Origin of the sequence: Cupriavidus sp. KK10 (assembly GCF_018223725.1) — a bacterium.
In the GTDB taxonomy this organism is placed as follows: Bacteria; Pseudomonadota; Gammaproteobacteria; order Burkholderiales; family Burkholderiaceae; genus Cupriavidus; species Cupriavidus necator.
The window spans coordinates 1,092,639-1,147,798 of record NZ_CP073678.1; the positions used below are offsets into that span (position 1 = coordinate 1,092,639).

The window sequence follows — 55,160 nt, forward strand, 5'->3', positions numbered from 1 at the left end:
GGAGAGGCCAGCGGACTTCAAGCGCAGTTACATCGCCCGTGAGGACCGGTCATGGGAAGGCAATGGCGTAGATGCGCTGGCGAAGATCGCGGAGATTGCGGGTACCGACCAACATGTGGCGCTGCAACTCAGGCTGGAGGCGGCGTTTGGACTGCGGGCAAAGGAAAGCTGGCGCCTGCGGCCTCTTCAGGACGTGCTGCCGTCCGGCCATCTGCATGCGGTCGATGGGACCAAAGGCGGGCGGCCGCGTAAGGTGCCGATCGAGTTCACCTGGCAATACGATCTGCTAATGGAGGTCGCCAATCTGGCGGGCGTGGCGAACCCCGAGCGCGGCACGCTGATTCCACGGTCGTATACACAGGCCAGGTGGCGGCGGCATTTCTACGCGGTGCTGGAAAAGCACGGAATCACGAAAAATGGGTGTGGCGTGACGGCCCACGGCTTACGGCACCAGTATTTCCATCAAATGTACGAGCGCAATGCCGGCCAGGCGGCGGCAATCAAGGGGGGCGGAAAGGTGATCGATCGCCAACGGCATGAAGAGGCGATGCGCAAGATCGTGGAGGCTGCGGGCCACAGCCGGCAGACGAAGGCCAATGCGTATCTGTCGACCTACTCGGTGCAGGCTGCAGCGTCGCGCCCGGTTGTCACCCCGGAGATGGCCGCTCAGGCCGTGAAGGATGCCGGCGGTGTGAAAGCCAAGGCTGCGCAGGCGCTGGGTATTACACGGCAGGCGCTTTACCGGCTGCTTGCACGGCTGCCGGACACGAAATGACGCCAGCGCCAGGAGCGCAAGTGGAGCGAGTCGAGGCAGCTGCTGTTACCAGTGAATGGCGAGCCCGCGCCGCCGGGAATTCCTACAAGTGGTAGGCCCCGCTTACGCGCGTACCTGCGACAGGCGTGGCGGTCGGCATCAATCGGAATACATCAGGAGCATTTCATATGAAGGAAATCCAACAGCACGCAGATCGCGTGTACACGATGAAGGAAATTCAGGACATCCCTCAGGCACGGGATTGACCCGAAGGCCTTTGGGGGCTGGCCGTTGGTGTCGTTGCCAGAGAACGTCATCACGGTGGCACGTATGAAGGAGTCGGAGGGAGATCCGTGTTATGTCGGGGCGGTAGAGGCGGCACAGTGGCCGCGGCGAGGACTGCGTACCGAGTGGGGGATCTTTGTGGTCGATCGCCACGAGATGGACCGTGGAAGTTCAGGAGATTGGGTGCTGAGGGTGGAGCCCTACCTGACCGACGACCCTCACCTCGAGCTCCCGCACCTGCGTAACGAGCCCGGTGAGACAGTGGGGATCTATCTGAGTGATCTGGCGAACGGTGCTATCGAGGACGGACCGGCCGCAAAGGCGCTGGAAAGTCTGGATATGATGGGTCTGGGCCCGACTGACAACGACGTTACCGGTCAGCTCTTTGCGCTGTTTGGTTTGGATCGACCAGATGAGCAGCTGGACTATGCGGCCCTGGGCAGGTTGCTAGCGGATTGGCTGCGCAGGGCAGAGGTGGATACTGTGTTGCACGCGTCGCGTCAGCCGGCTGCCTTGCGTTTTGTAGACGGAGCCTGTCAGATTTCTTGTGTGTTGAGGTCATGAGACGATATCGAAAGAAACGCCCTTATGACCGAAACAACAAGCATGACCAAGAAGAGCAAGAAATCGAGCGCGCCGAAGCTGTTTCCGGATGAGTTGATCGATCAACTACTGGCTCAGGTACAGAACAAGGACGCCGAGTCGATTCTCGGTGAATCAGGCTTGGCCGGCCTGCTCAAGAAGCAGTTGGCCGAGCGTATGCTTGCCGCCGAACTGACGCACCATCTGGCCAGCGAGGCCAAGCAAGGCAAGAGCGGCAATCACCGCAACGGCAGCAGTGCAAAGACCGTCATCACGCCCAACGGCGAGCTGGAACTGGACATTCCGCGCGACCGGCAAGCCACCTTCGAGCCGCAACTGGTCGCCAAGTACCAACGCCGGCTGTCCGGCTTCGACGACCACGTAATCAGCATGTATGCGCGCGGGATGAGCGTGCGTGAGATTCAGGGCCATTTGCAGGAACTGTATGGGCTGCAGGTCTCGCCTGACCTGATTTCCACCATCACCGACGAAGTGCTGGCCGAGGTCGAACAATGGCAGCAGCGTCCGCTGGAGGCGATGTATCCCATCGTCTACTTCGACGCGCTGCGCCTGAAGATCCGCGACGAAGGCACCGTCAGGAACAAGGCCGTCTACCTGGCCTTGGGTATCCGCGCCGACGGGCGCAAGGAGGTGCTCGGCCTGTGGATCGAGCAAACCGAGGGCGCCAAGTTCTGGCTCAAGGTCTTCAACGAGTTGAAGAACCGCGGCCTGGACGACATCCTGGTCGCCGTCGTCGACGGCCTGCGTGGCTTCCCCGAAGCGATCGAGGCCGTCTACCCCGGCGCGCAAATCCAGACCTGTATCGTCCACCTGATCCGCAACTCGCTGAACCTGGCGAGCTGGAAGGACCGCAAGGGCCTGGCGGCCGCGCTCAAGCCGATTTACCAGGCTGCCACGGCCGACGCCGCCGCCGGCGCGCTGCAGGCGTTCGCCGCCAGCGATTGGGGCCGCAAATTCCCCACGGTGACCGACATGTGGCGCCGCCAATGGGAGCAGGTCATCCCGTTCTTCGTCTACCCGCCCGAAGTGCGCAGGATCATCTACACGACCAACGCCATCGAAAGCATGCACATGCAGTTGCGCAAGATCGTCAAGAACCGAGGTCACTTCCCCAGCGACGAGGCGGCCAGCAAGCTGCTTTACCTGGCCTTGCGCAACATCGAGAAAGACTGGAAGATGCCGCCCATCACCTGGAAACAAGCGGCCAACCAGTTCGCCATTCTCTTCGGTGACCGCTTCACCAACGCCCTACGCTGAGATTTATTTAACCGACCTCAGCACACAGAATTCCTGACACCTCCTGTAGACGAGGAGAGCGGGCTCCACATCTCGCGAGCGAAGCTGCACTAGCGTAGGAACTGGGGCAGGAACGGGTCGTTGTCCCAGTGGCCCGTTGCGCCCCACCAGCAGAAGAACAGGACCAAGGCGATGACGCCCAGGATGTAGAAGCGCGCTTCCCTGCCGGTGCGGAAGGTGTGGATGATCTGCTTGAGGCGTTTCATCAGTTTGCGCGAGAAACCTCGGCCTTCAGGCCGGGGAGGGACAGCGCGCGACGCGAAGCGTCACCCCTGTTCTCGCTCTCCTTTGCTGTTTGCGCTACGAGTTGGTATCCGTATCCGTCGCCGCGCTGGATCAGTTTGCAGTGCTTGTGAGAAATGCCCTGCACAGCGCCAGCAGCAGTTTGGATGTTGAAGAAGCCAGTCACCCTGATGGCGACCCGGCCAACATACGTGCCGGCCTTCTTGCCAGTAGGAACGATTGCCTTGACCATGTCGCCGGTCTGAAACCCAAATACGCGCTTGCTTCGCATGAGATAGCCGCGCGGGAAGCCGTGGGCGCTCAGCCGGGTCCTCTGATAGCTCCCGCGGCCAGTGCATTTGATACGCAGCGCGGGTCGTTGCCAGTCCAGGACGGCATGCACTTGCCCAACGCAGGCTGCATCGAGCGCATGCGACTTGGGGATTTCGAGGCGCCGACGGTTGTACTTGGTCTGGCCGCCGGATCCTGTTTCGACCGGCAGGCCGAAGGCTTTGAGGGCGTCCAGGAGGGCCAGGCGGGTGGTGTTCACCGCGGCGGCATCCCCCAATGGTGCTTTCGCGCGCGCCAGGATTCGCTTGGCGCGCGCTGGATCCTTGCGCAGAAATACCTCCAGCGGCAACTTTCCCTTCTTCTCATTGCAGGGCCGGCAAGCGAGCGTGAGATTGGAAACGCGATTCGAACCGCCGTTAGCCTTGGCAACAATGTGTTCAGTTTCCAAGGGGCGATCGGCCGCGTCGCAGTAGGAGCAGGTTCGCCCGAACTTCGCCAGGAGGTACTCCTTGAGCTCGTACCCAAGGAGTGTCCCTTGCTGGTATTCGACCCCGGAGATCTCTGGATTTTCCATCGCCTGCGTGTCAAAGCGGACCAGCTCCACGCCGATAGCCTGAAGGGGGGCGACTTTGCTGAAGCGGCGCACCCACGCTTCGGTGGTGACGACGCGGTGGAGAAGGCTAGGCGCAAGCCAGCCTTTAGGCTTGCGTCGATTGTCGAATCGGGCCGCGCGGTATCGAGTCTTGCGCCCACGGCGGGCACGCCGCATCGAACGGCGGGCAGTCAACGCCTCGCTGATCTGCCGGCCACGGTGGATGATCTCGGCTAGCGAAAGAACGTAAGCCCCGCGGGCTCCGTCTGCGCCAAAGGTCGTCTCGCGGACGATAGCGACACCAGTCTCTTTGCTGCCCGGATCCAGCTTAAGGCGCAGGGGCTGGAGTTCACTGTCGTCCAGGCACCGGTCAGTCAGCCGGATCGTGAACGGCATCAGCCGATGCACGCGAGCGCGCCCACGCTCGAGCAGCAACCGCGCTCGCTTCTCACTACACGGCATCAACGCCTTACTGTGCTTGTCCAACACAAAGACTGCCATGGCAATCTCTCCAATATGGTTGCCCTTACGGGCCTGGTTACGCGCCCCTTGCGGGGCGTCTCCCTTCGGCAATGTTGCGAACCGGCGCTCTGCCCCGATCCGTTTCGTGCTTACCCTGTCGCTTGTCTGCAACCGGGGCTTCGAGAGGTTGGGACTAAGGAAGCATCCCAACGTCGGTCTTTCACCTATTCGCAACGTAGCGGGTTGGTTACCGCTTTGCCTGGTCAACCCGAGCTTGTCAGTTGCCTTTCAAGCTCCGGCCTTTATGCCGGGGTAGTTGACGCTTTTCTCCGATTCAGCAGCGGGCGAGGACGGCACGAACGAACGGCAGGACGCCAGATTGATAGAGCGCATTCCGAGGTTTCTTGGTATCCACCACGGCGGCGCCATCGGAAAAGCACAGCAGCGGGATGCGACTGGCCTCGTCGGCGGTGGCGACGAGAGGCCGGCTGTTGGACCCGAAGATGTGCGGACAGTCCGTCGCTGGGCCTCTAGTGTAGACGGCGGTGCTGATGGCGGAGCAGACGACGGCGGCGGCAATGGTTGCGGCAAGGATCAGAGGCTTGTACATGGTTCCTGTTCTGAATTGATGTACCCCTATCTTGCCAAGCCAGGCGCGAAGTCAAGGGCTGGGCGGCTTCCCAAGAGTGGCCGAGATGGGAGTCCCGTTTACATCAGTGCAGTCAAGCACGCGCGCGAGGAACTCCTCCAGGATGACTGTGCCGCCGAACAGCTCCTCGTGGACCGACCCCGGTAGGGCATCGATTGGCTCGATATGCACCCAGGGGCGGCCATCAATCTGGATCAGCTTGGCGCGGCGCATGAGTTTGCGGTAGCGACTGGCATCCCTCAGCAAGGCCTCAGCCGGCATCAGTTCCTGCAGGAAGGGCTCGGGTTGCAACAGCTTTCCGGCCATGGCGGCGAAGAGCGGGCCGCGCGTGTCCCAATCGTCTTCGTTGCGGGCAATGAGCGCGAGCACCGTGCCGAGGTCGGAACTGGTGAGTTCCTTGCTTACGATGACGGCGAGCTCATGCTGCTCCGTTGGGCGGGGACGGACTCGGGTGTTCCAGATGCCGCTGAGGATGGCAAAGGCCGGATCGCGGCCAGTGTCAAGGGATTGGGGCGGGGTGGATATGCCGCAGCCGGTGCAGACAATGAGCCTCGAAGCGGTTAGCAATGAATCGAGGCTGGCTGTCGCAATGCGCGCAGGAGAGAAGGCCGTCTGACATGGTTGGGGCGGGTTCGCGGGCGTGTGGCGCGCATTATGCCAAGATCTGCGACCCGCCCGGCCGCCGATGCGCCATTGTGACTGCGAATTGGAGTGCATCGTCCGACGAAAGGCGTATGATTTCGCACGTCTTTCGCCGGACGATCGGCAATTTCGCACCAATACCCCCATGAAGGAACTGAACCTCGGTACCCGGCCGCGCGACGAGCAGACCTTCGCCGCCCCGGGCGAGCCGCTGTACCGCGAGCTGGCCACGATCGATGCACTCACCTTCCGGCGCATGCTGGATCGCGTCTTCTGGCATCCGCCCGCAGATGCGCTGCGCTTTGAGGTGCGCGCCATTCCGTCTGAGCTGGGCAGTGAGTACACGGTCACGGCGATCATGGACGGCGTGGGGGAAATCTGGTTCGATGCCGATACCATTCCCGCTCGTTGGGATGCCATTGCCTCGTTCGAGTTGTCGTGGTCGCTGTCGCAGTTGCAAGCCGCGCAGCACAGCTTGGACCCCGTGGGCGTCGAGAAGCCAGGGGGCAAGCCGGGCATCGAGCGCATGCCGGACTATTCGTCCGTCCAGGACCCGGCAGAGGCGGCGCGCTACCGCTGGCACGTCGTTAACCGGCTACGTAAGGCTGGGCTAGACCTGCTATAGCGTCGGGGGCTTTATCTTTATCGGTGGCACGCTTTGCGGTATCCTGCACGCTACTTCCGCGTCTCTGACGCATCGACTCCGCTGATTCGTCGGCACGCTGCTTTTCTCACCCACTGGGGCCTTGTCCTCATGGGCATGGCTCCGTCTCTCATTGGAGCCATCATGTTCATTCACTATCGCGGCACCCCCATGGCTGTTCTGGCCATGATCTTCAACCTATTCGCCGCACTGGGTTTCACGGTCACCACCGTCGACTCAGGTCTGTTGTACGTGCAAGTGGCCAGCTGCGTCATGATCGGTAGTCTGATCGTCGTGGCCTGGTTGGTTGCCTATTCCTCGCATATGCGTCACGTCCCAGCTTTGGGCTGACGCCTCGGGCCGCCTTTGCGGTCCCTCCTTCTCGACCTTCGCGCTTGCGTTGCCGGTCGATACTCTCTCCCATCGGGGCCTTGTCCCTGATGGGCGGGCTCCATGCCTATCCAATGGAGTCTGCTTCATGTCCACAATCGATCGCCTTTCCACGCTCGCCTTGTCCGGCGTGGGTGTCATCTTTGCACTGGCCTTTGCGTTTTCGATGAATACCGAGGACGCATGGCAGCTGAGCTTCCAGCTCAGCATCTGCGTGCTGCTCACTGCGCTGCTCTTCGTTGGATGGCTGCGAGCAACCCGCCACGCGATCCAGCGCGAAGGCAGCGTGCTGCAGCCAATGCGGCAAGCCGATTCATCTATCTCCCGCTGATCGTCGCACGACGGGCATCTACCCACAGGGAAACGCGCTCCCTGTGGAGCGTTTCCCGTCAAATCCCAAGGAAACGTCATGTTCCAGAGATTCCTCGAAATCGAAGTCGGTCCCGCACCGTACGACGAAGCCTGCGCCCGCGTCGGCGCGGATGACTACGCTGAACGCTCTCGCCTTGAGTGCGCGGTATATATCCGCCAACTTGGCCGGATCTTCGGCGTCCATGCGGCCGACGTGCTCACATTCGTGCGCCGTGGCTTCGCTCACGACTTCGGTTGCTACCACGAAGTGGTGGCCCGCATGAACACGGCAGGCGCAGCGCTATTTGACGAGTCCCGCCTGCCGGCCCAGTGGGATCACATCGCCCGCGCCGAACTCGCCTGGCTGTCGCTGAGCTACCGCTACCTGCGTCAGCTGCAGGACGGCGAGCGCGAGCCGCAGGACGTGCCCATGCTGTACCGCCTCCGTTCGATCCCAGATTTTCCGGATCATCCGGTCGCGCACTGGCTGGCGCTCGGCGTTGTGCCGATGCCCACCGGCCCGGCCCTCGCCCTGCGCTGATCGGGAGAGGCCATGACAACGCTATCTCTTTCCGCCGTCACGCGGGCGATGATCGACGCGGCCGCCCTGGTGGATGACATCAACGAGGCGCCGTGTCCCTTGCAGCGTGCAGCCGGCATCGACGCCGGCGACGGACGTGGCGCTGATTACTCGGAGCCGTTCAATGAGGAGGCGCGACGTATGGTTGGCGTGTTCGACCTGCCGTCCAGTGCCTTCCGCGAGGAGAGCGCCGAAGTGCGCACCTCGATCGCGGTGTTCGCGCGGTTCCGGGCGTAGTGGAGCGACTATGTGCGCCAATCCGTCACGGATCTGACGCCGTTGCCCACGTTGGCATTGCAGACGGATGAGCGCTACTTTGGTGAAGCACGCCTCGGCCACCAGTTGCTGGACGACGAGGGGGCTGGCCATCAGGCGGCCAGTGACCTCGCAGAAACGGGTACGCATCTCACATGACGGTCGCCGCATCGTGATCGGGTTCGACTGCGGGTTCGTCGAGGCGATGGTGATCAACCGTGTGCTGGAGCGCCGAATCGCGTCGCTGGAAGGCCAGCGACTGCCGCGTGGCTTTCGCTACGCAGGCACGGGCCGGCTGGATCTGGAGGCATTTCTTGTGCAGCCAGATCCAATCGGGGCGATGGGCGAGCTCGTCAGCATGGTGAAAGCCGCCGGCGGTGAGCCGGAGTTTGCGCGAGGCTTCCTCGAGCATTTCCGACAGCGTCTGCGTCGCAGCCTGCGGCAGGCATTGCCGCTGCGCCACGCGGTCTGGACGACCGGCTTAGGGGCCGCCGATACCATCATAGGGACGGCGAAGAAAACGCATGTCGTGGATTCGACGGTGTGGGGCGGCCCGGTCGTCAAGGCCTGCCAGGCGGTGCGCTTCGCCCGGCAGGCCGATGGCCACTACCAGTATCAGGTACGCGACGAGGCCTACGTCGTCTCGTTGGACGAAATCACCACCCGCTATAGCGTCGAGATGCGCGCTGAACTGGAGCAAGTCATGCCAGCATCGGACGTGCACGTGATCCAGTCGCCGGAGGATTTGGTGCGGCTTGGCCGCGTTAACCTGATCGCTTACGAGCGCTTGCGCCTGCCCGTCGACCGGCAGGCGTCGCGCCGCGTCACCTACGCGCATCGGTTGCGGCGTCGCATTGGCCTGCTGGTCGCCGATGAGGGCGAGCGCCTGTCCAACCCGTCCAGCGATCAGAGCCGCGCGCTCTGGCAGCTATCAGCCAAGCGACGCTACATCCCGACCGGCAGCCCGATTGCCAACTACCCGCGCGATATCTTCGGACTGATCGCGTTCACGGGCGGTGACGGCACGGCGGCCCAGCCGTACGGCTACCGGCGTGGCTACCTGGAAGCGAACTGGCTCGCCTCGGTGCAGCATGCCGAGCGCGGAATCGACCGCTTCCGCAGCGACTTTGTGGTGCTGGAGTGGGTCAGCTGGGAATTCGCTGAAAGCCTGCAGGATGGGGCCAAGCGCGAAGTGCCCAAGATCGGCAACCTGCCTCGGTACCGGCAGATGCTGGCCCCTCACGTGAAGCGTCGATTGGTGTGCGAGCCCAATGTGGCCCGCTATATCCGCATAGAGCCGCCCGCAGTCGAAAACGTCGAGACCACATGGGACCCAGCGCATCTGTCGCTGTACTTGCGCACCGCCGACGAGTTTGCCCAGTGGTACCGGGAGATCCGTAGGGATGGCAGGCCGAACAACTGGATCGCCATTCTCGCCCGCATCCGTGCCGTGCACTTCGCCGCCAACTACCCGCAGCACGGGGTGGAGGGTGTCGGAACGCTGGCGCAGCTGACGAGCAAGCAGCGGGCAGTGGTCGAACGGCTGGAAGCCATCGCGGGGGAGGGCAAGCAGGTCATCCTGTTTGCCGAGAATCCGGGCGTCATCAACCTCATCGCCAGCAAGTTGAAGGCGAAGGGCGTCGAGACGGTGGCGTTTCACGGCGGGATTCCGATTGCGAAGCGCGTGGCCGACAAGGACAAGCGTTTCGTCGGCATAGCGATAGCGGGGCCAGCCCGTTCGTCGCGGGTGCCGGGGCCGTGTGCCGGCGGCGCTGTCGTTGTGATGGTCGGCGTAAGCCAACGAAGTCACTGATGTTCGCCCTCCGGTTTTGCTTGGAGGGCGATCTCTTTTTTCCTCTTTGCCGATTCGCGGGGTGCGAGGGCCAATGCAGCCCGGGTGAAGGCGGGCAGGGTAAGGGTATATCCGACGGCTCAGTTCGGCCATGAAGGGACACTTGTCCGATGCGTCATCGAGACAGTCACGTGGCAGCTCTACTCAGCAAGCGGTCGTTCGATCGCCGAGAGACGGCGTCGCGTCTGACAGGGTCATACTTTGTTCGCGGCGATCAACCGGGCGCGCGAAGAGATCCTAATTGCAAGATCAAGCGACCCAAGGCCCCCGCCGCGCGAACGCGGAGATACGGGCAGGCGTGTCGCTGGCGCCACTCGCGATGCTCGACCGAATTGAGCTTCTGTAACAGCACTTTGTTGTGGCCCAAGGCCATTGTCCAACTGTTGGACATTGCAGCATACGCCACGCATCGGCGAAGGCGCGCATTGCCATCAGATTGGAGCGCGCCCGGCTGGCAATAGCTGGCCTAATACCGCCATCATCCGGGATGATTAAAGGACCATTTGTTTCAGTTTTGGAACGCCCCGATGGCTAAAATTGGGGCGGCTGATCCCATCATCTAGCCGCCTTAGGCGCGCCTGAACAGAGAGCCTATTCGCACACGGTCAGAGTCGCAGAAAGCGACGAAGGCGTAGTGGACTGGACGACGTTGTTGGTCTGATCCGCGATCTTGATATCGCTATAGGTGACATCCGTAACTGCAACGTGCTGGCCACCAGGGCAGGTTAAATCGCCCGGCTGCGCTGGTGGCGGCGAGAGCGTGAGGCACGCCCTGATGGATCCATTCTTACCGGAACTGATCGTTGCGGGGGTTGACACCAGGCCACTTGTGGCGGTCTTGTTTGCGGCATTCGGGCATTTTCCTCCGTTATTCACGCAATGATACGTGGCAGAGGCAGTCGCACTGGCTAGGTAGCTAATGTTCTGATTGTCTCCAAGACCAGTCTCCCTAAAACACACATTTGCATCGCCATCGGCTTGCAGCGACGCCGTGGCCGAAAGGAAATGGGGATTAGCTGCCCACGCGACTAGCGCAAGCGCCGCCAGCATCGCAGCTACCGCGAGCTTTCTGTGAGTCGTGAATTCTTGTTTCATGTTGGCCTCCTGAACCGCAGGCGAAGATGGTGAATCGTCATCACCTAGCCTCCAACGCCGACCGAGCCATATGTGGCACGAAGGCAGTGGTGAATACCGGCCGCGCTAGCGGCAATTGAAGTTGGCTGATTTGCTGTGGATGATCGAAGGCCTCGTATGTCGCTCTAGCTCAGGAGAGGTTTCCTGTCATGCGGCTCCTTGCCCAGCTTCGCGATCCGCGCTCACTGTCCCAGGAGATCATCTGGCACGGTTTGCAAGGCGAAGGCGGCGCCAGCCGTAGCAAAGTTAGGTCCACGCGAAAACCGTGCCAATCGTGGTAACCGCTTGATTTCATGGAAAGAAGTCCCCCCTACCAAACGGATAACCCGAGCCGCAATTGGTGGTGGTTTCATCTGTGAAATAACACGCAATTCGCCGGCTTTGCGGGCAGGACCGCAACACACGATTCGAGGAGTTCACAATAACCACTCCCATAGCCGTCAGCTTTGCACCCCTTGGATCCGCGAAAAAACAGCCAGATATCGAATGTCATTCCGAGCGCTGAGGCCTCGAGGTCCTGGGGTCTCCGCGAGGAAGAGGCGGCGCCAGATGCGCCGCGCGCGCAGAGCTCGTGCCAACGATGGGCGCTGTCCAACGGACTAAGCCCAGTCGCAGACCGGACGCTTTGGAAACCCGACTGGAAAAAATGCCTCCGGGTCCGGGGGCTTCCCGGAGGCCGAACGCGGGAGGCGCTACACATCCCCGCGAAGAAGGTCCTCCTGGTCCTGGGGGTGTCCGGAGGGCCAACGCGAGGAGACACAACACATCCCCACCAACCAATGCTGGACGATGGTCATCAAAGTTGGCACCAACCATAATGTCTACAGCGTAGAAATATAAGTATGTTTCAACGCTGTAGCTGGCAACATCACCTCGGGTGAATCGCCGGTGCGGTACCCTCCATCGGTCGCTCGCGGCGACCTTACCCCCGGGCTGCCCTCGCAGTTCCTTTCCATTTCCGACAAACAGGTCAAATAAGCACCGTGGGCCGCTTCCGCGGCACCAGCCCTTCCGCTAGGGTAGGCATGCAGACACTCAAGGGCTGGATATCAACCTAAGACGCCCAGTGCAACGACCGCAGTCCTACCGGCAACGGTCATTCGAGCTTGTCGTCGAAAATGGCTGAGATGGGTCGATTAGCGCCATCTGACCTTGATCGCGACCAAGCGCAGCAGAGAGAACTCTTCTATGCGCATGGTGCGGCATACCTCAAGAGAGATAGCAAAATCGTGAGCTTTCGCCGGATGGATTGCGTCGGCTTGGCGATAAGATGATTTCCCGCAGCCCCCGCTACGGACCCAAGACCTCGCAGCACTCGCCCTCCCTGGAGGGTTCTTTTTTGTCCGGCGCCGTGGAGCTGGGTCGCTGCCATCTGGCGCGCCCGTGTCGATTGGATTATCCTTACGGCTACTTCCGCGTCCCTGACGCATCGACCCCGCACCACCCGGTGCACAGTTTTTTGCAGTAAGTTGGCCTCCCGCTTCGCCGGGCTGCCATTTTCTCTTTTCTTATCCCATCGGGAACCTGTTCCCGGTGCGGCAACGGGTTCCCATTCCCCATCCGGAGAACCCCATCATGCTGAATCCCACCATCGTCGTTGGCAAGATCCATCCTCGCCGCAACCCGCGCAAGTATTTCGATCCTGCCGAAATGGCAGAACTCACCGATTCCGTTCGCGAGAACGGTGTCATTCAGCCAATCCTTATTCGTCCGTTGGGCGATGACGCCTACGAGCTGGTGGCCGGTGAACGCCGCTTGCGTGCCGCGAAGGCGGCGCACGGCGACGACTATCTCATCCCTGTCACCATCCGCGAGATGTCCAAAGAGGAAGCCGACCGGCTCGCCCTCATCGAGAACGTCCAGCGTGCCGACATGGCTCCCTCGGAGGAAGCCGTGGCTGCCGCCCGGATCGTTGGCCAACTCAAGGGCGACCGAGAGGAGGCCGCCAAGATCCTGGGCTGGTCTCGCTCCACGCTGGACAAGCGCCTGGCGCTGATGAACTGCAGCGCGCCCGTTCTGGACGCGCTCAACACCCGCACCATCCAGCTCGGCCACGCCGAACTGCTGGCGACGCTCGCGAAGGACAAGCAGGACAAGCTTCTGCCCGTCATCGTGTGCGAGAAGAAGTCGGTGTCCGAACTGAAGAAAACCATCGAGGCCGCCGCGTGCAGCCTCGCCTCGGCGATCTTCGACAAGGCTGACTGCGCCGCCTGCCCGCACAACTCATCGTTGCAGACGGAAATGTTCGGCGAGGCCATTGCTACCGGCAATTGCACCAACCGCGCCTGCTACACCCAAAAGACCGACAAGCAATTGGATACGGTTGCCTACGGTCTAAAGGATGAGTTCCCGGTGATCCGGATTGTTCGTGCGGGGGACAACCATACGCGCGTGCAACTGGTGGTGGACGGTCCGACCGGCGTTGGCGAAGAGCAGGCGAAGGCTTGCCACGCCTGCGAGCACTATGGCGCGGCCATCAGCGCGCTGCCGGACAGCGTCGGCAAGGTCTTCCGCGGCCAATGCTTCGATACGGCTTGCAACAGCAAGAAGATCGCAGCACGTCTCAAGGCCGACCGCGACGCCAAGGCGACCGCACAGAAGCCGGCCATCGCGGCGGCGGATGTATCCACGACTGCCAAAGGCTCGACCAAGGTTCCGGCCGAGGAAAAGGCTGTCACGCACATCAGCGAGACCGAGAAGGTGAAAACCTACCGTGTGGCGCTGTGGCGCAAGGCGTTGCGCCGCGAGGCTGCAGGCATTCCTGAGACCGCCAACATCTACCTGCTGGCGGTGGCGCTGTCCGGGCTTTCGCGCAACATCGGCGGCGACACCATGGGCAAGATCTTCGAGAAGTTGACGGACGAGAAGGCTTCGTCCACCGACCTCAAGAAGAACCTGGCCACCGTGCAGGAATTGGATGCGGCGAAGCGTGCAACGCTGACCACCGCGATGACCGTCGCGGCCATCGAGGGGATCGAAGTCCATCACCTCGTGGCGATGTGCCAGTACCACAAGCTGGACCTGCGCCAGCACTGGAATCTGCAGAAGTCCAAGGACTTCCTGGAGTTGCTGACCAAGTCGGAGATGAAGGTGCTGGCCGACGAGCTGGGCCTGCGTGCCGCGTTCGGTGACAGCTTCGCCAAAATCTTCAACAAGTCCAAGCCGGATTTGATCGAAGCGCTGCTCAACGTCGACGGCTTCGATTACGCGGGCAAGCTGCCCAAGGTTCTGCGCTTCTGATCGCACCGACCGCCCACTCGGCGGTCGGCTTCCCCCCATTTACTAATCTTTCAAGGATCCCCATGTTTCAGGAACTCGTTCCGCTCGTCGCCGCGTGCGACAAAGTTGTGCTGACGCTCACGATGAAAGGTGACGCGATGGCTGTCGTTGTTGCCCCCGTGGTTTCCAAAGCCGCTGACGCCGCACTGGCCACGCCTCTCGCCCTGACCGCCTCGCCGGTGGAGCTGGATGAAGGTTTCGCCCAGGCGATCGCCTTGGTGTCGGTCTCGCATCGCTCGTTGGCCGACCAGGTCGAAGCGACCGCTTCGATCCTGAACGCCGCGACCAGCGCGCAGTCCACCAAGGCGCAGAAGGCACTCTCCAAGGCCAACAGCCAGCCGGTCGCATCGTCTTCGGATGATGAGGGCAGGGCTGACGGCATGGACGACAACGACGAAGGCGAGGGCAAGGCTGCGGGCCCCGTGCCCCAGGCGCCGTCGCCCGAGCTGAGCGGTACCAACCTCGCTGACCTGCTGTAACGGACAAGGAGCACACCATGAGCCTGACCGTCCAGCAACTGACCCGTGAATTCACCTACAACGGCATGACCCTGATGGATCCTGGCCCGGCGTTCTCGCCCGACCAGGTGCGCGACATGTACACCGCCCAGTACCCCGAGCTGACCACCGCCACGGTGGACGGCCCGGTGCACAACGGCACTGTCATGCGCTACACGTTCGTGCGCGCCGCCGGCGCCAAGGGCTGCCATGCGTAAGCGTGACTTGATGCAGGCATTGTCCAGTCCGGATTTTTGCCTGCCATTCAACCAGAAACCGTCCGAAAGGGCGGTTTTTTTACATTCTGAGGAGATGGAATCATGCTGTTCGATCCTCGCCCCATTGATGAGAGCTTCATTGCATCAGGATCCGGCTGGACGCCATCGCGACAGCCTCCCGCTGCCCGACGTCGTCCTGCCCATGGTTTTCTGACGCTGCCCACGCTGCCCGCCGAGGTTCCCGCCAACGGGAAGCTGCAGTATGGCGACAGCGCGGACACGCTCAAGCTGATCCGCAAGCAGTTTGAGACCGGCGTGTTGGCGGCCCGGGACGTGCAGGGAGCGACCAGTGCCGGCGATGCGTTCGCGCAGGCCATGTTCACCTGGCTACGCCGGCGCATGCCAAAGTGCAAGAGGCTGAATTTCTCGTTCGCCCTGCTCGACCAGGCTGCCGCAAGGGAGCAGGTCGACCAGTTCGGCCACGACGACGACCTCCATGCGCCGTTGTATCTGGCGATCGAGCTGGAACAGGAGAACGTGTTCGAGATCGGCGAGCGTGCCGATGTGATGCGCCGCGCCGATCCGGCCTTGCTGTACACGGCCATTCATCTTGTCAACCAGGCGGCGGGCCGCTCGCTCTACGTGCGCACGCCGGACGATTTGGCGGACATGTTCGCCCGTTGGTGGTGGGAGTGCGATCCGACCATGAGCGACGAGGAAGCGCGTGAGTTTCTCTCCGAGCGGTTCGGCGGCGAGGATCCCGACATCGAGCGCTACCTGCCGTCCAAGGTGCTGCCGGTGTTGGCCCCCGACGACGCGGTGCCGGCCTTTGCGCGCCGCGACAAGACGGTGCGAATCCAATGCCTGCAACCCGCGCAACTGAAGGTGCTGCTGATACGCCAGCGAGGTATGCCGCGCCGCATCTGCCGGGCGCTGCTGAATCTGCAGGCGGTACTTTCCCGCACCACGCGCAGCCGTGCACTCAAAGACTCGCAATGGGCGGAACCGGCCTACTCGGCGACGACGCTCTGCATGTGGAGGGAGCACTGGGTTGGCGAGATCCTCGATGACCATTTCGAGTGCCTCAACAACGCGGGCGATGCCACGATGTATCAGTCGCTGATCCCGCTGCAAAGCACCCCACGCGCCATCCGACGCCAGTTCAAGCAACTGGCCGACATGATGGACGTCATTGCGGCACTCGACCGCGTTCTCACCATAATTTCTGAATAGGAGGGCCACATGGCCAAGATTCATAGTGCTTCCCGCGACCATGATGTGGCCCTGCAAGGGGCCATCCTGCTATATGGGACTGGCCTCAGTGCATTTTGCTATGCCACCGCGCATCGTATCGAGACCGACGCTCAGACGGGGCGACCCGTCATCGGGGCCGGCACGCCACTGGACCGGCGTGCGCTGATTCACGCCTTGCGTCAGGTCGCCGAGGCATCCCTGCCCAAGGGCGAGTTCCTCATGCCCAACGTGCTGTCGATCAGCCCGGAGGCCATCACCTGGTGGAGTCCGCCCGGCAAGCGCCGCGTGTTCTTCGACTGTGAGGAGCTGGGCCAGCGCAGCGCCGTGGTGCCCCATCCCGGTCTGGTCTTTCATGCGGCGCCTGCTGGCTTTCGTGTGTTCGCCCTGAACCAGGACGAGCGCCCGACGCCGAACTCGATGCTGTACGAGCCGCCTTACTTCAACACCTGGGACCACGGGAAGATCTGCATCGGTACGGCCCACGTGCCCAAGCAGATCGACGCGGCGTCCATAGCCGGATGGGAAGAGGCGTTCTTCGCCTCGGCCTTCACCCATCCCAATCACGGCGGCAAGCGTGTCGACTATGCCGACGGCTTCTACGCCTTCTGGCGCGACATGCTGGATGGGAAGTTCCCAACCTTTCCGCAAGTCGCCCTCATCCCCATGAACCAATCCCTCGGCAAGCTGATCGTCGGGCATTTCTGAGACTGAACATGCATCCGATGGACATAACCCTGCAGCAATCCTTTCCGACCGTGATGGTGCCGCGCTTCGGCGACCTGGCACCGCTGGAAACGACGGGCGAGCGCCTGCTCATCGCCGCCAACGGCGTGTTCCTGGAAGTGTCGCGGCCGTGGCTGCGGCTCGTGCGCCGCGTGGCCCAGTTCGACGTAAAGACCGCCGTGCCATATGGCGTTGCAGCCGAGACGACGGACCTGCGCTGCGGCAAGCTGCCCGCCCAATTGATCGGGCAGTTTGCCGAGATGGCGCGTGCGGCCATGCCCAACGAGACCGGCGGCTGGATCGTCTGGAATCTGCCTACCGGCGCATTCCGGCTGGCGCCGGTCACGATCCTGTCGCACGGGCGCGGCCATTTGCAGTACGAGCGGCCGGCGCTGGTCGACGGCGAGGTGGTGGTGGTGGATTGCCATTCGCACGGCAACTTTCCAGCGTACTTCTCATCGACCGACAACGAGGACGACCAACATGACGTGAAGTTCGCGTTCGTGATGGGCAACTGCCTCGCTGCAACACCGTCGCTGTGCCTGCGGCTCTGCGCCAAGGGCATTTTCGAGCCAGTCGATCGAGTACCGGGCGACTGGTACATGGCGGCGCGGGCCCAGGAGGTGGTGTGATGACGTTCGAACACCATATTCCCGAAACGATGCGCATCAATGCGTGGAAAGTCGTGGTGGTGGGCGCTGGCGGTACCGGCAGCGCCTTGTTGCCTGCGCTGGCGCGTCTGCACCATGCCATGCTCGAACTCGGCCACCCCGGCGGTATCGAGTGCACGGTCTACGATGACGACACGGTGAGCGAGACCAATGTCGGCCGGCAGGGCTTCTACCCGAACGACGTCGGCCAGCACAAGGCGACCTTGCTGGTAAATAGGTTGAACCTGCTGATGGGCACCCGCTGGGCAGCCAGCCCGCGACGGATCGGCAGCCAGGATCGCTTTGTCTGCGACATGGCGATCGGTTGCGTGGACTCTCGGGCCGCGCGCAAGGCCATTCTTGGCTCGCTCGAGCGTGGCCCCGGCGGCTACTACCTGGATTGCGGCAACGAGACTGACCGTGGGCAGGTCATTCTTGGCCAGGTGCGCGGCAAGCGGGAAGGCCGCTTGCCCCACGTTGGCGACCTATTCCCGGAACTGGTCGATCCCAAGGGCGACAAGGAGGACACTGGACCATCCTGCTCGATGGCCGACGCGTTGCGCAAGCAGTCGCTAGTCATCAATCAGGCGATCGCAGTGCAGGCCTTCAACCTGCTGTGGACGCTCTTCCGAACCGGCACGCTGAAGTACACGGGCGTGTTCGTCAATCTGGAAGCCGGGCGTACCAATCCGTTGCCGATCGATCCCGTCGCATGGGCCCGATTCGGCTACAAGGTGGCCTCCAAGCCGACGCGCAAGCGTGCCAAGGCGGCATGACGAAGCGCCGCGATTCCATGCACTCACCCCCGGACTGATGTTCGGGGTTTTTTTTCATCTGCGCAATTGCAAGGCGCGTGTCCAGGCTGATACCATCACGGCACTTCTCGCGTCTCCGACGCATCGATTTTTTCAATCCTGACCGCCGTCAGGCCTTCATTACCCGCAGGGGCATTGTCCCTTGCGGCTGTGCTCCTGTTTTTTTGGGAGCGCACACGTGATTCAGACTATCCGGATTGACCCGAGCCAGCTCAAGGCCATCGCCTTGCTTGCGCCCAAGCAGGACCAGCGGTACTGGCTCAACGGCGTCTTCGTCGAGGCTATGCCACGGGAGACACGACTCGTTGCCATGGACGGCCAACGCATGGGCGTGTTCCGCGCAGAGAAGGCCAACCAGCTTGGCGAAGACAACTGCGTGGGCTGCATCCTTCCCCACAACGTCATCGAATGTGTGAAGCCGGTGCGCGGCAAGTTCGGCTGGTTGGAACTGCACCTCGATACAGAGCGGCTCGGCTGGGCCGAACTGACGCACGGCGGCACGCCATTCGAGTTTGTGCGGCCCGATGCGGGCTATCCCATCTACCGCCGTGCCATCGGTCCTCATCGGGGTAGCGGGGAACCGGGGCAGTGCGACCCGCGCCACCTCTACGACTTCCACCGCGTCTTCCAGGCGCTGGAGGGCAGGTTCGCCACTGACCGCAGCGGCGTTTATCTCCATCACAACGGTACCGACCATACACGCGTCAGCCTCTATGGGCGCGAGGACTTTGTCGGCACTGTGCGACCACGCAAGGCTGACGGCCCGGCTCTGCTCTTCTGGGTGGATTCGCCGGCCCCGTCGCCCGCGTGAACCCTGCGGACGTTCCGACACCAGACAGCCACCGGGCTGCAGCGTGACGGCTCGCCCGCTCACAACCCCTTGTCTCTTCGGAAAATCCTCAAGAACAACAGAGGAAGGACCTCCGAAGCACTCTCGCGCATTTTTGCCAACCTGCTGCTGTGGACGGCGTTCGCTGGCGTCGTTGAGCTTGCGCCAGTTTTCACGTACGCAGCCACATCGGTGCTACCTGCCCAAGCGATCCTCAAGTACGTCGACGCGCCGTTCTTTTGGTATCAGGTTGCGGCGGCCGTCATTGTGCTTGGCATGTTCGTCCTGCTCAAGTTTCTGAGCAACGACCACCCTGGGGCGAGTCGGTGTGGTGCTACGCCCTACGTGGAGTTGAAGAGTGGGGCGGCATGCTGATTAACTTCGGCTCGTTGTCCTCATCGCCGATGCTTCGTAGCGCAACAGTTCTCGCTCAGGCCTGGCGCACTCGCAGCCTACGCGGTCGGATTCGTCCTCGTTTTCAGGCGCTGAGGGACGCGGCTACGGTCGCGTTCCCATCCTGCCGATGGGCGGCAGGGCCGCTGCCCGCCTAATCCGCTCTTCCCTCGTGGGGCATGTCCCCATTAGGGCGTGCTCCTTCAATCCTTTCAGGAGCAATTCATGCCGCAGATCACGCTTTCTCGCGCCCAGATCCAGTCCCTCGTGTCGTTTTGCGAGGCGGCGAAGTCGGAGAAGTTCTTCATTGCCAAGGATCACGGCGCGTATGTGGGCTACAGCACCGGCCCCACCCCGGCCCAGCAGTGCCTGTTCTACTTCAAGGGCTGCGATCCAGACAAGGATGCCGAGTTCCACGACAATGCCCGCCGTGCCTTTGGTGGCGACGACTTCGGCGAGCATTATCCGCTGACTCACTTCCGCCAGGCGCTGGCCACGCCGGTAATCACGAAAGTGACGATCGTCGTCACGCGCCGATCGGTCCGGTTCCAAGCCTACGCGTGAGGCCTCTCCCCAAACGGGGGCGGGCCTGCTAGGATTGCAGCACTTTCCGCGCCTCAGACGCATCGACCTCGCCGGCATTTCTGCTGGCATAGCTTTTCTCTCCCACCACGGGCCTTCCTGCCCGTGGGCATGTTGGCCCATCTTTTTTTTGTGAGGCCATCATGTTCAAGTGTTTCTTCCTGTTCGTTGCCATTGTCAGCCTGTTCACCGGTTGCGCTGCACAGTCGTCGCCTAATGTCTATCGCGGCTCCGACGCCATGCGCGCCGGATCTGCGGAGCAGGTGACGGTCGTGCACGTGCGCAATGTCACCATCTCCGGCGACAGCATGCTGTCGGCCAGTTCCGGCGTACCGGCCATCCTCAGCACGCTGGTTGGCGCGGTCCTTGGTGCACGTGTCATCGGCAACGGCGACGGTCGTTACATCGCTGGCGCGATCTCGGGCACGGCAGCGGGTGTCATCGGCCAGGTTACGGCGACGCACCTGTCGCAGCGCGACGGTGTGGAGGTCATTGTCCGCACGGACAGCGGTCGCCAGATCGTCGTGGCGCAGGGCTCGGAACAGCAGTTCGTCACTGGCGAGCGGCTGTTCCTGCTGTCGTCGGGCAGCGGCTATCGACTGACGCGTTGATCGAGAGGGCCGAGTTGCTGGCCCTCCCTTTTCCTGCAAGCCCCGAGAGGGCTTGCCCCAAGCGTTCTCGCTTGGGGCTTGCGTTTTTGATAGCGTCCCTGACGCATCGAAATCCGCCCGGCACCGCAAGGAATCATCTCTTTCACCCACGGGGCACCGCCTCCGTGAGCGGCGTCCCATTTCTGGAGCCGCTTATGCAACCTGTAACCCCGATTTCAACCGAAGGTAAGACCGTCGACCAGGTCACCAACCTGCTGGCGCGCACGCTGCGCGCGATCGAACTCGAGCCCGAGTGGATCGTCCCGGCGAACTACCTTGCCGATGCCAACGAGGCGCGATATGGCCTGTTGCCCGGTGCGCACTGGCCAGCCGAGCATGCCCGCCACCGCTTTGCCGTCTCGGTGGAGCGCGGCATATCGGAAGGCTGGCGCGTGCATGTCGATCACATCGCCACCACCGTGGAAGGGCCTACCGGCAGCGCAGTTCTGCGCAAGCTGGTCACGGCCAAGATGTTCAACCGCGATCAGGCATGGCAGACGGCGCGCGTCATCAACCGCGCCCTCAACCTCGACTGATCCGTCTGCGCTGAAATGCGTGGCGCCATTGGGCGCTGCGCATGCCGAGCAAGACCGTGCTTGCTCAATCGAAAGGCGATTCGGCAAACACTCTTTGATCGCGTCCTCGACGCATCGAACCCTCGTCTGGTTCGCCCAGACTTTCACCCATCGCGGGACATCGTCCCGCTGGGGATGGCTGTCCCGTGCTTTTCTGATACTGTCCATGAAAATCCCCAAATCCTTTATCCAACCGCATCAGCCCGGCAATGCCGCAGCCTGTGCAACCCTCAAACGCGATGCTTCCCGCGTCATTCGCCGCCTGACGAGCGATATCGGCCTGCGCCAGCGTGATTTCACCGTCCGCGAACGCCGGCACCGCCGCCAGATGGATCTGTACGCCCTGCATGCCGACGCGCTGTACGTGCAGATTGCCCACGCCCCGCAGCAGAAGGCGGTCAGCCTGAGCTTTCGCACGTGCCGCGGGCGCGATGACCACACCGGTGGGCGCGACAATGCGGTCTGCCTGCAGTCGATCGCCTCGCCCGAAGGCTATGCCTCGCTCGTTGCCACCCTGCGCGTGGTGGCCGGCCGGCGCAGTTGAGGGGGGGCCATGACGACCCTCATCAAAGTTACCTTCACGTCCACCTCGGGCGAGGAGACCACTGGCAAGGCCCAGTACGATCATGCCAGTGGCCTCGTGACCTTGCCTGGTAGCTTCCAGGCTCTCGTCGAGCAGGCCCGGGCAGCCGGCATCGGTTGCGCGTTGGTGGCACATGAGAACGGATACGAGCTGCCGCTCGTTCATCAAGCGGGTGCGGCCTATCGCATGGATCGCAGCCGGCGTGCGGGCCGCAGCCTGCCGCTTCAGGCCTGGAAGGCCGTTGCGGAACCGACCAAGGAGCAGCGACAGCAGTCTGGGCGCTTCGCCCATACCCTGTCTGCCGCTGCGGTCATTGGTGCCGCCGGCTATCTCAGTACCAACCACACCTGGGCGGTCCGCGCCGTAACCGACGTGATTGGCCTAGTCGGAATCGGTGTTGTACTATTCTTCGCAGGCGCAATCCTTTCCAAGGGAGAATGAGAATGACCCTCGGCATGTTCGTCGTGATTCTTGGCGGTGCCATTGCTGGCCTGCTCCTGTGGGCGGGCCAAAACGGGAAGCGCGTTCACAAGGATTAAGTGATGTGCGGTCCTCACGAGGGCTAGCCCCCATTGATCCTCTCAGGTGTCCGGCTTCCTAGGACGCCTGCTCTAATGCACCCCCTTGCGGGTGCGTTTTCTTTTCTACCCACGCGGGGCTTGTCCCGGTGGGGCGGCTCCGCACTCAGGAGTCTCCCCGTGGAAGACCTCATCATCGGTGCTGGCATGGCCCGCCGGCGTGCACCTGCGCGTCCATGTCTACCAAAGCAACCTTCGCCCGGCGCTGTCGCAGATCTGCGCGGACGATTCCGTGCCCTATGCCGATCTTACGGTTAATGTTCCGCAGGAGCATCTGGCGGACGACGAGGTTTTCGTGGGGTCCTGGAACGTTGCAGAAGACGTGCTTGAGGCGCTGCTGGTGACGGACTGGTTCGTGCCGGTGCGCACCATCGCCGCAGGTCACACGCGCGGCCCGGTCTGGAAGATCCAGTCCGTCGAACTGCTTGCGTGGATTGCCGACGCCCGCGCCGAAGACGCCGCGGATGCGCAGGCAACGGCCTGACTGTCAACGCGAGCTGAGCCTCGCACCGCCATTTCCTTTCCACCCAGACGGGGCAATGCCCCGATGGGTGTGCTCCGTTTGTTCCCGGAGCATTCCATGTACGTTATTACCACTGGCCCGGAACGGGTCGAAACCCGCACGACGCTTGCCGGCGTGCTGGCTTTCCTGAACCTCGAACCCGGCCCGAAGCGGGGCCTGCGTGCCGAAGGCATTGGCGTGCGCCATGTCGAGCGCGGCGCAATTCCCGTTGTGCGACTGCCGTCGGGACAGTTTGCGGTGCGGCCAGCGGGCGACACCAAGGCGGTCCTCACGTCGATCCTGGATGAGGTGGAGCGCTTCGTCGCCCGTCCAGGCGGCAAGGTGCTGCATCCGCATGAGATGAGCCGCACGTCGTGGCAAGCAGTCGCTGCCGCTGGCCGACTGGCCGTCTTCACCAACGAGGCGGTCGACCCCGACCAGGTTGCGAACCCCGGATCTGAAAACCTCGATCTGTTCGCCGTGGCCGAGCCCTTCGACGCCTACACCTTCGTGTGTGCCGAATTCGATCGGCGCTTCGGCTATGGGACCAACGGTCCGGAATACTCGCGGGGTGCCGGCATCAACTGCCGCCACGAGGTTCACGCCGCCTACGCCTTGCAGCGCGGCGAACCCGTGCGCGACTGCATCCTGAACGCCTATCGCAGCGGAGGCGACGCCTCTGACGCGGGCCGCCATGACCTGCATTGGCTGCCAACGTTGATTGCGGTGCCCGCGCTGCGTGGTGCCCTGCCGGCAAACAAGCTGCTGGCGCTGTGCTCGGTGATGCGTCACGACAAGCTGGCGATCACGGCGCGCAATGTCGCCCGCCTCATCGCACTGGTGAAGCCGTTGCCAGACGACTGACCCATGTCGACGTCGATGATGCACTGTTTGCCGCCCAGGTAATTCCACCGCTGTCCGCGCCGTTGGGGAAGGCGCCGACCGGGGATGACGCCAATCCGGTGTCGCCGCTGTCCGCTCGCCTGCACGCCCTGATTAGTGCAAAGCGCTATGCGGAACGCACGGAGCGGGCACACGGAGGCGCAGGCGCTGGCGGCGCGATCGGAACGCCTGCAGGCAGCAGATGCAGAGGGGGCGTGCAGGCGTGCCGAAGCGTCGAGCTGGAAGTTCGATGGCCAGTTCATGAATGGTCGCGAGTACGTCGATCTGTGCATCCGTGAGGGCTTCAGCCAGATCCGTCATTTCCCACGTGGCAGCGCGCGGACCTACTACATCGAGCAGCCCGCCACGCGCACCATCCGGCGCTTGCAGGCCAACGATGGCACGCTGGCTTATGCACGGTCGCGCCTGGCCACGACGCTGCCGGCGCTGGCCACGGCTGCCTGACCCATCCATGCATTCCCTCCGGCCTTGTGGCCGGGGGGCTTCTTCTCCCCCGAAAGAGACACCGAATTCGTCGCGTTTTGGCGTGCTGTAGGCACGTCATTGCCTGTAGGCTCTTCAGTAGAGCGTTGTTCGCACTGGTCAGGATCAGTCCAAACAGCGTTTTACCCGCGTCCTTGGACGCATCGACCTCTGCCAGCACCGCTGGCGCATTCATGAACTTCCCACAGGGACACCTTCCCTGTGGGGCCGGTGGCTTTGTGGGACTCCCATTCAGGAAATCCCATGAAAGTGAATCCGTTCCAACTGCAATCCCTGCTCGCGGCCTTCATCCCCGCATGCCTGCCAGTCCTCATCACCGGGGCCCCTGGCATCGGCAAGAGCGATATCGTAGCCGAAGCCGCCCAGGATGCCGGCTACGACTTGCTGATCTCGCACCCCGTGGTGGAGGATCCGACCGATTCCAAGGGTCTGCCATTCCCGGCGGCTGATGGAGCCGGTGCCCGCTTCCTGCCGTTTGGGGATCTGGCCACGGCGCTCAACAGCAAGCGCCCGCTGGTCTGGTTCATCGACGACCTCGGGCAGGCCTCGCCGGCCGTCCAGGCCGCCAAGATGCAATTGCTGCTCGCACGCCGCATCGGTGAGCATGTCCTGCCGGACCACGTCACCTTCGTCGCCGCGACCAACCGCCGTATCGACAACGCAGCGGTGTCCAATATCCTCGACCCATTGAAATCCCGCTTCAGCACTATCGTGGAGCTGGAGACGAGCATCGAGCATTGGACGCGCTGGGCGGTTGCGAAGAGCGTGCCGCCCGAACTGATCGCCTTTCTGCGCTTTCGCCCTGACTTGCTGATTTCGTCGGAGCGCAGCAAGGAGACAGAAAACCTGCCCTCGCCGCGCGGCTGGGGGCACGTGGCGCGGCAGATGCCGGTGGTGCCCAAAGGCATGGAGATCATTGCTTCCGCCGGCGCGGTAGGCGAAGGCGCAGCGCTCGAGTTCCAGTCGTTCCGCGAGATCTACCGTGAGCTACCCAGCGTGGACTCAGTGCTGGCTGCACCGGAATCCGCCAGGATCCCGGACAACGTGGCCTCGCAGTACGCAATCAGCTCGGCGCTGGCGGCGGTCTCCAACGAGAACAACTTCGATCGGGTGATGGTGTATGCCAATCGCCTGTTCGATGCCCATCTCGGTGAGTTCGCTGTGATGCTCGCCACCGATGCGGCGCGCCGTGACGCGCGCATCTGCTCGACCCCTGCCTGGATCAACGCGCAGGGCGGCAAGCTCGGTGAGCTGCTGCTCGGCAACTGAGCCGATACCTTTTCTCTTCATCCCGTGACGGCGAGCCATCTGGCTCGCCGTTTCATTTCTTGCCGTATCCATCCTTTTTTCAGGACTCATCATGAACATCCAAAACCTTACCAAGCGCGTAATGCTCGCCACCTTCAACACTTCGGTGTGGCGGGCACGCAAATTCGACACCCGGGCCACCGAGGAAGTCGAAGCCAACCATGACACGAAGGACATCGGCCGTTTCAACAAGAAGCTGCTGACCGAAGGGGCCACGTCCTACAAGGAGGTGTGTGCGATCGCCAACCGTGCTCGCGCCTACTTCGATGCCCACAGCCTGGATTACGATCAACTGGGCGTGCGCCTGCTGCCGACCGACATTTACATGGAGGTCGCGGACCGTCAGCGGCAGTTCCAGGACGAGTTCACCGCGGCGACGGCCGTGTTTATTGCCGACTACCCGCGCCTGAAGGAGGAGGCACGGGAAGCGCTGAATGGTCTCTTCGACGACGCGGACTATCCGACGCAGGCGGAGCTCGCCAAGAAATTCGGCATGCGTCTCGCTGTGCTGCCATTTCCTGACGCGAGCCAGTTTAATATTGCGCTGCCGGCCAACCTACTGGACGGGCTCAAGGCCGATATCGACTCGCGCGTCCTCGGTGCGGTCAAGACTGCCAATGACGACCTGATCGGCCGGCTCTTCGAGGCTGTGCAGCACTTCGCAAACCGCCTGTACGGAGCGACGAACGTGCGACTGGACGTGGCCGACAAGGTGCGCGAGTTGAGCGCGCTGCTCCCCAAGCTGAACTTCTCCGGGGATCCGGCGCTCACGCGCATCCTGGACGAGACGCGACAACATCTGGCCGCCTACAGTGGGCTGGACCTGCGCAATTCGAACGACTTGCGCAAGCAGGTGGCCGAAAAGGCGATGGAGATCGAGGCACAGATGGCCGCCTTCATGGGTGGGTCGCCTCCTTCGCCAGTGGCGGCAGTGCCGGTCTCGCCGATGTTCGACCTGCTCACCGCGTGAGGGCGTCATGCGCGATCGAATCTCAAAGCAGCGTTCCCAGCTCGTCCTGTCGCAGCCGTTCTTCGGGGCGTTGCTGATGCGGTTGCAGCTGGTCGAGGATCCGTCGTGCAAGACGTTTTGGGTGGATGGCGTATCGCTGGGGTACAACCCGGCGTTCGCCGCCAACCTGAGCGATCTTGAACTGCGCGGCTGTCTGGCCCATGAAGTCCTGCATCCGGCCAACGGTCATTGCTGGCGCCGAGGCGTCCGTGATCCGGACCGCTGGAACAGGGCGTGTGACTATGCGATCAATCCGTTGGTGCTCAGTGCCGGTTTGCAGCTGCCGGCCGGCGCGCTGATTGATGGTCGCTTCCTCGGCAAGTCCGCCGAGGAGATCTATGCCATGTTGCGCCAGGAGGCGGCGGACAAGCCGAAGCAGGAGCCCCAAGCTCAGTCGCAGCAGTCGCCACAGCAACAGGCGAGCGACGGCCAGGCCAGCGGGAAGGATCCGTCTGCCAACGCTGATGACAAGGGGGGACAGCGCAACCACGCCGGCAACGGCGCGCTGCAGGCCTCCCCGGACTTCACGCCAGGCGAGGTGCGCCAGCAGCCGCAGGATCAGCAACAGACGCTGGCAAACGAGTGGAAGGTGGCCACCATGCAGGCAGCGAAGGCGGCTGCCATGCGCGGGAAGCTTCCGGGCGACCTGAGCGCGATGGTGGATTCCGCCACGCGGCCGTCCGTGGACTGGCGGTCCGTGCTGCACCGCTTCGCATCCGAGCAGACCCGGAATGACTACAGCTGGTCCTTGCCCAACCGGCGGTACACCCACATGGGGCTGTACCTGCCGGCGCTGCATGACCAGTCCGTGCGCGATGCGGTGTTTGTGCGCGACTCCAGCGGATCGGTGTTCGACACGACGCAGCGGCAGTTCGGAGCCGAGATCGAAGCGGTCTTCACCACGCTGCAGCCGCGGCGCCTCTTCGTGCTCGACTGCGACACACGCGTGGCGCAGGTGCAGTGCTTCGAGCGCGGTCAGGCCATTGAGCTAGGCCCGGTGCAGGGCGGCGGGGGCACGAGCTTCGTGGCGCCGTTTGCCTGGCTGGAGGAGCAGGGGGTCCACCCCGCCTTCCTTGTCTACCTGACCGATATGGACGGGAAATTCCCGGCTGTACCGCCGGCGTATCCCACGCTGTGGGCCTCAACAACGCCCCTCCATCGGATTGCCCCGCCGCCGTTTGGCGAGGTGGTGGAGGTCATCGTTTGATTGAACCAACCCCGGGCGACAAGCCTGGGGTTATTCTTTTCTCCGGACGCTGCTCATAAGCAATCAAGACGCGTATTGCCGTGCAATTAATCAAATCCCATGGCGTGCCCAGAAATCCGTGGGCGTCACAATGGGATAGCGATCCGCCAGCGCCAACAGGTCCTTGTCGCCCGTGATCAGGTATTGGGCCTTTGCCGCCAGCAGCGTCAACAATATAGGCTGATCGGCAGGGTCGCGCAGCGCCTCGTCTGGCGCGCCGCTCGGCTCGACTATCTCAGCCAGGAACATGAGGCTGTCGGCCAGGTCGCGTATTTCCGTCGCGGTCATCTGGACTCTGGGCAAGCGTGGTAGCACCCGGATCATCTCATCCAGGATGTAACGTGATAGCACCACGTCCAGACCGCCTTGCCGCCAAGCGGCGACGATGCGTCCCGGCACACTGCCCCGATAGGCCAGACCGGATACGAGGACATTGGTATCGAGCACGACGCGCAATCCAGGCATCAGCGCTGTTTCCGCACCGCCGTCACCGCGGCATCGATCTCCGCTAGGCCTTCCTCGGCCGGCACGCCGGCATAGGCTTCGCTGATGCGATTGTTCAGGGCGTCGAAACGCTCCTGCATACGCCGGATGCGGGCGAACAGTTCAGCATCGACTAGGGCTGCGACTGGCTTTCCATCCTTGTTGATGACGATGCTGTCGTGGCGATACTGCACCTGGTTGAGCATTTCGCCTAGGTTTTGCCGAAAGTTCACGGCACTGACTTCCGTAATCATCATGCCCCCACGATCATATCGATTGATATGGTCATTATAATGGAGTCTAAGCATGGCGTCCACTGACAACGATCTTCCGCTGGCAGCGAACGTCGGTCTCGCGTGCGCAACTCGCCACGCTGTACGAGGCCGCGGTCCCTGATCAGGGCTGTCTTTGCGAGCGCGGGAGGGACAGGCAGCCAGCAGTCCCTGGGCTGGTCTCGCGAATCATCTAATCACTCCAGCTTAGAGCGAGATAGTCGCCCAGGCCGCCGAAGATGCCGGTCGTGAGCGCTCATCTCGCATCCCCACCGACTCGAAAGGATGCCTTTCGAGTCGACGGAAGGTGCGTACGCCCGCGTACTGCCCTTCGGCGATCTGGAGCGCCCTTAACGCTCGTCGGCCGATGGTCTGGTTTATCGACGACATGGATCAGGTCGAGGCTGCGCAGGCCATCCGCCCGATGCAGCTGCTGCTGGCGCGCCGGATCGCCGAGCATGCATTGCCGCCGCATGTCACCTTGGTTGCAGCGACCAACCGACGTGTCGACAACTCCGGCGTCTTCAATATCCTCGACCCGCTCGTAGGGCTGCGAGGACCGGACGCGCTGGGCGGTAGCTATGAACCAACCGCTGGCGCTGATTGCATTCATGCGCTTTAAGCCCGATTTGCTGCTGTCCGAAAGCAGGACCCGCGAAATCGAGAGTCAATGGGCATCAACCATGTTGAAAATCCGCCGAATGCCGGCGTCCGAGGAGCTGATTTGTTCGCGCGTGGTTCTCATCAGGCAATCGAGGAACCCGAGCACCGCGCCCGGCATCGGTTCGAAGCGTCGCGTCACCAGGCAGGTAGCGCTATCGCCCAAATGTTCATCCAGATGGAGAGCGGTGAAGCGGTCTCGCATGTCGGGTGTCTCAATGAGTGGCCATGGCACGATTGTCAACATGTCGGTGGCCCGCACGATGGCCAGGGCGGCCTGTAAGGAACGTGCTACGTGAAAGCGCTCAACCTTGCCACGCCGGGTCGAGCTGATGAAATCGCGCAAAACCGGCGAAAACTGCTCCACCGATCGACTCACCACCCAGTCGTACGCTTTCAGTTCCGCAAGGCGACGCGTGTTGGCCGCCGGATGCCCGAAACGCGCCACCACGGCGTATTCATAGCTAAACATTTTCCGCGTATCGAGCGCACCTTGCTGTGACTTGTCTGGCGGCGGGCCCAGCGCGAGGTGCAGGTCTCCGCTATGGATATCGGCATACTCGTCGCCAAGGTGCTCACTAATGAATAGCTTGACGTCGGGCCGCAGCACCCGATATTCGCGAATCGCTGCGGGCATTACGCTCTGAAGCAACCAGGGGGTGACAGCCATGTGCACCGTGCCGCCGGTGTTGCGGCCCAGATGCATCATTTCTTCTCCGGCGCAGTGCAATTGCCCCAGCACCAGCCTCGCGTGCACCAGTAGTTTCGCTCCGGCCTCTGTCGGCACGATGCCTCGCGCATGACGCTCGGTCAGCGTCACGCCTACCTGCAGTTCCAGTTCACGCAAGGACTTGCTGACCGCAGTTGCGGAGCGCTCCAGCGCAATGGCCGCCTTGCGCACGCCGCCATGGTCCACGACGGCAATGAGGCATTCCAGATGATGCAATTTCAATTCGACAGTCATGCGTCTTTCGCGCGGCGCCCAACGCGCCGTGCTTTGTGACAATGCGAGGGGCGGAATCATGTCGGTGCCCTCCGGAGCTGTCAACCATAGGTTCACACCATCTACCGGCCCAACCTAGCTGCGGGCTCCGTGCTTGGCTACCATTCGCCGCGCTTTGTCACAGGCGGATCGCCGATCCTTGCGATCTGCGACATGCGCTTCCATACGTACCGCCCCCTCGATGCACCGCAGTCCCGCTCGTCTATGAATTCAGGAAATCAGGAGTTAGTAGTTAGCAATGAGATACAGAAGTGGGGGGCAATATCGCGTTATCGCGCGGCGGCGCTATACGAGCAGTGGTGTCAGGCCTTCAAGGCTCGTCAGACCGCGCTTTCGTATGACGCGTGGTTGGAGCAGCTGTCCGGTTGGGGCGTACCTAACCCGATGCCGCGCTCCCTGGTGTTCGAGAGCGAAGACCTTCGCTTTACGCTGACACATAGTTGGCGTTACGAAATCAGCCATCGGCCTCGCGGAGCCCGCGCATTTGAGTGTCTGATCCATGAACGCCAGTTGTTCATAGCCATGGCTTCGCGAAAAAGGAAACGTGGGCCCTGGATCTGCCCGATTGGACTACTCAGCCAGGCAGACTTGCGGAGGATCGTCCCGATAGGCCTGTCAGAGGAGGGAGTGCGACAGATCTGGGCTCCGGAAGACTCGCATGAGCGTCGGTCCGGTTGGTAAATCATCGGAGCCAAGGGATCCGATCAGGATACAAGGCGGTCCCCGGCAATGGGACTTGCCGGGAAAAGCCAACACTTTTCTGCCGTGTTTCCCGGAATGGCCGTCCAACCGGTTGGACTGACACGCAGCCGGCGAGGTCCCGTCAGGCAGTCTCCAGTCTGTCTTCAGGCTGGGCGGGCGAGGTGGGGACACTCGGCTCGGACGACAGTGCTGCTGGCTCCGGCAGAGCGGCACGGGTGACCTTACCCTCCAGCACCGCGTTCAGGCCCAGGCGGATCGACCCCGCGTAGACAATGTCGCCCTTCACCCGCCCATTGATCACGAGCGATTCACGGGCGGCGACTCCGCCCTCCACGGTGCCTTCGACGAGCACATGCTCGCCTTCAGCCCGTCCGCGCACGACGGCGCCGGCGGCCACATGTAGGAGCCCGCGGGTCACGGTCATATTTCCTTCGATTAATCCGCCGCAGGAAATGCCGTGGTCCGCGACGACGTCCCCATGGATGCAGATGCCATAGTTGAGCACGCTGATTGAGATCGGCTGGTCCATGTAACTCCTTTCAGAAAAGCTTGATGTCGCCAGCGTGCAGGGCGGCTGGCTTCTGCGCGGGGCTTCGGTCCGGCGCGCTGGGTGTCGTCTTGACACTGACTGGTGGCGTCGTCACGGCCGCCGGGCGGCGAGCGGGCGGTTGCGCTGTGCCCGACGACGCGGAGGCCGGTTGCGGCTGAACCGAGCGTGGCTCATCCGGCCGCTCGGCAAACCGTGGAGTGGCCAGAGCCAGGGAATCCGCAGTCAGGTTGGCAGTCGGTGCACTGGATGGGGCCGGTGACTGCGTGATTGGGATGGCCGCTTCCGGCGTCGCGGCCGATGCCGGCGTGGCCGCAGCCATCTGACCGGCGGTGGCCACCGAGGCGTCCTGTTGTTGACTTCCTCTCCGGGCTAAACCCCGGAGATTCCTCCAGCGAGCGCCTGAAGTCCCAGGCGGGCAATGTTCCGGGCCGCGTTCGTGTCGCGGTCGTGCCGACCCGCACGAACAGCACGTCCACTGCCTTATTCCAAGGCCGGCCCTACCTTTCGGACTGCTCGCGGATATGACTCCGCAGCACGAGCACGTTTGGGTTGAAAACGCTTCGTTGACCTCTGCGAACACCACACATTGCCTGATGGCCTTGTACTTGAGTTGTGTCCGGAACGTGGTCCATGCGGCGTCGTGTACGGACTTCGCCATACTCGTTTTTGCCAGCACTTTCGCGTTCACGTTGCCTACGAAGATTCCTGCATGTCTTTTGACCAGCGCCGATGTTTCCTTATGGATGGCGTCCTTGCGCTGGTTTGCGATCTTGGCGTGGATTGCCTTCACGCGGCGCTTCTTGTTCGCTCGTTGAGCGATGCCGAGCGCTTGCTCAGACTCGCGATAGAAGCGCTTAGGCTCGAATTTCTCACCGTCGCTGTACGTCGCCAAGGTCTTCAGACCAAGATCGATGCCGATCACGTCCGAGCCATCCGGCACGCGTTTTTCTTCGACCTCCACCTTGACAGCGATGTTGACGTACCAACGCCCGCGCGAGTCCTCGTTGAAGCTGCCCGCGCCAAGCTCATACTTCGACAGGCCATACGAGTCCCACAGGCCGATCTGAAGACCATTGAAATGCAGTTGCCCGTTCTTGTACTTGATGCCTTCGCCCTTGAACGGAACCCATCCGAGCGAATACTTCGGCGACTTGCGGTTGCTCACGCGCCAATTGAGTTTTTGGCGCTTGAACTGTTTAAGCCGCGTCGCGAATTCCTTGCACGTCTCTTGAACCGTTCGGGAATCGACGCGCACGCCTTCGCATTTGCTGAAGCCCGCTGTGAGTTTCTGAAGGTCGAACCCTGACAGCCAGACCTTCGGGCGATTGCAGTAACGCTTCAGGCTGCGATACTGGGTTTCATTGCAGAAATTCCAAACCGTGTTCACGTCGCGCGCCATCGCAAGCATCGCCTTCGCGTGCTTGTCCTTGATGCGCAGCTTCAGTGTCTTTACGGTTTCCATTCCCGTATCGTACGCTTGGTCTTCCAAATTCGGCAAGAGAAGAAGATGGCGCGTCCACGCAAGACTGATACGGATTTACGGCACGGACGGCACTGCGTCTTTGCCCTGCAAGTACACTTGGTCTTCGTGACCAAATATCGGCGCAACGTGTTCAAGAAGGAGCACCTTGACGCAATGCAGGCCATCCTGGCCAGGGTATGCAAGGACTTCGAGGCCAAGTTGGTAGAGTTCAACGGCGAGCACGACCACGTCCATCTGCTGGTGAACTACCCGCCGAAGGTCGCCCTATCAGCGCTCGTCGCATCGCTCAAGGGCGTGTCGAGCAGACTGCTGCGGCAGCAGTTCGGGGACTTCCATCCGTGGCTCAAGCGGCGGGGCGTGCTTTGGTCCCCGTCCTACTTCGCGGCGTCGTGCGGCGGGGCTCCACTGGATATCCTGCGCCAGTACATTGAGCAGCTGCAGACCCCTCACTAACCCCCAAATTCCCGGCTTACCCCGGACTGAACTCCGGGGCTTGCACCGGTGCCTTGGTCATTCGCCGTCGCGCCGCGGTGCGTCCTGGATGCGACGGACATGCCGATGGCCGCCGCCACACCAAGTCCCCCAAACACCAGCAGAAGGTTGCGGCCTCTGCCTGCGAGCGCGTTCCATTGCGTGCGCGCAGCCGTGGCCGCCTCGCTTGGCGATGATAGAGATAGCGGAACGCCAATGCCCGCGCTGGCGGGCATATCAATGGTCAGGGGCTGGCGGATGTACTGCGCGTGCAGCTGCTGGATCTCTAGCAAATCCATAGTTGTCGTCCTTCAGAGCGTTATGGAATGCGGCCTATCGGCCGGGTGCGTTCAGTCGGGAGCCGTCTTCAGCGAACTGGTCGTCGTCCGGCATGCAGATCGCGTGGATCAGCGATAGGCGGCGCGAAGCATGCTCGATCGCGTTGCTTCGATCGGTTGACGAGATCGAGCCCGCCGCCATGGCGAACAGCGAAGACGTGAATATCCGGTCGTGCTGGTTCAGCAGTCGCACCAGTCGACCTGCGAGGGGGTGTTTGATCTCAATGTCTTGTCGGTCGGTTACCAGCGGGAGATCCAGGCTGGGCCGGTGTTCCAGCCAACCCAGGGCCTTGGCAAAGCCATTTTCCGCTTCGCGAAACACGGAATCCAGCGCGCGGAGCTTGCCGCCTCGCGCGACGGTGAACTTGGCCGCGCAGAAATTAAAGTCCCGCGCGACGAAGTCCCGGACGAAGGTGGAACAGTAGATGACGACGGCGCGGGAGTCCGTCTCAGGCACGATCTTCGCGAGGCGGCCATCGCTGCCAAGGCGCAGAATAGGGCGCAAGCCGGCGGCTTTGCGGCGCGCTGCGTCGTCGTTGTCGTTGCTGTTGTTGTAGCTGTTCTCGTCCGGACCCGGGACGTTTTCATCATTGTCGGGCGTGGCCATATCCATTTCGGCGTTTACTCTCTCGCCGCAAATTGTCAGCCAGGACCGCCCGGGTGCTGACCGCAAAAGCTATACGAAATTCGCAAGCTTTCCGGGGTATACGGATTGCGGCGTCGATGCATAATCCAATCACACCTCGCGTCTCCGACGCATCGATTCGACTCCACCGCGAGTCCACTGCATTTCTCAAGTCGTGCCCTGGTGCATGCGCCGACCGGTTGGCTACCGGTGTGGACATTCCATTGTGATGAGCAACTTCGCCGTTTGCTCCCCATCCATCATCCGTAATACGCGTCCTGCATCAGTGCTGCTTCGGCATGCGCTGTGGACACCGTTCGAGCTCGGGACCATGTGGCGTCTCTCTCTCTCTCTTGGCCCCTCCTGGGCAGAACGGCCGTCGTCGGCTGATCCGTGATCCTGCGGTGAACCTCGAGTTCTAAATGGGTTGAAGTGCAGCGTGACCCTGCTGCACGAGGACGACTTTACGTCCTCATAGAGCATGCGCATTGGCGCACAGCTCCCTGTTTGCCACGCCCCCGGAAGGGGCGTGGCAACGGGTTTTCCTGCAAACAAGCTCGCTTCCGCATTGCCGGAGCGGGCTTTTTTGTTTGTAGGAACCCACGACACAGGAGCCGAGCATGCTGTCTGCCATCGACCAGAATTCCGAGATTCGTGCCGCGATTGCGGCCATGCTCGCCCGCCGGCGGTCCGACTATGTCGGCCAGCCCAGTGCTGAGTTTGGGTGAAGCCGCTCATGTGGCCTGTCTAGCGGAGCGCGCCCAAGCGGCGTTCCTTTCCCAAGTAACGACCCGGCGCGGGGCCGACACAGCCCTGCGTCTTCGGGAGCATGCTGCGTCCATCCGCGTCGCCGTCGTTCAAGTCCTTGAACGCAGGAGAAGTGCACTATGCAACGAGCCATTGGCTACACCGACTTCGGGCATCCCCGCAGCCTCATAGAAGAACGGCCCGCGCGGCCGCCCGTCATTGGCAAGATCCGCCCGGGTATCAAGGTCCTCACCAAGGCCGCCAAGGCCAACCCGGAGGCGGTCAAGATCCACGATGCCATGCTCGCCCTCGGCGAGTCTTTCGAGGCGATCGGCAACGAGATCGAGCGCAAGACCAAGCTGCGCAACGCGCTGGTGCCCAAGAACACCGGCTGGTTCACTTGCCGTGGTTCGGACTTCACCAACCCGGCCACCGTCGACGATATCCTTCAGAAGTACGGCGAGGATCGCGGCGATGGCCTGAAGCTGTGGCGCTTCCCGGTTGTCTTCGCCTTCGACGACTGGATGGCGAACCTGCCCAACCAGTTGAAGGCGTGGAACGCACGGGGCCTGCAGTACTTCTCGGAGTACGCCGCCGACGGCAAGCGGTACTGCAAGATGTACGCGGCGCCGGAAGTCGATCAGCGCGCCCAGCGCGCCAAACGCCTGTTTGGCGGCCGCACCATCATCCTGCGCCAAGACGACGCCATTCCCGATGGCGTCTGCGATCCGCATCACTGCCCGCAGTATCAGGAGCGCAAGTGCAATCTGAGCGCGAATTTCGTCTTCGCGATTCCGGAGATCAAGGGCCTCGGCCTGATCGAGCTGCCGACCAACTCCATCTACGTGTTGCAGAAGGCCTATGCCGCGATGCAGACGGTGGCGTTGGCGCGCGGTGGTCGCCTGGCGGGCCTGCATTTCTGGATATCCAAGAAGGCGGTCGAGATCACGCGCATCGGAGAGGACGGCCTGCCCATGCGGCAGGAACAGATGCTCACGATGCTGGATGCCGAGATCGATCTGGGCGCGCTGCTGGATGGCGCCGACCAGATGGCCCCGGCACTGGAAGCCGCTGGCCAGGCGGTCTCGCTGCTGGAAGGGGCCTCGTCCGATGCTGGCGCGACAATGTCGATGCCGGTGATTGACGAGCCCGACGCGACGCCAATTCCTATGCCAACGGCGCACTCTGAGGATCCGGAGGACCGCGAAAGCAAACTCGCCGACCTTGCCGCTCGCTTGGGCATGTCGAACGGGCAGGAGCGGGTGGATTTGCTGACCTTCGCCCGCCTCTCATACGGCCCGGGCTGGACCAAGCGGCCCAATGATGTTGACAGCATGATCAGCGAGATGCAAACCGCGCTGGCCAACCCGTTGGCCTTCCGTGAGCAGGTTCGCGCCCAAGTGCGCGAAGCAACCCTGCCGGTCTGACGGCGCTGCAAGGTGAATGGCACACCGCGTGCCGTTCACCTCGTCGCTCCTCTTCTGCCTCATAACCATTTCACCTGTGGCCCACGCGAGGCCACTCTTTCCCTTGCGCGCCGTTCCGGCGCATTTCCCTTCTTTTGGAGAATCACATCATGCTCAATCCCAGTGCGAGCCTGCCGTTGGCTCACTTTTCTGACCTGCATTACTCGACCGGGAATCTGGCCGAGGCGGACCGCTGCTTCGGCTTTGCCGTCGAACATGCGGTCGCCGCGGGCAGCCGGGTTGGGGTCGTCTCCGGCGACTCGACTGACCATCGACTGGAAGCCCACACGCCGGCGCTGCGCGTGCTGGCCGAGCGTATCCGTGAGCTCTCCGATCACATGCCGGTGGTGATGCTGCAGGGCACGTTCTCGCACGAGCCGGCCGGCACGCTGGATCTGTTTCGCCTCGTAGGCAACCGGTATCCGGTCTATATCGCCGACCGCATCCACCAGGTCGCGCTGCACGAAGGCGGTTTCACCCCGTCGGTAGGTGCGCTCTTCACGCCGATGGAGATCGAGGCGCTGCTGGCCGATGGCATGCCGGACGTGGTCTTCACCTGCGTGCCGACGGTGAACAAGGCGATGCTCGCCGTCGCCGTCGGGACATCCGATGCGGCGACTGCGGTAGGGGACCATCTGGCCGCCTATCTGCACGCCGCGGGGACCGTGAACCGCTCGCTGCGCGCGCGTGGCATCCGCACGATGGGTATCTCACACGGTACTGTCAACGGTTGCCAGACGGAGCACGGCGTGCCGATGGCCGGATTCGATCATGAATTCACCATTGGAGCGCTGTTCGACGCCGAATGCGACGGCTTCATGCTCGGCCATATCCACCGCGCCCAGCAATGGGATCGCGAGGGGCGGCTGGTCGCCTATCCGGGCTCGATCGGGCGCTTCCACTACGGCGAAATCGGTGACAAGACCTATCTGCAATGGCGCGTCGCGCCAGGGCAGGCAGAGACAACACCGGTGGTGACGCCGGCACGCGAGACGCTGTGCATCGACTTCGACGGGCCGCCCGACATGGCGCAGCTCGCTCGCGTCGCAGCTGAAGCGGCCGACAAGTTCGTGCGTATCCGCTGGGTCGTGGACGAGGAGCACCGCCAGATAGTCGATCGCGACGCCATAGCCGCCCTGTTTGCCGGTGCGGCCGAGGTCAAGCTCGAGGGGAGGTTGTTGCCAGCCGTGCGCAGCCGCGCCGAGGGCATCAGCCGTGCCGCCAGCCTGTCGGAGAAGATCACGCGCTGGGGCGAGTTGACGCAAGTTCACACCAATCCATTGCTCGATCGTCTGTCGATGCTCGAGCACGCGGAGCCGCAGGCCATCGCGGACCTGGTGCTGCAGGAGCTGGAAAGGTTGGGCGAGCTCCCACCGGTTGAGATAGCAGCCGGGCCTCAGAAGCACGTGGAACCGGTTGTGGCGGTCATGCTGGCACCAACGCCACCCGTTATGCTGAAACCCGGTGCAGCGCCCACGGCGATGGACTGGCTCCCCGAAGACTTGTTGCGGAAGTTGCCGCCTAACCTTTGAACCTGGCCGAAAGCCATGTTCCGAGAGCCCTCTGGGGCTGTCGAAAGATCGTTTTACCCCGCGTCCCCAGGACGCATCGACGGTTGTTTCATCCCTTTGACCCCTGACGGGTGCTTCCCGTCCGGGAATGCACTCCGTCTTCCCTGGAGTGCGCCACGATGATGCTTTACCCTGCTGGTCCGGATTGGGCCCATACCTTTGAAACCACCATCCCCGCGTCCGAGCTGGCTGCCCGCCTGACGGATGCGCACGGCTTTACCCGCAGCACCTTGTTCCAGCCGTTCGGGGCGGGGCGCGGCGCGGTGATCGCGCAACGCAACCATTTACTGGTCATGGCAGTGCATGCCACCGGCGACAAGTACTGGTACGAAGTGACGCCGTCGCTGGAAATGCAGAACCTGATCTGGTCGTTCTCCCATGGCTACGCCAGCCAGTGGAGCGCGCTGGAACTCAAGGCACTATGCGGCTGCACGGCATGGCCAGATGTGATCGCGCTGGCCCGCCAGCAGTTCGCGGCCGCCGTGCGCTCCATGGAGCGTGCGCTGACCGGGTTGCCCGAGCAGGACGCGCGGCTGGCAGTACCGGACATGCCCATGTATTCGGGTGATGTGATGGAGCTGCCCGCCGACTACCTGACTACCATGGCTGGTGCGGAGGTGGTCGAATGCGCCCACTGAAACTGACTCTTTCTGGCTTTCTTGGCGTGCGCGATGGCATGCGCCGTGACAAGGTGACGCTGGACCTGACGCACCTGCCACCCGGCCTGATTGCACTGGTTGGCCCTAACGGCGCGGGTAAGACCACGCTGATGGACAACCTGCACCCATATCCGATCATGCCGAGCCATGCCTCGAAAATGTCCGCGGATGCATTTTCCTACTGGGATCACCTCTTTGGCACCCGTGGGGAAAAGGATCTGGAATGGGAGCACGCCGGCAAGAAGTACCGTTCGGCGTTTGCATTCCGCAATCCGGGCAAAAGCCGCAAGGCTGAGTACTACCTGTTCGAGAAGGGCGCCGCTGATGATTGGGTGCCGGTTCAAGTTTCCGACGGTACGCTGTCGGACGGCAAGGCCGATACCTATAACCGCTGCATCGAGGCGGTGCTCGGCTCCCCTGAGGCGTTCTTTACCAGCGTGTTTTCGGCGCAGAACCGCCGCCCGATCGCCAGCTACCAAGCCAGCGAGATCAAGAAGTTGCTGGCAGAGTTGCTAGGCATCGACCACCTGCGCGACCTGTCGGCCAAGGCCGGCGAGGTGGCAAAGGGGCTGGGCCGGCATTTGGACGCCCTGCAGCGCGACCTGGTTGGCTTGTCCGCCCAACGTGAACGGGCCGGGCAGTTGACCCGGGAAATCGGTCTGACTGACGAGGCGCTGGCCGCCGCGCGGCGAGATCGCGATGCGGAAACGGCGAACGGCGCGAAGCTCCTCCAGGAGCGGGCGACGCTGGCCGCGAAGCAAAGTGCAAGCGCCACGGCCGAGGCGCGTCTGCGTGAGCTCAGGCAGCGGGAGACCGAACTGGGCACGCGTCGACGCCAACTGGAGGCCGATCAGCGTGCGGCCGTCACCCGTACCGTCACACGGCGCCGGGAGCTGGAGCAGCTGGTGGCCAGTCGCAAGATGACCCTGGCCGAAGGGCCGGCAATTCTGGCAGCCGCCGAGCAGCGCGACGCCTTGCAGATGGTCGTTGGCCAGAGGCAGGGTGAGTTTGTCACGCTGCAGCAAGCAGTGACTGCGTTGGAAGCACAGCGTGCCCAGCTTGCGGCGCTCTCCACCGAGTTGCAGGGGCTGGAAGCCCGCGGAAAGGCAGCGGCGCAGTTTGCCGGCTCGCTCAAGGCCCAGGCCGACGTCATCGACACGGTGCCTTGCCGGGCCGATCCCATGCACAACACCTGCCCCTTGCTCGCGCAAGCGCGCGAGGCCAAAGGCAAGCTGGCGGAGCAGGTCATCGCTGTGCGGGATCTGCGCGCGAGCTACCAGGCGAAGCAGCTGGCGATGCAGCCGATGGCCGAGGCGCTGGCAGGGTTGCCCAGTCAACGCGCGACACTGTCGGCTCTGCAGGCGGCGCTGACGCATGACCAGCAGGAATTGCAGCGCCTCACCGCGCTTGCAGCCCGAAAGACCATGCTTGACGTGGCTCAGGAAGGCCTCGCACAGGCCGAACGTGATGTCGTCGCTCTGACCGAGGAGGAAGCGGCCACCAGTGCGCGTCATGCGCGGGAAGTCGCCGAAACGGACGGCCAGTCGTCTGCCGTGCAGCGTGAGCTGTCGGGGCTGGCCACCGAAGACGTGACCGGCATGCTGTCTACCTTGGACCTTCGCATCCGCCAAAGCCGAGAGGCGGTGGTGGCGCTGGATGCCCGGATCGAGGCATTGATCCGGCAGCAAACCAGCCTGGTGACTGAGTACGAGCGCGTCGAGACGGTGCTGGCCGGCCAGCCTGCAGTACAGGGCAAGGCTGACCGGCTCTCCGACGAGATCGCGCAGTGGAAGCTGCTGGCCAAGGCATTGGGCAACGACGGCGTCATCGCGTTGTCCATTGATGACGCAGGGCCTGCGCTCACGCGGATCGTCAATGACCTGCTGCTCGCCTGCTATGGCCCCCGATTCACCATCGCGATTCAGACACAGACAACACTGGCCAACGGCGACAAGCGTGAGGGTTTTGAGATCGAGGTGCACGATGCCGAAAGCGACAGTGCCAAAAACTTCGCCGTCATGTCTGGCGGGCAGAAGATCTGGATCAACGAGTGCCTGACCCGTGGGATTGCGCTCTACCGAGCGCAGGACTCCGGACAGTCGCTCCAGACCTTGTTCACCGACGAAGCCGACGGTCCGTTGGATCCGGAGCGCAAGCGTGCCTTCATGCGCATGAAGCGCGAGGTGCTGCGCCAGGGTGGGTATGAGCGGGAGTTCTTTATCTCGCACACGCCTGACCTGGTCGACGAAGCCGATAGCGTCATCGACGTCGCAGCGCTTGCCGCTATGTAACCAACCCATATTTCACTTCAATACCAAGGCCTGTTCCCGCGAGGGGCGGGCCTTTCTCCTTTTATTCGCTATGACCAAGACATTCATTTCATCGGAACAGGCGGCCAAGCTGTTGCGGCGCGGCAAGAAGGTGCACACGTTCATCCGGGTCTTTGGCTGGATGGGTGCGGATGTGGATCGCGCCAAGGTGCTGGCTGCCTTCGTGTCGTCCCAGCAGGTCGAGATCTCGCGGGACGCTGCCTGCTTTGCACACCATCTGGTGGTCGATATGGATGGCGCGCGAACCTATATCGAAACGAACCCCAATGCGCTGCGCAAGTTGCTGCCGCAGTATGCGGCAGCGTAGGGGAGGAGGCGATGGACCTGATCATCGGTATCGATCTGGCTGACCAGTCCTTCCAAGGAGCCGGCGGGCCGGCAGCGGCGGCGCGTTGTCCGCGCCAGTTGGCCAATGAGATTGAGGCCAATGTGTCGAACTTCGCGGACTGCCGCGAGGGCCAGCGTATTGCCGGAACCGAAAGCAGGAGCGGCTGCGTGGCTTACCTCGCGGACGTGTAGCCCACTCCAACTAACTCATGGGGCGCTGCCCTATGGGTCGTTGCCCCAGTTCATGCAAAAACCCCGACATCGCGAGATCTCGGGGGCTTATATTCCTTTGCTCGTTGCAACCATTGCGGTTACATCGCGGCGTCCTTCAGCTTCTTCATCGCGCGAACCTTCACCTTCACGCTGGCCGGCTTGGCGGCGAACCACTGCTCTTGGCCGGTGAACGGATTCTTGCCGAAGCGCTTCTTCGTGGCGGGGACCTGGATAGCCGAGACCTTGAACAGGCCGGGGAAGGTGAACTCGCCGGCGCCCTTCTTGTGAATCGCGCTCACCATGGTGTTTTCCAGGTGGGTCAGGACGGTTTGGACGGTCTTCTTGTCCAGCTCGGTCTGGGCGACCAGGTGGGCGAGGAGGCTCGACTTGTTGAACGTGTCCTTCAGCGGCTTGGCAACCGGTGCGGCTGCGGCAGCCTTCTTAGCAGGAGCGGCTTTCTTGGCGGTGGCGGCCTTCTTAGCCGGAGCAGCCTTCTTCGCTGCGGTCTTCGTTGCAGTCTTTGCTACAGGTTTTGCTTTCGTGGCCATGGTCGTGTCTTGGTAGATTTATGCGCGCCTGACAGCGATTGAGGATGTGGCGCACCGGCGAAGAATAGCAAAATCGGCCGCGTACGCAAGGGGGTAGACGCGATTTTGCAGCAGGCGGCTCGATCAGCCTACCGCTCAGCGAGCGGGAAGCACGGCGAATCCGACTTGCCGCTGCTCGAGGCGACCCACCGACTTCCCGCCCGTCCACCACACGCGCCCCTCGCCGTCTCCCGCTCGCGGATCGATCGTGCCGATGAATCGCTTTATGTTTCTCTATTCGTTAGCCCTGGCGCGGTGTCTGCGCGAGGGCGCGATCGTCCGACTCCAAAGTCGCGGCGATCCGATCACAGGTTCGATTGCTGGCCAGCCCCAACATCTGGCTGACCTTATCTCGAGAATGGCCCGCCAGCAGTTGCCGGCGGCAGAAAGTATTGCGCAATGTGCGCGGACTTGGCTCAGCGCCGGCTAACCCGATCTCTGCGAGGGCGGTGGCCACGATGCGGCCGAAGCTCATGTCGGTAATCGGTCGGCCATCCGGGGTGAGCGTGAACAGCAAATCGCCGTCGATGGAGAGCGTCGCGCCGCGCGCACCAGGCCCGCAGTATCGGTACCGCGAACCTGCCCAGATGCACCGTCCGCGCATCTCGGAGACCATGTGCGCGCACGATCAGGTAGGGCGGGGCCGCGTCCGGCCACAGATCCGCCATGCGCGCTGCGCGGGCTTCTCCCGCGGTGATTCCGATACCGAGGAACGCGGCGACAATCGAGCGGCTGCGTAAGCCAGCCAAGTCATCAGGGATCGACTGAAGGTAGGGCCTGCAGCCGCGCGTCCTCGGCTTCGGTCAGGAAGAGAGGTGCTGGCTCCTGATCTGGCCAGCGCTCAGCGGAGAGAAAGGAGGCAGCGGGGTTGTCCAGCCGTACGCCGGTGAAGACCAGATGCCGGCACAGCCGGTCCAGCAGCTTTACATACCGCGTGCGAGTGGTCTGGGAGTATGTGCGGCCATCCGGCGTTTGCCAGAATGCGTCGATATCGGCCGCGCCAAAAGACGCGATGGTTGCGCCCTTGACCATCAGGTGCCGGCGGAAATGCTCGAACATCGCCTGATGCTGGATGATCGAGCGCGCCGAGAAGGGGCGGCGATCGGCGCCGGCCGCTTCGCGAGCCTGCCAGTCCCGGTATGCCAGGGTTGGATTACTGAGCCAGAGGGAGTCCATTTGTGCCATGCCTGCTGTTATATACTGAATTTGCCGCACCCCGCACCCTTGCCACCGCTTCGCGGCGGATTTTGCTCTCAGGGGAGGGGGTCAGAATCTCGGTCTGCCATAGCGGTTGCGGCGCGCGGCGAGTCTGGCGCGGGTGCAGGCATAGCGCGGGTAGGTGGCGTCCAGCATGTCTGCGATCCGCTCCAGGCGCTCCTCCTGCGTGAAACAGCATGCGAGCAGGCATTCCTCGGCGCAGTAGCGCATGATTTCCTGCCGCAGCGCATACCGCTTTTCAGGCGGGAACTGCAGATTGCCGACTTTCGCACACGCTTTCAGCCCTGCATGGGCCAGCGCGACGAGTTTGTCGGGCGTAGCTGGCCCGGTTTGGCACAGTTCAACCGCATCCCGATGCAACTGGCGATCAAAATCACTCATGCCGGCTCCCCCGTGAAACGTTCGAGATTTGCGACACTGACCCAGCGCCGGCAGATTTTCGCGCGGCCACATCGGCCGTGGGGCCGCCCGGCCCATTGAAGACCGAGAGCACGCGAGCTTGACGGGCCGGGAGAGCGGGCGCCGCCCGGTAGCGCAGGGTGGCGATTGTGCCGGCCTTGATCCGTCTGTAGGCACGAAAGATCGGTGTGCCATTGGCATGCTGGCCGATCTGGTCGCGGAATGCAGGTTTCAGCCGGTCAAGAAAGGCGCCGAGCTGCGATCGCTGCATGCCGATGCCGCCGCTGGTTTCCTTCAGGACAGGCAGGGCAGGGCCGTATCGGCGCGCTAGCGGGGCGCGCATGACGCGCCGGTACTCGGCGCCACCGGCCGGCATCACTGATCCGACACGCATTGGCCGGGCGGCGGGCCGTAGGTACTTTGACCAGGTGCTCGGCAAGCCTCGGCCTTTAGGCCTGAGGCTACCCACAAATCCGGTTGTAAACTGGATTGAGCGGTGTTAACTTTCGCCCATGGTACGAGTTCGGGCGTCAACTGGAATACAAGCTAGAGTCATGAGTCTGAAATTCATTGCATTATTTGGCTCGCGTTGTACTCTGCATTGAAGGCACGCACGGGGCGAGGTAGCGATGAGGGGAAGACCAAAGGCGGAACTAATCTTGAGTGAGGCTGAACGCGAGCAGCTCAAGGCGCTGACGATGCGGCGCAAGACGGCACAGGCGTTGGCTTTGCGCGCGCGCATCGTGCTGGCCAGTGCTGAAGGCCTGGACAACAAGACCGTTGCCGCAAAGCAGCGTGTCGACGTGCATACGGTTTCCAAGTGGCGCTCGCGATTCGTCGCGGATCGCCTGGATGGGCTGCTGGATGCTCCGCGCCCAGGGGCGCCGAGGACCATCGCTGACGCACAGGTCGATGCGATTATTGCCAAGACGCTCGAATCCGTGCCAGCCGGGGCTACTCACTGGAGCACGCGCAGCATGGCTCGCGCGGCAGATCTGTCGCAGTCGACCGTGACGCGTATCTGGCGCGCCTTTGGGCTGCAGCCGCATCGACAGGAGACCTTCAAGCTGTCCAGCGACCCATTGTTCGTGGAGAAGGTGCGAGATATCGTGGGGTTGTACCTCGACCCACCGCTCAAGGCCATGGTGTTGTGCGTTGACGAGAAGAGCCAGATTCAGGCGCTGGACCGCACGCAGCCGATTTTGCCGATGGCGCCAGGCATCCCCGAGCGACGCACGCATGACTACATGCGCCATGGCACGACAACGTTGTTCGCCGCGCTGGACATCGCCACAGGAAAAGTTATCGGTGAATTGCATCGCAGACATCGCAGCAGTGAGTTCCTGCAGTTTCTACGCACGATCGAAGCCAACGTGCCACCCAAGCTCGATGTGCATCTCGTCATGGACAACTACGGCACGCACAAGACGGCGTCGATCAAGGCTTGGTTCGCTCGCCATCCACGCTTCCATGTTCATTTCACACCGACCTCCGCCTCGTGGATCAATCAGGTGGAGCGCTGGTTTGCAACCATCACCGAACAATACATCCGCCGCGGCACGCATCGCTCAACCCGACAACTTGAGCAAGCTATCCGCCAATACCTTGACCTGAACAACGCCAACCCCACGCCTTTCGTGTGGACAAAGTCCGCCGATGACATCCTCGCCAGCATCAAGCGATTTTGTCTACGAATTTCTGACTCGGGACACTAGCGTGGAATGGCGGCTGGCTAATAGCTGTGCCGCCACAACACACCAGTCGCACGTGCCCTTGCTGCGGGCATGTATCTGCCGAGAACCGGCAGAGCCAGGCGAGCTTCGCCTGTGTGGCATGCGGCTATGCGAATCACGCCGACGTGGTCGGCGCGATCAACATTTTGGCGCGGGGGCACCGCGTTGCAGCCTGTGGAGAGTCGGCGTAGTCAAGCCGCTCTACGAAGCAGGAACCCACCGAAGTGACTACGTAGAGCATCACGTAGCGCCGTAGGAATCCTCGTCCTTTCCGCCGTAAGGCGGCAGCCGAAGGCTGAGGACGGGGAGATGGAATGAACACCGCCCGCCAGTAACGCTAGCGGGGGTTCCACGATGAGGGGCTCTCGCTTTGACCGACGGCATCGATGTGCCAAAGTGAAGATCCGAACCATCACTTGAGGTAAGGAGAGCCCAAATGAATGCTACGACATATGGGCTGGATCTTGCAAAGTCGATCTTCCAACTCTACTGGGTCGACCCAGAGACGGGCGAGACGCACAGCCGGCGCCTCAGCAAGACCCAACTGATTTCCTTTCTGAGCAATCGCACCCCCGGCAAGTTCGTAAAGGCGTGTGGCGGCGCGCACTGGTGGGCAAGAAAGATTATCAGCCTGGGCCATGAAGCCATCCTGCTCCACCCAAAGTACGTGCGACCGTTCGTGCGGACCAACAAGACCGATGCGGCCGACGCGCGCGCGATCTGGACAGCCGCGCAGCAACCTGGGATGCGACCGATACCGGTAAAGACTGAGGCACAGCAAGCCTTACTTGGATTGCACCGAATTCGCTTGGAACTAGTCGACAGCCGCACGCGGCAAGTGAATCAGATTCGCGGCTTGCTGGGCGAATACGGCCTGCACTTCGTGCTTGGTCGCAAGGCTGCCATGGCGCAGTTTGTCACCCGACTGAGCGAGATCGAGCAAACCATCCCGGCTCCCTTGTGGCGACTGTTGTCGCGCCAGTTACAGCGACTCAGGCAGTTGGACGCTGAAATCCTCGCGGCCGAGCAAGAGATCGCTGCATGGCTAAAAACCGAGCCTGCCGCCCAATGTGTGGATGCGATTCCGGGAATTGGCCCGATCACCGCCACGGCCCTGGTTGCCACCATGGGATCTCCCCAGGCTTACCGCTCAGGCAGAGCCTTCGCGGCCAGCCTGGGCCTGGTACCAACCCAGAGTGGCACCGGCGGCAAGGTTCACCTCGGCCATATCAGCAAACGTGGCGATCCCTATTTGCGCAAACTGCTGATCCATGGCGCACGCATCGTGCTGACCCGCTCGAAGCGGCGCCCGTGCTGGGCTGAGGCCCTGCTGGTCAGGCGCCCGACCAATGTTGCCATCGTCGCGCTAGCCAACAAGATGGCGCGCACCGCCTGGGCATTGCTTGCCCATCGCCGCGTCTATGAACCCGGCTATGTCAGCGCACGGCCTGCGTAGCGAAAGCACGACCACAGCAGGGCACAAACGAATACCTTCAGGGTTGCACAGGGTAAGGAGATAAGGTGTGATGGCAAACTAGGTCGGACCGCGGGAACGCAAACCCGATGACGTCCAAGCGGCTTACAGCCCGTCGTGAGAGATGGGGACGTTCCCGGCTGATTCCATCAAGGCCCGCAGGCACGTTCCTGCAACAAGGTCGGATATAAGACAGCAACCCATACCTACAAGCCAAAGCCCTTCAATTTACCTTGGCATCCGGGCGGTGTTCATATAAGGATGTCAAAAATCCGCCACCATCTGGTTGGCGCGTTGCCGCGTCATGCGCAGGTCGTAGGGATCAATCTCTGTGTCGGGTTGCAGAAAGCCGTGACGGGCGGACAGGATCAGGGCGTGGGGCGCCGCATCGCTGCGCAGGTGTGCCCGGTACGATTGGTACATGACGCCCCGATAGAGATCGATGGAAGATGCATTCTGATCGAGCTTCGAACCGGAGCAAGCCATCAAAAGCAGAGCTGGGCCGGCGTCATCGTTGCAGAGCGCTGGCGCGGTGGGAAACAGGGAGAGTTGCGTAGTGGAGAGCATTGGCATGGTGTCGCGTTGCATGCGTTTCACTCTACTGCTCCGCTACCAAAGTCAAGGCAGGTAGATCTCGGTGCAGCGCCGCCGGGCCGAGGAAAGGGATGTGCCGACCGTTCCTGTTCACCAAAGAGGTGGACGGGCGTAAGTATGTTCAAGTGACGGTACGGTTCGAAGACGGGACGTCCTCAACTGCGGTGGTGTCTGTGGGTTAAACGCTCGCAGTAGGACGTGGCTGCTCCAATGGGCAGCCATTTTGGGCCACGGGAGGCCATCCAGGCCGGCCACGATCACTAAACAATCATTAAGCCGGCTGCACGGAACCAGCTCCAATGCCATGACCGCTTCCTTGATACGACGCCTCCATACCATTCAGTAACTGGGCGAACGCATCCGAGCCGCGGGCTGCGGTCAAAGCCGGTGAGATGGCTTGGGAACGACATGTGGACTCATGTCGGCAGCGCTGATGTCGATCGCTCCCAACCCAGCGCGCACGGTCCCACCCAGGGTTTGAGGTGATCGGCTGGCCGTTGGTTTGCAACAAGAAGAGGAGGACGCAGGCGATGGGCAGCGTGGCGCGGCGCTCCTGCCATGCATCAAGAGGATCGGCCCGGAGAAGGGTGCCGAAGCTTCCGCCGGCCAGTGCATCACACTGACCGAGAAGACGTTAGCATCCTGACGTACGCTGGCAAGTCCAGGCACTGGTAGCCAGCGGCCGTCAGCGCCCGAGCCTCTTCGTCTGAAAAAACAGGCGAGAACAGCGCCTTGGTCAACGTCCACCCATTCACCCGGCGCCCCTCCTTTGTCGACATGAATCGCTCGATGTGTCGCTCAAATTCGGAAAGCGAGGACCGGATGTGCTTGCTCGCACTGCGTTTGCACGAGCCGAAGCGGATATGCCGGGCGTCCTCGTCAAGTGCGACGATGTCGATCTCGATCGCGTTCTGTTCGTCTCGCGGCCGATTCCAGTAACCCAGTTCGATGGAGGTCAGCGAGAAGTCGCCCACGCCCTTTCGCGAACATTCTACGTGCAACTGACGAATCAGCTTCTCGAACGCGTATCCCTCGTGCCCGTGCAGCCGAGGGAGCGTCAGATCGATCGCCTTCGAAAGCAGGCGCATGCGGGATGCGTCCCGCGCCGGCTTCACGACCGACAGCCACGCCTGCAGAAAGTTGTCGGTGATGTAATAGCGGGCGTTGCGGCTCTTGCTCTCCGAAAACACCGGGTGGCGTTTGTCGACCATAGGGTAATTCTCGACCAAGCGCTTGACTGTGACCTTCAACGACGCTTCGTCTTCATCCCGCAGCAGTGTGCCGACCAGTTGCCCGTGGCTCGAGCCCGGATGTTCCGCGAGGAAATTTAGGACTGAGAGCAGTCTGCCCTTCACCTCACGGAGGAAGGATGTGTCTGCTTCTTCCGCCAGAGGGCTGCCTTCGCGAAGGAACATCCGCTCGAGCAAGGCTTCCTGAAACCGGGAATCCACCTGAAACAGGCCTTGGTCATACGCGTCCCGGTAGAACTTGGGAACGCCCTCAAAGAAGCCCCAGAGCGTGAGCCAATGGTGCGGATCGCGGATATCGTGGGCGCGGTACACCTCGATCAGGTCCTCGAAATCCCAGTGCTGCAGATCGATAGTCGCTGTGAGCCGCCCAAAGAGTGGCGCACCCTTGTCGTCGAGGAGCGCGCTCATTTCCGACTGCAGGGAGCCAAGGACAAACAGCCCGCCCCCTTGCGTATCGCGCAGCTGGTCCACTTGCGCCTGCAGGAATGAGTTGAAGGCGTAGAGCCTCGTTGCCGTGAAATATTGGAATTCGTCCAACACGACGATTAGGCCGCGGCGGCATAGATCGCCAATCACGCCAGCCATCGAGGCGAAGTCAGTGACTTGCGGGGCCAGTGCATTTGCGATCTCGGATTCGCAGTCTTCCAGCGCCCGACGGAACCCAGCCGCCACATCTCGCTCGTCTGAGTCTGGTATCTGCATGTAGACCATCCGGGCTATTAGCGACGGTTCGCTCTTGGATAGCTCACGCAGGAGGGTTGTCTTGCCAATGCGTCGTCGGCCTTGGATGCGGCAGAAGAACCAGTTCGGACCATGAACGATCCGATCCAGCGTCTCCAGCGTTCCCATCCGTCCGTAGAATTCCCAGGAGGCCATGTTCTCGATGGCTTTAGTTACATTAATGTATCTTAATTGATCTTGGCCCACAAGGCTAGGGGGGACAAGGCCTGAGGCGGAAAAGCTAACGCTCTTTCCTCAAGGCGGTAGGCCTTGACGAGATTTAACTTAAGTTACAAAAAAGTATCTTATTGACGAGGGTGCTGCTTCTCCTCTCCAGCCGCCAGCCTCGTACGAAGGCCGGGTGGGGAGGCGGCGAACTTCCGGGGCCCAGACTGAACTCCATCACGGGAGGCGATGTCTGAGAAAGCACTTTAGCATTGGGCGATCGTGCTGTTCGCCGTCGCGGCAGGCTGGCTAATGAAAGCGAATTGGCCGGAGTACGAGCTTTTTCGGATCGGAAATCCAAAATTTGCTGGACTCCCTTCACCAACCAGTGTGCAGATTACGTTACATTGAGTCTCGATGGAACCTTGGGTCAATACTGTCGTCTATACTTGACACGAATCTCCAGGACTGACTACCGTGAATCCATCGCTCCTCGGTAATGCCATTCAACGCAAACGGGTCGCTCTGGGCCTTACCCAACAGCAACTGGCCGACATGGCGGAATTGTCGCGCCAGTCGCTCAACGGTATCGAACATGGCACCGTCAATGCCACGCTCCAGACGCTTGGGCGCCTGATGGACGTGCTTGGCCTGTCTCTGGACGTGAAGGACCCCGAGGCCAGCCGTCTGGGCAGCGGCGCACCGGCGCGCGCGTTGTGGATGGCAGCAAAGGGCGCCAACGTCAGCTACACCGGGGAGCTCACCCCAGACGAGCTCGAGCGCGCCCTAGCCACTGGCGAGGTGCCATCGGCGTATCGCCCACAAATAGCCCAAGTCCTGGATGAGGCGCCGCTGCAGCTCGTCACCAAGGTCGTCGCCGAGGTGGCGGCGAAACAGCATCGGAATCCTGCCGACATCTGGAAGAACGTCAGGCGGCTTGCGCAGTCGTTGATGGCCACACGCGGAGGCCTGTGGGCATGAAGGTCGAGCTCCGAGGCGATGTTTGGGAAAGCCTCTTTCCTCATGCTTTCACGTTAATGGAGGAGATCAGGAAGCACGGCGGCATCGAGCCATTCTGGACTTTCGGCGGCGGCACCGTCCTGATGCTACGGTACCGCCATCGCTTCTCTCGTGACATCGATTTATTTGTGCCGGATCCCCAATATCTCGGGTTCGTGACGCCGCGCTTGAGCGAGGCTGCGGAGAACATCTCGAGCGATTATGTCGAGCAGGGGAATTTCGTGAAGCTGGTGCTCGACGCAGGCGAAGTCGACGTAGTGGCCTCGCCCAACCTGACCGACGAGCCATTCGAGATCTGGGAGATCATGGGGCGGCCGGTCAAGGTGGAAACCGCAGCCGAGATCGTTGCCAAGAAGCTTTACCACCGCGGGGACCGGGCCACGGCTCGGGATCTCTTCGACCTCTGCGTCGTGGTCGAACGGGAGCCAACGGCGCTGGTGCACGCTGCGCCGTTTCTGCTTCGGCACGCCGCCGCATTCGTCAGACAGGTCCAAGCCGGCCCGCCGATCATGCGCGAGCAGTTTGCCAGAATACAGCGCATCAGCTTCGACCGGAGCTTCGACGACTGTGTCGCGATGGTGGGAGATTTTCTAGATTCGCTGCGGGAAACCGACGACGCGCCGCTGGCGGCGCGGGAAAGAGAGCGCCGGTAGGCGTCAGCATCGATTCATTTCACATGACTTCTCGGTGCCGGTCGGCCTTTCAGCTAGCGATAGCCATCGTCCTCTTCGTGATGGTGGCCATCCTGTCACGCCAGTTCTATCGTTGGCTGGAGTCAGCCGACGCGAATTCGGCTGACTCGCCGCCAAGTGCGGTCCCAGTGAATTTCGATGCTGGAGCGGAATGCGAGCGCATGCTCGATCGTATTCGACGCCAGGCCCGCACATCGGAGACAGCCCGCTTGGAGACCGCGCGCCAGGCAGACTGCCGGCATTCCTGATCTTTGCGCGGCGCTCTGCGCAACAGAAAGTATCTCCGCGCGTGCGCAACAGCACGCCGATGGGATCGGCCGAAAAGCCTTGTGTTACCGGCGCAAGCAGGCTTCAGAACGCAACAGCTGTAAGCCTCCCCTACACCGTTTGTCCAGGCAAAGCTGAAATGTCCGGGCGCCAGCAAAGTTGAAATGTCCGGTTGTCCGGTGACTTTTCGTCTTGTTTGTTCAGTTTTTTGGGGTTCCCCGTAGGGCGATGGTGCTGGCCTGACACGATTGAGTTCGGCTCAGGGTGAAGCTGTCATGTCAGCAGGGCGGATTTGAGTTCCCAAGGTTCAAATGGGAAACAAGCGAAAGATCTCGAACACCTTAGGCGCTTGAGGGTGGCAATCAAATTGAATCGCGTTGCTAACTGCCAGCTTTTCTTTGGCGCGTTCAAAGACAACCAGCGCCTTCTGGTCGTTCAGGTGGTTGGACATATACAAGAAGCCGTCCACGTGCGCCGGATGGTCATGCAGTGCACGCGACCATTGTTGCGGGACGTCGTAGGGCGTCATGCTTGAGACTGCCGCGTTACCCCCAAGGTTCTTCAAATGCGGCCCATACAGCGCAGCCAGATTCAACAGCTCGCCTTGGAAGGTCAGCACATACCGATCGAGTTGAGCCGCTGTCAACTGAAAACCGGTTGGGCCGGCGACTTCATCGTGAAGAACCGTCTCGGCGAAAGCGCAGGGTAACGTGAAGCCGAAATAGCTAGTGCCATAGCGCCTTTGCGGATCGTCAAATCGGTTTCCGCCGGACTTGCCGAAATATGGCTCATTAGAATTATGGCGCGAGATACGAATCAGCTTTGTCGGTGAGACATTTTTCAATGTGGAGTCCAAACAAATCAAAATTACCGCACGGGGCACTAATCGTCAAAATGGCTCCTCAGCGCTCGGCAAAAGCCACGGCGGCTTTCTTGACCGCTTCGAACTTGCCTTGTTCGAGTGCCTCCAGGGGCGTGGCTTTGTCGAGCGAGCCCTTTGCGGTCGTGAAAAATTGCCACTTTGTCCAACCCGGCAAGTCCCCCAACAGTTTGGTGATTTCTTCTACTTTTTTGCGGTCGATATCTGACCTGGCATAGAACGCTGGATAAAAGACTTTCGTGCCCACATTCACCGTGAACATACGCTTGGCGAGCACCGCCTTGCTGAGAGCTTGCCGCGTCAGCCCCAAGGCGTTGATCAATTGGTCGGACGAGACGATCTCTCCCGATTCGATCAACGCTTCGCGGGAATGCGCCGCACTAGCCTCGAACGCCTTGATGTCCACCGTAGGACGGGTGCGTCCAATTTGGACTTGAACCACAAGGTCAGACACCTGCGCGAGTCCGTTTTTCAAAAGCCGGCCGAGCGCGGCATCGGGCAGATCCAACAGCTGCCGAGTTGCCTTCTGACTGAACATCGAGGCCGCGCCCACGGCGCTTCGGAGTGCGATTTCGCTCTCCGGATCCAGGAAGACCACGTCCGACTCTCTTGAATGGGTATTTGTTGCTTTCGCCACGGGAAGCCCCTGATTGGCTAACTATGGTTTGAATGTAGGCCGGTTTTTTGCAACCATGTCAACCAAATCAACCTGAGCCCCAAGATGGGGGGCCACTCCGATGCTGTTCACGCCAGCATGTGAGCAGATGCCTTCCTGCGCGGTTATCTGGTCCGCCTGGCCGGGCCAGAACTGGAGCGCGCCATCATTGCACTGTTCCTTCGCGACCTGGCCGCGCTGGACGGCGCGGCTCGCCACCGTCTACTTGCATCCCCGCCGGCCGGGCCGTTTGAAGTCGCCACCGCATTCGTGCCGGACAAGGCATTGCGCCAGGAGGTCGAAGCAGCCCTTGTGGCGCTGTTCGGGAAGCCTGTCGGCACACACTGGAGCCTTGACCCGGCGGTCCTCGCCGGCCTGACCGTCAGGCTGGATGGCTATGTGTGGGCGCCACCCTGGCTCGCGCACTTGATGCATTCACGGGACGCTCCGAAGTAGCAGCATGAATGACCCAGGTATCGGCCTCTTTATCGAGGAGCGCGGCGAGATCGTGGGCGTGGCGGACGGCATTGCGTGGATTGTCGGGCTGCCATCCACGCGGCACGGCGAGTTGCTGAGTGCTGACGATGGCAGCCGGGCATTGGCTTTCCAACTCGATGAGCGGCTGATCGGCGCCATTCTGCTGGACCAGCCGCGCGGCACTGCCGCCGGCGTCCGCGTGCGCCGTACGGGCCGGCGGCTGGCAATTGGCGCCGGCGACGCCTTGCTCGGCCGCGTCGTCGACCCGCTGGGCAGCATACTCGATGATCAGCCGCCCCCGATCATCGCGGCGTACCGGCCGATGGAGTCGGCGTCACCGCCCATTGTCGGACGGGAGCCGGTAACGCGTCCCCTGTACACCGGGAACACCATCGTCGATACGTTGTTGCCCATCGGCCGTGGCCAGCGCCAACTCATCATCGGAGACGACGGTACGGGCTAGAGCGCACTGGCGCAGGATGCCGTCATCAACCAGGTTGGCCAGGGCGTGCGGTGTGTCTATGTGCTGATTGGCCAGCGCAGGGCGGCCGTGGCCGAAACGATCGAACTGCTGCGCCAGACCGGAGGGCTTGCCCATACGACGGTCGTGGGAAGAGGCGACCCGATACCTCAATGGGCTGGCACGCAAGGCCGCTGCCGCCGGCGTGGATTGTCAGACGGCCTATTCGGTCATCGCCTCGCCGGCCGCGTTCGTGTGGTATTCGGATCATGAATTCGTGAGACTGTCGCGCCTGGGCAATGCAACATGCAAGTGATGAACGGGGATATTGATTGCCGATGCGACCGTCTCTGTTCGGCCAGAAGCCGCCGCTTGAAGCTGCCTGCGAAATCAGGGGCCATTCAGGTTTTGTGGAGGCCATTGCCCATGAGTCTGGTCGCCGCTCTGCTATCCTGAAAAGCAGTGGGCGTCAGAAGGAGAGTTTTCTTTTTGTCGGTTCAAGGAGGTTTTGCAAGCCGAAATCTGCTGCCCGGTACTCGGGCTGCAGTGCTCACCCTGATCCGCCGGTAGGCAGCCTGCAGGTAACGCCTC

Annotated in this window: 61 protein-coding genes and 2 pseudogenes (1 of these 63 only partly in view); 42 read left to right on the top strand and 21 right to left on the bottom strand. The window is 62.1% G+C overall.

Annotated features, from left to right (window positions below):
* The 3 genes from KB879_RS36415 to KB879_RS36425 all read left to right on the top strand — a co-directional run.
* Positions 1–775: the 3' portion of an integrase domain-containing protein gene (locus tag KB879_RS36415; protein ID WP_211982717.1), read on the top strand. 383 nt of this gene lie to the left of the window's left edge; only the last 775 of its 1,158 coding nucleotides appear in the window; its start codon lies beyond the left edge, outside the window; it ends in the stop codon at positions 773–775.
* A gap of 456 nt (positions 776–1,231) precedes the next feature.
* Entirely contained in the window at positions 1,232–1,603 is a 372-nt protein-coding gene (locus KB879_RS36420) for a hypothetical protein (RefSeq protein WP_211982719.1), read from the top strand.
* Between the two features lie 42 nt (positions 1,604–1,645).
* Positions 1,646–2,899, top strand: coding sequence for an IS256 family transposase (locus tag KB879_RS36425; RefSeq protein ID WP_211982161.1), 1,254 nt, complete (start codon positions 1,646–1,648; stop codon positions 2,897–2,899).
* An 89-nt stretch (positions 2,900–2,988) separates the two neighbouring features.
* Here KB879_RS36425 and KB879_RS36430 read toward each other — a convergent pair whose 3' ends face one another.
* From KB879_RS36430 to KB879_RS36445, 4 genes are all read right to left on the bottom strand, one after another.
* Positions 2,989–3,144 carry a hypothetical protein gene (locus KB879_RS36430; RefSeq protein WP_194946915.1) on the bottom strand — a complete coding sequence of 52 codons (156 nt, stop codon included), beginning with the start codon at positions 3,142–3,144 and terminating at the stop codon, positions 2,989–2,991.
* Positions 3,144–4,544, bottom strand: a complete 1,401-nt coding sequence (gene iscB, locus KB879_RS36435; RefSeq protein WP_211982721.1) for an RNA-guided endonuclease IscB — start codon at positions 4,542–4,544, stop codon at positions 3,144–3,146. Before iscB ends, KB879_RS36430 begins: the two co-directional genes overlap by 1 nt.
* A gap of 295 nt (positions 4,545–4,839) precedes the next feature.
* On the bottom strand, positions 4,840–5,115 hold the full coding sequence (locus tag KB879_RS36440; RefSeq protein ID WP_153956109.1) for a hypothetical protein: 276 nt from the start codon (positions 5,113–5,115) through the stop codon (positions 4,840–4,842).
* Between the two features lie 51 nt (positions 5,116–5,166).
* Positions 5,167–5,721 carry a hypothetical protein gene (locus tag KB879_RS36445; RefSeq protein ID WP_211982723.1) on the bottom strand — a complete coding sequence of 185 codons (555 nt, stop codon included), beginning with the start codon at positions 5,719–5,721 and terminating at the stop codon, positions 5,167–5,169.
* A 220-nt stretch (positions 5,722–5,941) separates the two neighbouring features.
* Here KB879_RS36445 and KB879_RS36450 point away from each other — a divergent pair, with 220 nt between their 5' ends.
* The 6 genes from KB879_RS36450 to KB879_RS36470 all read left to right on the top strand — a co-directional run bounded on the left by KB879_RS36450 (position 5,942) and on the right by KB879_RS36470 (position 9,828).
* On the top strand, positions 5,942–6,421 hold the full coding sequence (locus KB879_RS36450) for a hypothetical protein (RefSeq protein ID WP_211982725.1): 480 nt from the start codon (positions 5,942–5,944) through the stop codon (positions 6,419–6,421).
* Between the two features lie 162 nt (positions 6,422–6,583).
* Positions 6,584–6,790, top strand: a complete 207-nt coding sequence (locus KB879_RS36455; RefSeq protein ID WP_211982727.1) for a hypothetical protein — start codon at positions 6,584–6,586, stop codon at positions 6,788–6,790.
* A 127-nt stretch (positions 6,791–6,917) separates the two neighbouring features.
* On the top strand, positions 6,918–7,160 hold the full coding sequence (locus KB879_RS36460; RefSeq protein WP_211982729.1) for a hypothetical protein: 243 nt from the start codon (positions 6,918–6,920) through the stop codon (positions 7,158–7,160).
* Positions 7,161–7,238: 78 nt separating this feature from the next.
* On the top strand, positions 7,239–7,721 hold the full coding sequence (locus KB879_RS36465; RefSeq protein ID WP_211982731.1) for a hypothetical protein: 483 nt from the start codon (positions 7,239–7,241) through the stop codon (positions 7,719–7,721).
* Between the two features lie 12 nt (positions 7,722–7,733).
* Positions 7,734–7,997: a hypothetical protein gene (locus KB879_RS39870; protein ID WP_249221386.1), complete on the top strand. Its 264-nt coding sequence runs from the start codon at positions 7,734–7,736 to the stop codon at positions 7,995–7,997.
* 67 nt (positions 7,998–8,064) lie between these two features.
* Positions 8,065–9,828, top strand: a complete 1,764-nt coding sequence (locus KB879_RS36470; protein ID WP_249221387.1) for an SNF2-related protein — start codon at positions 8,065–8,067, stop codon at positions 9,826–9,828.
* Positions 9,829–10,458: 630 nt separating this feature from the next.
* Here KB879_RS36470 and KB879_RS36475 read toward each other — a convergent pair.
* On the bottom strand, positions 10,459–10,962 hold the full coding sequence (locus KB879_RS36475) for a hypothetical protein (protein WP_249221388.1): 504 nt from the start codon (positions 10,960–10,962) through the stop codon (positions 10,459–10,461).
* 1,614 nt (positions 10,963–12,576) lie between these two features.
* Here KB879_RS36475 and KB879_RS36480 point away from each other — a divergent pair.
* The 19 genes from KB879_RS36480 (at position 12,577) to KB879_RS36565 (ending at position 28,039) form a co-directional block, all read left to right on the top strand.
* Positions 12,577–14,241, top strand: coding sequence for a PRTRC system ParB family protein (locus KB879_RS36480; protein WP_211982733.1), 1,665 nt, complete (start codon positions 12,577–12,579; stop codon positions 14,239–14,241).
* A 62-nt stretch (positions 14,242–14,303) separates the two neighbouring features.
* Entirely contained in the window at positions 14,304–14,759 is a 456-nt protein-coding gene (locus KB879_RS36485; protein WP_211982735.1) for a PRTRC system protein E, read from the top strand.
* Between the two features lie 17 nt (positions 14,760–14,776).
* Complete coding sequence (locus KB879_RS36490; protein ID WP_153956730.1) at positions 14,777–14,995, top strand: PRTRC system protein C; 219 nt, start codon at positions 14,777–14,779, stop codon at positions 14,993–14,995.
* A 102-nt stretch (positions 14,996–15,097) separates the two neighbouring features.
* Entirely contained in the window at positions 15,098–16,228 is a 1,131-nt protein-coding gene (locus KB879_RS36495) for a PRTRC system protein F (RefSeq protein WP_211982737.1), read from the top strand.
* 9 nt (positions 16,229–16,237) lie between these two features.
* Positions 16,238–16,954, top strand: coding sequence for a PRTRC system protein B (locus KB879_RS36500; protein WP_153956732.1), 717 nt, complete (start codon positions 16,238–16,240; stop codon positions 16,952–16,954).
* Between the two features lie 8 nt (positions 16,955–16,962).
* Positions 16,963–17,604 carry a PRTRC system protein A gene (locus tag KB879_RS36505; RefSeq protein ID WP_211982739.1) on the top strand — a complete coding sequence of 214 codons (642 nt, stop codon included), beginning with the start codon at positions 16,963–16,965 and terminating at the stop codon, positions 17,602–17,604.
* Positions 17,604–18,398, top strand: coding sequence for a PRTRC system ThiF family protein (locus KB879_RS36510; protein WP_211982741.1), 795 nt, complete (start codon positions 17,604–17,606; stop codon positions 18,396–18,398). Before KB879_RS36505 ends, KB879_RS36510 begins: the two co-directional genes overlap by 1 nt.
* A gap of 217 nt (positions 18,399–18,615) precedes the next feature.
* Positions 18,616–19,248, top strand: coding sequence for a hypothetical protein (locus tag KB879_RS36515; protein WP_211982743.1), 633 nt, complete (start codon positions 18,616–18,618; stop codon positions 19,246–19,248).
* Positions 19,249–19,884: 636 nt separating this feature from the next.
* Positions 19,885–20,223 (top strand): DUF3085 domain-containing protein, encoded by a 339-nt coding sequence (locus tag KB879_RS36520; RefSeq protein ID WP_153956737.1) that lies wholly within the window; start codon positions 19,885–19,887, stop codon positions 20,221–20,223.
* Positions 20,224–20,384: 161 nt separating this feature from the next.
* Positions 20,385–20,852, top strand: coding sequence for a hypothetical protein (locus KB879_RS36525; protein WP_211982745.1), 468 nt, complete (start codon positions 20,385–20,387; stop codon positions 20,850–20,852).
* A 194-nt stretch (positions 20,853–21,046) separates the two neighbouring features.
* Positions 21,047–21,427, top strand: coding sequence for a hypothetical protein (locus tag KB879_RS36530; protein WP_211982747.1), 381 nt, complete (start codon positions 21,047–21,049; stop codon positions 21,425–21,427).
* A gap of 94 nt (positions 21,428–21,521) precedes the next feature.
* The gene (locus KB879_RS36535; protein ID WP_249221389.1) at positions 21,522–22,010 is read left to right on the top strand and encodes a hypothetical protein; all 489 of its coding nucleotides are present in this window, start codon (positions 21,522–21,524) and stop codon (positions 22,008–22,010) included.
* 9 nt (positions 22,011–22,019) lie between these two features.
* Positions 22,020–22,490 carry a hypothetical protein gene (locus tag KB879_RS36540; protein ID WP_211982749.1) on the top strand — a complete coding sequence of 157 codons (471 nt, stop codon included), beginning with the start codon at positions 22,020–22,022 and terminating at the stop codon, positions 22,488–22,490.
* Between the two features lie 297 nt (positions 22,491–22,787).
* Positions 22,788–23,111: a hypothetical protein gene (locus tag KB879_RS36545; RefSeq protein ID WP_211982751.1), complete on the top strand. Its 324-nt coding sequence runs from the start codon at positions 22,788–22,790 to the stop codon at positions 23,109–23,111.
* Positions 23,112–23,189: 78 nt separating this feature from the next.
* Complete coding sequence (locus KB879_RS39875; RefSeq protein WP_249221390.1) at positions 23,190–23,993, top strand: hypothetical protein; 804 nt, start codon at positions 23,190–23,192, stop codon at positions 23,991–23,993.
* A gap of 147 nt (positions 23,994–24,140) precedes the next feature.
* Positions 24,141–24,476 (top strand): hypothetical protein, encoded by a 336-nt coding sequence (locus KB879_RS39880; protein ID WP_249221391.1) that lies wholly within the window; start codon positions 24,141–24,143, stop codon positions 24,474–24,476.
* A gap of 282 nt (positions 24,477–24,758) precedes the next feature.
* Positions 24,759–25,784 (top strand): ATP-binding protein, encoded by a 1,026-nt coding sequence (locus KB879_RS36555; protein WP_211984508.1) that lies wholly within the window; start codon positions 24,759–24,761, stop codon positions 25,782–25,784.
* Positions 25,785–25,875: 91 nt separating this feature from the next.
* Entirely contained in the window at positions 25,876–26,793 is a 918-nt protein-coding gene (locus KB879_RS36560; protein WP_211982753.1) for a hypothetical protein, read from the top strand.
* Positions 26,794–26,800: 7 nt separating this feature from the next.
* Positions 26,801–28,039: a VWA-like domain-containing protein gene (locus tag KB879_RS36565; protein WP_211982755.1), complete on the top strand. Its 1,239-nt coding sequence runs from the start codon at positions 26,801–26,803 to the stop codon at positions 28,037–28,039.
* A gap of 90 nt (positions 28,040–28,129) precedes the next feature.
* Here the strand turns inward: KB879_RS36565 and KB879_RS36570 are convergent, their stop codons facing one another.
* Entirely contained in the window at positions 28,130–28,543 is a 414-nt protein-coding gene (locus KB879_RS36570) for a putative toxin-antitoxin system toxin component, PIN family (RefSeq protein ID WP_211982757.1), read from the bottom strand.
* Positions 28,543–28,815: a type II toxin-antitoxin system Phd/YefM family antitoxin gene (locus KB879_RS36575; RefSeq protein ID WP_211984510.1), complete on the bottom strand. Its 273-nt coding sequence runs from the start codon at positions 28,813–28,815 to the stop codon at positions 28,543–28,545. The genes KB879_RS36570 and KB879_RS36575 overlap by 1 nt, the downstream gene beginning before the upstream one ends.
* A 385-nt stretch (positions 28,816–29,200) precedes the next feature.
* Here KB879_RS36575 and KB879_RS36580 point away from each other — a divergent pair, with 385 nt between their 5' ends.
* Entirely contained in the window at positions 29,201–29,455 is a 255-nt protein-coding gene (locus KB879_RS36580; protein WP_211982759.1) for a hypothetical protein, read from the top strand.
* A 45-nt stretch (positions 29,456–29,500) separates the two neighbouring features.
* On the opposite strand, the gene KB879_RS36585 is transcribed toward KB879_RS36580, so the two are convergent.
* The 3 genes and pseudogenes from KB879_RS36585 to KB879_RS36595 form a co-directional block, all read right to left on the bottom strand.
* Positions 29,501–30,457 carry a LysR family transcriptional regulator gene (locus KB879_RS36585; protein WP_211982761.1) on the bottom strand — a complete coding sequence of 319 codons (957 nt, stop codon included), beginning with the start codon at positions 30,455–30,457 and terminating at the stop codon, positions 29,501–29,503.
* 862 nt (positions 30,458–31,319) lie between these two features.
* Entirely contained in the window at positions 31,320–31,727 is a 408-nt protein-coding gene (locus KB879_RS36590; RefSeq protein WP_211982763.1) for a polymer-forming cytoskeletal protein, read from the bottom strand.
* Between the two features lie 390 nt (positions 31,728–32,117).
* A pseudogene (locus KB879_RS36595) lies at positions 32,118–33,210 on the bottom strand (RNA-guided endonuclease InsQ/TnpB family protein).
* Between the two features lie 45 nt (positions 33,211–33,255).
* On the opposite strand from KB879_RS36595, the gene tnpA reads away from it, so the two are divergent.
* Positions 33,256–33,684 carry an IS200/IS605 family transposase gene (tnpA, locus tag KB879_RS36600; RefSeq protein ID WP_211982765.1) on the top strand — a complete coding sequence of 143 codons (429 nt, stop codon included), beginning with the start codon at positions 33,256–33,258 and terminating at the stop codon, positions 33,682–33,684.
* Here tnpA and KB879_RS36605 read toward each other — a convergent pair.
* On the bottom strand, positions 33,681–34,001 hold the full coding sequence (locus tag KB879_RS36605) for a hypothetical protein (protein ID WP_211982767.1): 321 nt from the start codon (positions 33,999–34,001) through the stop codon (positions 33,681–33,683). The genes tnpA and KB879_RS36605 overlap by 4 nt on opposite strands.
* 34 nt (positions 34,002–34,035) lie before the next feature.
* Positions 34,036–34,647: a hypothetical protein gene (locus KB879_RS36610; protein ID WP_211982769.1), complete on the bottom strand. Its 612-nt coding sequence runs from the start codon at positions 34,645–34,647 to the stop codon at positions 34,036–34,038.
* A gap of 905 nt (positions 34,648–35,552) precedes the next feature.
* Here KB879_RS36610 and KB879_RS36620 point away from each other — a divergent pair.
* The 6 genes from KB879_RS36620 (at position 35,553) to KB879_RS36645 (ending at position 41,957) form a co-directional block, all read left to right on the top strand.
* Entirely contained in the window at positions 35,553–36,839 is a 1,287-nt protein-coding gene (locus tag KB879_RS36620; RefSeq protein ID WP_211982771.1) for a hypothetical protein, read from the top strand.
* Between the two features lie 149 nt (positions 36,840–36,988).
* On the top strand, positions 36,989–38,410 hold the full coding sequence (locus KB879_RS36625) for a metallophosphatase family protein (RefSeq protein WP_211982773.1): 1,422 nt from the start codon (positions 36,989–36,991) through the stop codon (positions 38,408–38,410).
* Positions 38,411–38,568: 158 nt separating this feature from the next.
* Positions 38,569–39,087, top strand: a complete 519-nt coding sequence (locus KB879_RS36630) for a hypothetical protein (protein WP_211982776.1) — start codon at positions 38,569–38,571, stop codon at positions 39,085–39,087.
* Entirely contained in the window at positions 39,075–41,399 is a 2,325-nt protein-coding gene (locus KB879_RS36635) for an SMC family ATPase (protein ID WP_211982778.1), read from the top strand. The genes KB879_RS36630 and KB879_RS36635 overlap by 13 nt, the downstream gene beginning before the upstream one ends.
* 70 nt (positions 41,400–41,469) lie before the next feature.
* A complete protein-coding gene (locus tag KB879_RS36640; protein WP_211982780.1) occupies positions 41,470–41,745 on the top strand; it encodes a hypothetical protein in 276 nt (91 codons plus the stop codon).
* 11 nt (positions 41,746–41,756) lie between these two features.
* Positions 41,757–41,957, top strand: a complete 201-nt coding sequence (locus tag KB879_RS36645) for a cell division protein ZapA (protein ID WP_211982782.1) — start codon at positions 41,757–41,759, stop codon at positions 41,955–41,957.
* Positions 41,958–42,076: 119 nt separating this feature from the next.
* On the opposite strand, the gene KB879_RS36650 is transcribed toward KB879_RS36645, so the two are convergent.
* The 5 genes from KB879_RS36650 to KB879_RS36665 all read right to left on the bottom strand — a co-directional run bounded on the left by KB879_RS36650 (position 42,077) and on the right by KB879_RS36665 (position 44,576).
* The gene (locus KB879_RS36650; RefSeq protein WP_153956326.1) at positions 42,077–42,526 is read right to left on the bottom strand and encodes an HU family DNA-binding protein; all 450 of its coding nucleotides are present in this window, start codon (positions 42,524–42,526) and stop codon (positions 42,077–42,079) included.
* Positions 42,527–42,806: 280 nt separating this feature from the next.
* Positions 42,807–43,181: a hypothetical protein gene (locus tag KB879_RS39885; RefSeq protein WP_249221392.1), complete on the bottom strand. Its 375-nt coding sequence runs from the start codon at positions 43,179–43,181 to the stop codon at positions 42,807–42,809.
* Between the two features lie 137 nt (positions 43,182–43,318).
* The gene (locus KB879_RS39890) at positions 43,319–43,741 is read right to left on the bottom strand and encodes a hypothetical protein (protein ID WP_249221393.1); all 423 of its coding nucleotides are present in this window, start codon (positions 43,739–43,741) and stop codon (positions 43,319–43,321) included.
* 90 nt (positions 43,742–43,831) lie between these two features.
* A complete protein-coding gene (locus KB879_RS36660; protein ID WP_211982784.1) occupies positions 43,832–44,164 on the bottom strand; it encodes a hypothetical protein in 333 nt (110 codons plus the stop codon).
* Positions 44,157–44,576 carry a hypothetical protein gene (locus KB879_RS36665; RefSeq protein ID WP_249221394.1) on the bottom strand — a complete coding sequence of 140 codons (420 nt, stop codon included), beginning with the start codon at positions 44,574–44,576 and terminating at the stop codon, positions 44,157–44,159. Before KB879_RS36665 ends, KB879_RS36660 begins: the two co-directional genes overlap by 8 nt.
* A gap of 235 nt (positions 44,577–44,811) precedes the next feature.
* Between KB879_RS36665 and KB879_RS36670 the strand changes: the two genes are divergently transcribed.
* From KB879_RS36670 to KB879_RS36680, 3 genes and pseudogenes are all read left to right on the top strand, one after another.
* The gene (locus KB879_RS36670; RefSeq protein WP_013958932.1) at positions 44,812–45,897 is read left to right on the top strand and encodes an IS630 family transposase; all 1,086 of its coding nucleotides are present in this window, start codon (positions 44,812–44,814) and stop codon (positions 45,895–45,897) included.
* Positions 45,894–46,106, top strand: a pseudogene (locus tag KB879_RS36675) (zinc ribbon domain-containing protein); the annotation flags it as partial. The gene KB879_RS36670 and the pseudogene KB879_RS36675, both read left to right, overlap by 4 nt.
* Positions 46,107–46,351: 245 nt before the next feature.
* Positions 46,352–47,371, top strand: coding sequence for an IS110 family transposase (locus KB879_RS36680; RefSeq protein WP_211982786.1), 1,020 nt, complete (start codon positions 46,352–46,354; stop codon positions 47,369–47,371).
* A 282-nt stretch (positions 47,372–47,653) separates the two neighbouring features.
* Here the strand turns inward: KB879_RS36680 and KB879_RS36685 are convergent, their stop codons facing one another.
* Positions 47,654–47,977, bottom strand: coding sequence for a DUF6884 domain-containing protein (locus KB879_RS36685; protein ID WP_249221395.1), 324 nt, complete (start codon positions 47,975–47,977; stop codon positions 47,654–47,656).
* A gap of 620 nt (positions 47,978–48,597) precedes the next feature.
* Positions 48,598–50,109: a DUF234 domain-containing protein gene (locus tag KB879_RS36690; RefSeq protein WP_211982788.1), complete on the bottom strand. Its 1,512-nt coding sequence runs from the start codon at positions 50,107–50,109 to the stop codon at positions 48,598–48,600.
* A 486-nt stretch (positions 50,110–50,595) separates the two neighbouring features.
* Between KB879_RS36690 and KB879_RS36695 the strand changes: the two genes are divergently transcribed.
* Positions 50,596–51,099, top strand: a complete 504-nt coding sequence (locus KB879_RS36695; RefSeq protein WP_211982790.1) for a helix-turn-helix transcriptional regulator — start codon at positions 50,596–50,598, stop codon at positions 51,097–51,099.
* Positions 51,096–51,791 carry a nucleotidyl transferase AbiEii/AbiGii toxin family protein gene (locus KB879_RS36700; RefSeq protein ID WP_211982792.1) on the top strand — a complete coding sequence of 232 codons (696 nt, stop codon included), beginning with the start codon at positions 51,096–51,098 and terminating at the stop codon, positions 51,789–51,791. The genes KB879_RS36695 and KB879_RS36700 overlap by 4 nt, the downstream gene beginning before the upstream one ends.
* A 613-nt stretch (positions 51,792–52,404) precedes the next feature.
* Here the strand turns inward: KB879_RS36700 and KB879_RS36705 are convergent.
* Both KB879_RS36705 and KB879_RS36710 read right to left on the bottom strand, forming a co-directional pair.
* Complete coding sequence (locus tag KB879_RS36705; RefSeq protein WP_249221396.1) at positions 52,405–52,941, bottom strand: RES family NAD+ phosphorylase; 537 nt, start codon at positions 52,939–52,941, stop codon at positions 52,405–52,407.
* A gap of 58 nt (positions 52,942–52,999) precedes the next feature.
* Entirely contained in the window at positions 53,000–53,575 is a 576-nt protein-coding gene (locus KB879_RS36710; RefSeq protein WP_211982796.1) for a hypothetical protein, read from the bottom strand.
* 517 nt (positions 53,576–54,092) lie between these two features.
* On the opposite strand from KB879_RS36710, the gene KB879_RS36715 reads away from it, so the two are divergent.
* A complete protein-coding gene (locus KB879_RS36715) occupies positions 54,093–54,572 on the top strand; it encodes a hypothetical protein (RefSeq protein WP_211982798.1) in 480 nt (159 codons plus the stop codon).
* Positions 54,573–55,160: the final 588 nt, after the last annotated feature.

Excerpts from the sequence above, each read along its gene's own strand:
- KB879_RS36470 (WP_249221387.1), top strand. The coding sequence starts at position 8,065 with ATGAGCGCTACTTTGGTGAAGCACGCCTCGGCCACCAGTTGCTGGACG.
- KB879_RS36660 (WP_211982784.1), bottom strand. The coding sequence starts at position 44,164 with ATGAGTGATTTTGATCGCCAGTTGCATCGGGATGCGGTTGAACTGTGC.
- KB879_RS36640 (WP_211982780.1), top strand. The coding sequence starts at position 41,470 with ATGACCAAGACATTCATTTCATCGGAACAGGCGGCCAAGCTGTTGCGG.
- KB879_RS36585 (WP_211982761.1), bottom strand. The coding sequence starts at position 30,457 with ATGACTGTCGAATTGAAATTGCATCATCTGGAATGCCTCATTGCCGTC.
- KB879_RS36665 (WP_249221394.1), bottom strand. The coding sequence starts at position 44,576 with ATGCGTGTCGGATCAGTGATGCCGGCCGGTGGCGCCGAGTACCGGCGC.
- iscB (WP_211982721.1), bottom strand. The coding sequence starts at position 4,544 with ATGGCAGTCTTTGTGTTGGACAAGCACAGTAAGGCGTTGATGCCGTGT.
- KB879_RS36625 (WP_211982773.1), top strand. The coding sequence starts at position 36,989 with ATGCTCAATCCCAGTGCGAGCCTGCCGTTGGCTCACTTTTCTGACCTG.
- KB879_RS39880 (WP_249221391.1), top strand. The coding sequence starts at position 24,141 with ATGCGGAACGCACGGAGCGGGCACACGGAGGCGCAGGCGCTGGCGGCG.
- KB879_RS36525 (WP_211982745.1), top strand. The coding sequence starts at position 20,385 with ATGTTCAAGTGTTTCTTCCTGTTCGTTGCCATTGTCAGCCTGTTCACC.
- KB879_RS36460 (WP_211982729.1), top strand. The coding sequence starts at position 6,918 with ATGTCCACAATCGATCGCCTTTCCACGCTCGCCTTGTCCGGCGTGGGT.
- KB879_RS36620 (WP_211982771.1), top strand. The coding sequence starts at position 35,553 with ATGCAACGAGCCATTGGCTACACCGACTTCGGGCATCCCCGCAGCCTC.
- KB879_RS36540 (WP_211982749.1), top strand. The coding sequence starts at position 22,020 with ATGACGACCCTCATCAAAGTTACCTTCACGTCCACCTCGGGCGAGGAG.
- KB879_RS36670 (WP_013958932.1), top strand. The coding sequence starts at position 44,812 with ATGAGGGGAAGACCAAAGGCGGAACTAATCTTGAGTGAGGCTGAACGC.
- KB879_RS36590 (WP_211982763.1), bottom strand. The coding sequence starts at position 31,727 with ATGGACCAGCCGATCTCAATCAGCGTGCTCAACTATGGCATCTGCATC.
- KB879_RS36650 (WP_153956326.1), bottom strand. The coding sequence starts at position 42,526 with ATGGCCACGAAAGCAAAACCTGTAGCAAAGACTGCAACGAAGACCGCA.
- KB879_RS36450 (WP_211982725.1), top strand. The coding sequence starts at position 5,942 with ATGAAGGAACTGAACCTCGGTACCCGGCCGCGCGACGAGCAGACCTTC.
- KB879_RS36505 (WP_211982739.1), top strand. The coding sequence starts at position 16,963 with ATGCATCCGATGGACATAACCCTGCAGCAATCCTTTCCGACCGTGATG.
- KB879_RS36635 (WP_211982778.1), top strand. The coding sequence starts at position 39,075 with ATGCGCCCACTGAAACTGACTCTTTCTGGCTTTCTTGGCGTGCGCGAT.
- KB879_RS39890 (WP_249221393.1), bottom strand. The coding sequence starts at position 43,741 with ATGGACTCCCTCTGGCTCAGTAATCCAACCCTGGCATACCGGGACTGG.
- KB879_RS36630 (WP_211982776.1), top strand. The coding sequence starts at position 38,569 with ATGATGCTTTACCCTGCTGGTCCGGATTGGGCCCATACCTTTGAAACC.
- KB879_RS39870 (WP_249221386.1), top strand. The coding sequence starts at position 7,734 with ATGACAACGCTATCTCTTTCCGCCGTCACGCGGGCGATGATCGACGCG.
- KB879_RS36565 (WP_211982755.1), top strand. The coding sequence starts at position 26,801 with ATGCGCGATCGAATCTCAAAGCAGCGTTCCCAGCTCGTCCTGTCGCAG.
- KB879_RS36500 (WP_153956732.1), top strand. The coding sequence starts at position 16,238 with ATGGCCAAGATTCATAGTGCTTCCCGCGACCATGATGTGGCCCTGCAA.
- KB879_RS36430 (WP_194946915.1), bottom strand. The coding sequence starts at position 3,144 with ATGAAACGCCTCAAGCAGATCATCCACACCTTCCGCACCGGCAGGGAA.
- KB879_RS36605 (WP_211982767.1), bottom strand. The coding sequence starts at position 34,001 with ATGGATTTGCTAGAGATCCAGCAGCTGCACGCGCAGTACATCCGCCAG.
- KB879_RS39885 (WP_249221392.1), bottom strand. The coding sequence starts at position 43,181 with ATGGTCTCCGAGATGCGCGGACGGTGCATCTGGGCAGGTTCGCGGTAC.
- KB879_RS36425 (WP_211982161.1), top strand. The coding sequence starts at position 1,646 with ATGACCAAGAAGAGCAAGAAATCGAGCGCGCCGAAGCTGTTTCCGGAT.
- KB879_RS36685 (WP_249221395.1), bottom strand. The coding sequence starts at position 47,977 with ATGCAACGCGACACCATGCCAATGCTCTCCACTACGCAACTCTCCCTG.
- KB879_RS36480 (WP_211982733.1), top strand. The coding sequence starts at position 12,577 with ATGCTGAATCCCACCATCGTCGTTGGCAAGATCCATCCTCGCCGCAAC.
- KB879_RS36465 (WP_211982731.1), top strand. The coding sequence starts at position 7,239 with ATGTTCCAGAGATTCCTCGAAATCGAAGTCGGTCCCGCACCGTACGAC.
- KB879_RS36510 (WP_211982741.1), top strand. The coding sequence starts at position 17,604 with ATGACGTTCGAACACCATATTCCCGAAACGATGCGCATCAATGCGTGG.
- KB879_RS36440 (WP_153956109.1), bottom strand. The coding sequence starts at position 5,115 with ATGTACAAGCCTCTGATCCTTGCCGCAACCATTGCCGCCGCCGTCGTC.
- KB879_RS36530 (WP_211982747.1), top strand. The coding sequence starts at position 21,047 with ATGCAACCTGTAACCCCGATTTCAACCGAAGGTAAGACCGTCGACCAG.
- KB879_RS36580 (WP_211982759.1), top strand. The coding sequence starts at position 29,201 with ATGGTCTGGTTTATCGACGACATGGATCAGGTCGAGGCTGCGCAGGCC.
- KB879_RS36690 (WP_211982788.1), bottom strand. The coding sequence starts at position 50,109 with ATGGCCTCCTGGGAATTCTACGGACGGATGGGAACGCTGGAGACGCTG.
- KB879_RS36610 (WP_211982769.1), bottom strand. The coding sequence starts at position 34,647 with ATGGCCACGCCCGACAATGATGAAAACGTCCCGGGTCCGGACGAGAAC.
- KB879_RS36475 (WP_249221388.1), bottom strand. The coding sequence starts at position 10,962 with ATGAAACAAGAATTCACGACTCACAGAAAGCTCGCGGTAGCTGCGATG.
- KB879_RS36575 (WP_211984510.1), bottom strand. The coding sequence starts at position 28,815 with ATGATTACGGAAGTCAGTGCCGTGAACTTTCGGCAAAACCTAGGCGAA.
- KB879_RS36520 (WP_153956737.1), top strand. The coding sequence starts at position 19,885 with ATGCCGCAGATCACGCTTTCTCGCGCCCAGATCCAGTCCCTCGTGTCG.
- KB879_RS36490 (WP_153956730.1), top strand. The coding sequence starts at position 14,777 with ATGAGCCTGACCGTCCAGCAACTGACCCGTGAATTCACCTACAACGGC.
- KB879_RS36485 (WP_211982735.1), top strand. The coding sequence starts at position 14,304 with ATGTTTCAGGAACTCGTTCCGCTCGTCGCCGCGTGCGACAAAGTTGTG.
- KB879_RS36560 (WP_211982753.1), top strand. The coding sequence starts at position 25,876 with ATGAACATCCAAAACCTTACCAAGCGCGTAATGCTCGCCACCTTCAAC.
- KB879_RS36455 (WP_211982727.1), top strand. The coding sequence starts at position 6,584 with ATGTTCATTCACTATCGCGGCACCCCCATGGCTGTTCTGGCCATGATC.
- KB879_RS36555 (WP_211984508.1), top strand. The coding sequence starts at position 24,759 with ATGAAAGTGAATCCGTTCCAACTGCAATCCCTGCTCGCGGCCTTCATC.
- KB879_RS36680 (WP_211982786.1), top strand. The coding sequence starts at position 46,352 with ATGAATGCTACGACATATGGGCTGGATCTTGCAAAGTCGATCTTCCAA.
- tnpA (WP_211982765.1), top strand. The coding sequence starts at position 33,256 with ATGGCGCGTCCACGCAAGACTGATACGGATTTACGGCACGGACGGCAC.
- KB879_RS36700 (WP_211982792.1), top strand. The coding sequence starts at position 51,096 with ATGAAGGTCGAGCTCCGAGGCGATGTTTGGGAAAGCCTCTTTCCTCAT.
- KB879_RS36645 (WP_211982782.1), top strand. The coding sequence starts at position 41,757 with ATGGACCTGATCATCGGTATCGATCTGGCTGACCAGTCCTTCCAAGGA.
- KB879_RS36715 (WP_211982798.1), top strand. The coding sequence starts at position 54,093 with ATGAATGACCCAGGTATCGGCCTCTTTATCGAGGAGCGCGGCGAGATC.
- KB879_RS36495 (WP_211982737.1), top strand. The coding sequence starts at position 15,098 with ATGCTGTTCGATCCTCGCCCCATTGATGAGAGCTTCATTGCATCAGGA.
- KB879_RS36570 (WP_211982757.1), bottom strand. The coding sequence starts at position 28,543 with ATGCCTGGATTGCGCGTCGTGCTCGATACCAATGTCCTCGTATCCGGT.